This is a genomic window from Siccibacter colletis (assembly GCF_000696575.1).
Taxonomy (GTDB): domain Bacteria; phylum Pseudomonadota; class Gammaproteobacteria; order Enterobacterales; family Enterobacteriaceae; genus Siccibacter; species Siccibacter colletis.
In genome coordinates this window covers 1-53,299 of the sequence record NZ_JMSQ01000031.1, presented here as the reverse complement: position 1 = coordinate 53,299, position 53,299 = coordinate 1, and the positions used below count along the sequence as shown (strand labels likewise).

Genomic DNA, 53,299 nt, shown 5'->3' with positions numbered 1-53,299 from the left:
CGCTGCGCGCCAAACGCCGCTGTCAGAAATGCGGCACGGCGATGGACAGCTACCTTATCGATCCCAAGCGTAAGCTGCACGTCTGCGGTAACAACCCGGGCTGTGACGGCTACGAGATCGAAGAGGGCGAGTTCCGCATCAAGGGTTACGATGGTCCGATAGTCGAGTGTGAGAAGTGCGGCTCCGAAATGCACCTGAAAATGGGGCGCTTCGGTAAGTATATGGCCTGCACCAACGACGACTGTAAAAACACGCGTAAGATCCTGCGTAATGGTGAAGTTGCGCCGCCGAAAGAAGATCCGGTTCCGCTGCCGGAGTTACCCTGTGAAAAGTCGGATGCTTATTTCGTGCTGCGTGATGGTGCCGCCGGGGTCTTCCTCGCAGCCAATACCTTCCCGAAATCACGCGAAACGCGCGCGCCGCTGGTGGAAGAGCTGTATCGCTTCCGCGATCGTCTGCCGGAAAAACTGCGCTATCTGGCCGATGCGCCACAGCAGGATCCGGAAGGCAACAAGACGGTGGTACGTTTTAGCCGTAAAACGAAGCAGCAGTATGTGGCTGCTGAGAAAGAGGGCAAAGCGACCGGCTGGTCTGCCTTCTTCATCGACGGCAAGTGGGTGGAAGGTAAGAAATAAGCTTTCACTCATGTGAATGTTCCAGAAGGGCCGGTTATCCGGCCCTTTTTTATGCGTCTTATTATTTTTTTCTCGCCGCTATACACACAAGCTATAAATGATATAGTGGTTATAGTAATCTCCTTTCTTATTATTAAATCGTCTTAGCATGCGCATGCGCGCCGCTTTCATCCGGGACAGGCCATGAAATTACAACAGCTTCGCTATATCGTAGAAGTGGTTAACCATAACCTAAATGTGTCATCTACCGCCGAGGGGCTCTACACCTCGCAGCCCGGGATCAGTAAGCAGGTGCGTATGCTTGAGGATGAACTGGGCGTACAGATTTTTGCGCGCAGTGGGAAGCACCTGACGCAGGTAACGCCGGCGGGGCAGGAGATCATTCGTATCGCCCGCGAGGTGCTGTCTAAAGTCGATGCCATCAAATCCGTGGCGGGGGAGCATACCTGGCCTGATAAAGGCTCGCTTTATGTGGCAACCACCCACACTCAGGCTCGCTATGCGCTTCCGGGGGTGATTAAGGGGTTCATCGAGCGCTACCCACGCGTTTCGCTGCATATGCATCAGGGATCGCCAACGCAGATTGCCGAAGCGGTATCGAAGGGCAACGCTGACTTTGCTATCGCAACTGAAGCGCTGCATCTGTATGACGATCTGGTGATGCTGCCGTGCTATCACTGGAATCGCTCGATTGTGGTTACACCTGAGCATCCGCTGGCGTCTAAAGAGTCGGTGACCATCGATGAACTGGCTCAGTATCCGCTGGTCACCTATACCTTCGGTTTCACCGGCCGCTCAGAGCTCGACACCGCGTTTAACCGCGCTGGCCTGACACCGCGCATCGTCTTTACCGCCACCGACGCCGACGTGATTAAAACCTATGTGCGTCTCGGCCTGGGGGTAGGGGTGATTGCCAGTATGGCAGTTGACCCAATTGCTGACCCGGATCTGGTTCGTCTGGATGCGCACGGTATCTTCAGCCACAGCACCACCAAAATTGGCTTCCGTCGCAGCACCTTCCTGCGTAGCTATATGTATGATTTTATTCAACGCTTTGCGCCGCATTTGACGCGTGATGTGGTGGATACTGCGGTTGCCCTGCGTTCGAATGAAGATATCGAAGCGATGTTCAAAGATATTAAATTACCCGCCAAATAATCCCGACACGCCACTTCCTCTCAGGGGGCGTTATCCGCGCCCCTAAATCAAATATCAAAGCGAAGTTTTTCCCCTAACGTAAATAGCCTGCAAATAAAAGCCATGCGTAATTGATGGTTAAAGGACCGCTGCGTGCGACAAAAGTAGAAACTATTTGTCGGCTGTGCAAATTTCTCACTTCAATTATTTATTTCAGGTCAAAAGATTAAATATTTAGTCCATAAACAAACGTAAATTCACTGGATTTTCGTCTACAGTATCTTTAAGATTTATCTCAACAGACGATTAGCTCTGCCAATTGATTGGTGCGAATATGATTAGTGATACCGATTGCACGAGGTTAGTAATGCCGACAGGAAGTGAAGAGCCGCACAAGGATGATGCGCTGAAGCGCAAAGCCTGGATTGCGGTGTTTTTGCTTTCAGCCCTGTTCTGGGCTGGTGTGGCGCTGCTGGTCTGGAATTTCTGGGGCTGAGCATGAGTGTTCAGCAACGTCACTACTGCGCACGCGAAATGTGTCAGCCGCGTGAAGCACAAGAAAAGTCTGAAAGTGCTGAATCTGTTGTGATTCCGGCCTCCTGGAAGCTCTCAGCTCAGCAACAAGCTTTTATTGAGCTGTTTGCGGAACCAGATCACAAAAAACAATAATGGCAGCAACGTCATTACAATAGTTTCTTAAAGTCATTAACACTTTTAATTTAAAAACGACGTTTTGTACTAGTCGATAATTACAGACAGCATACTCAGAACTGAATAACTCTTCAGTTTATATGAATGATTCTTATTTGCGGTGTGAACTATGAATAACGTTATCAGTGTCAAATACTGGTCCTGGTTTGGGGCCTTCGCCGTCTCCTCACTGGTCTGGGCTCAGCTCCTGTGGGTGATACTGCGCTAACACGTCCTGTTTGGATCTAAAAATAACGCCTGGCTGATGCCGGGCGTTTTTGTTTTTACCGTCTGACGGCCGCATTTATCATTTCGGGTTGTTATCAAAACGTTACGACATGTTTGTGTTATCTTTAATACTAACCCTGATGGTCGTCAGGGTATCGCAATCCCTTTCATGAAGGAGGAGCTATGTCGTCGACGTTACGCGAAGCCAGTAAGGATACACTGCAGGCGCTTGATAAAACCTACCACTATTACAGCCTGCCGCTGGCCGCTAAAGAACTTGGGGATATTGCGCGCTTACCCAAGTCGCTAAAAGTTTTACTCGAAAACCTGCTGCGCTGGCAGGATGAAAACACCGTTACCGCCGAAGATATCCACGCGCTGGCGGGGTGGCTGAAAACGGCCCACGCCGATCGCGAGATTGCCTACCGTCCGGCACGCGTGCTGATGCAGGATTTTACCGGTGTACCTGCCGTAGTGGATCTGGCCGCGATGCGCGAAGCGGTCAAACGCCTCGGCGGCGATGTTGCTAAAGTGAATCCGCTGTCGCCGGTCGATCTGGTCATCGACCACTCCGTGACCGTTGACCACTTCGGTGATGATGATGCCTTTGAAGAGAACGTGCGTCTCGAAATGGAACGTAACCACGAGCGCTACGCGTTTCTGCGCTGGGGTCAACAGGCCTTCAGCCGTTTTAGCGTTGTACCGCCCGGCACCGGCATTTGCCACCAGGTGAATCTGGAGTATCTCGGTAAAGCGGTATGGAGTGAGATGCAGGATGGCGCAATGGTTGCGTACCCCGACACCCTGGTCGGTACCGACTCCCACACCACAATGATCAACGGGCTTGGCGTGCTCGGCTGGGGCGTTGGCGGTATCGAAGCCGAAGCGGCGATGCTCGGCCAGCCGGTATCGATGCTGATCCCGGACGTGGTGGGCTTTAAGCTCACCGGTAAACTGCGCGAAGGCATTACCGCTACCGATCTGGTGCTCACGGTGACCCAGATGCTGCGCAAGCACGGTGTGGTGGGCAAATTCGTGGAGTTTTACGGCGACGGGCTGGATACACTGCCGCTGGCCGACCGTGCCACCATTGCTAACATGGCCCCGGAATATGGCGCTACCTGCGGCTTCTTCCCGATTGACGCCGTTACCCTCGACTATATGCGCCTGAGCGGGCGCAGCGACGAGCAGGTCGCGCTGGTTGAAGCCTATGCCAAAGCCCAGGGCATGTGGCGCAACCCTGGCGACGAACCGGTCTTTACCAGCACGCTTGAACTGCGTATGGATGATGTGGAAGCCAGCCTTGCCGGCCCCAAACGGCCTCAGGATCGCGTCCCGCTGGGCGAGGTACCGAAGGCATTTGCCGCCAGTACCGAGCTGGAGATCAACACGGCGCAAAAAACGCGTCATCCGGTGGATTACACCTTCCGGGGCGAGCAGAACCAGCTGCCCGACGGCGCGGTGGTCATCGCGGCGATCACCTCTTGCACTAACACTTCGAACCCGAGCGTGCTGATGGCCGCAGGGCTGCTGGCGAAAAAAGCGGTGACGCTGGGGCTGAAACGCCAGCCGTGGGTGAAAGCCTCGCTGGCGCCGGGCTCTAAGGTGGTGTCCGATTATCTGGCCCAGGCGAAGCTGACGCCGTATCTCGATGAGCTGGGATTCAACCTGGTCGGCTACGGCTGTACTACCTGTATCGGTAACTCCGGCCCGCTGCCGGAGCCCATCGAGCAGGCGATCCGCCAGGGCGATCTTACCGTCGGCGCGGTGCTGTCCGGGAACCGTAACTTTGAAGGGCGTATCCATCCGCTGGTGAAAACCAACTGGCTGGCCTCGCCGCCGCTGGTCGTCGCCTATGCACTGGCGGGCAACATGAATCTTAATCTGGCAACCGATCCGCTGGGCCACGATCGTAAAGGCGATCCGGTTTACCTGAAAGATATCTGGCCGTCGAGCCAGGAGATTGCCCGCGCGGTGGAGCAGGTGTCTACCGACATGTTCCGCAAAGAGTACGCGGAAGTGTTCGAAGGCACCGACGAGTGGAAATCGATTGAAGTCGAAAGTTCGGACACCTACGGCTGGCAGGACGACTCGACCTACATCCGCCTGTCGCCGTTCTTTGACGATATGCTGCACGAGCCGAAGCCGCTGGAAGATATTCAAGGCGCGCGGGTTCTGGCAATGCTCGGCGACTCGGTGACCACTGACCATATCTCCCCGGCGGGGAGCATCAAAGCCGACAGCCCGGCAGGACGCTATCTCCAGAGTCACGGCGTGGAGCGTAACGATTTCAACTCCTACGGTTCGCGTCGTGGTAACCACGAGGTGATGATGCGCGGCACTTTCGCCAACATCCGTATCCGCAATGAGATGGTGCCGGGTGTGGAAGGGGGCATGACACGTCTGCTGCCGGGTGATGAAGTGATGTCGATTTACGACGCGGCGATGCGCTATAAGGAAGATGGGCTGCCGTTAGCGGTGATTGCCGGGAAAGAGTACGGTTCCGGCTCCAGCCGCGACTGGGCAGCTAAAGGCCCGCGTCTGCTTGGCGTGCGGGTGGTGATCGCTGAATCTTTCGAGCGTATTCACCGCTCAAACCTCATCGGGATGGGCATTCTGCCGCTGGAATTCCCGGAGGGCGTAACGCGTAAAACGCTGCAGCTGACCGGGGAAGAACGGATAGATATTGCCGGCTTGCAGAGCATCACGCCGGGTGCCACGGTGCCCGTTACCCTGACGCGGCCTGACGGCAGCACGGAAGTGGTGGAGTGCCGCTGCCGCATCGATACCGGTAATGAACTGACCTATTACCGTAACGACGGCATCCTGCACTATGTGATCCGCAACATGCTGTAGATATGAAAAAGGCCTGCAACGCAGGCCTTAATTTTGGCAGTGACTCGTGACAACGTCACTTACCCAGCAGGTGGCCCATCTTTTCTGCTTTGGTATCCAGGTAATGTTCGTTCTCCGGATTGCGACCCACGATCAGCGGAACGCGCTCAACGATGTTGATTCCGGCTTCGGTGAGGATCTCAACCTTACGTGGGTTGTTGGTCAGCAGACGGACCGCATCCACACCCAGCAGCTTGAACATATCGGCGCACAGGGTGAAGTCGCGCTCGTCAGCGGCAAAGCCCAGCTGATGATTGGCTTCTACCGTATCGTAGCCCTGATCCTGCAGCGCATAGGCGCGGATTTTATTCAGCAGACCAATGTTACGACCTTCCTGACGATGGTAGAGCAGGATACCGCGACCCTCCTCGGCGATGTGGGACAGCGCCGCTTCCAGCTGGAAGCCGCAGTCGCAGCGCAGACTGAACAGCGCGTCGCCGGTCAGGCATTCGGAGTGCACTCGCGCCAGCACCGCATCGCTGCCGGTAATATCACCGAACACCAGGGCCACATGGTCCTGTCCGGTTGCCACTTCTTCAAACCCGACCATCAGGAAGTCGCCCCAGGGGGTTGGCAGTTTGGCTTCTGCCACACGTTTAAGCTGCATGTGATTCTCCGACATTCTGGCATTCAACAATGCCTCTTTCGCCGTAAGGCGTTTTCATTACTGGGTATTTTGCCACATTCGCGCCATCTTCGCCTACCTGAAGCCCTGGCTGCACGTTTTTAAGCGCACTAATCGGTCAGGGCTCTGCTGCCAGCGCGGTTTTCGGTTATGCTTGAAAGGTATTGAAAACAGGAGCAAACATGCTGGATATCGCGAAACGGACCGCCATCGGGGCAGGCGCACTGATTATTATTCCTCTTATCGTCTGGTTTTCCGGATGGCACTGGCACCCAACCGGACATCCGGACTGGCTGAAGTTGATGTACTGGATAACAGAAACCGTTACCCGCCCGTGGGGGATAATTACGCACGTGCTGCTGTTTGCCTGGTTTCTCTGGTGTTTACGCTTTCGCCTCAAACCCGCCATCGTGCTGTTCGCGATTCTGGGCGCGGCGATCGTGGTTGGGCAATACACAAAATCCTTCATTAAAGAGCAGGTGCAGGAGCCGCGTCCGTATGTGGTCTGGCTCGAAGAAACCCATCGTGTGCCGGCCAGTGAGTTCTACACTCTCGATCGCAAAGCCCGTGGTCAGGTGGTGCACGAGCAGCTCAAAGACAACACAGACATTCCCGGCTGGCTGCGTAAACACTGGCAGAAAGAGACCGGCTTTGCCTTCCCGTCCGGGCACACTATGTTTGCTGCCAGCTGGGCACTGCTGGGTGTAGGCCTGCTGTGGCCACGTCGCCGCGTGGTGACCCTTGCGGTATTGCTGGTGTGGGCGACCGGGGTGATGAGCAGCCGCATGCTGCTCGGTATGCACTGGCCGCGGGATCTGGTCGTAGCTACGCTTATCTCCTGGCTGCTGGTGACGCTGGCAACCTGGATTGCCCAGCGTTTATGCGGCCCGCTGACGCCGCCGGTCCAGGAGCAGCGAGAAATTGCTGAACGTGACCAGGAAACGCACTAAGGGTTGATTTTTTTAATCGCGCCCTCACTAAATACCGATGCCGCGGCGCTTTTCCGATTTCGCGCCGCGGCTGAAAATGTTAATTTATGTGGTGGGCTTCAGGTCGGATTACATCTCTTCGCTCAGACCACATACGGGACGTCATGTGAAATATTTACTTATTTTTTTACTGGTATTAGCGATCTTCGTTATCTCCGTCACGCTGGGTGCGCAAAATGACCAGCAGGTGACCTTCAACTTCCTGCTCGCCCAGGGTGAATACCGCATTTCAACGCTGCTGGCGCTACTGTTTGCCGCCGGGTTCATCATCGGCTGGCTGATTTGCGGGCTGTTCTGGCTGCGCGGTCGCGTTCAGCTGGCGCGCGCGCAGCGTAAAATCAAACGCCTTGAGCAGCAACTGGCATCGGCCACGCAAACCGCGCCGGTGTCGTCTGCCCCTGCGGTTCGGGAATAATTACTGATGCTGGAGTTGCTGTTTCTGCTGCTGCCGGTTGCGGCCGCCTATGGCTGGTACATGGGGCGCAGAAGTGCACAACAGGATAAGCAGCAGGAAGCCAGCCGTCTTTCGCGCGACTACGTCGCCGGGGTCAACTTCCTGTTGAGTAACCAGCAGGATAAAGCGGTCGACCTGTTCCTGGACATGCTTAAAGAGGACACCGGTACCGTTGAGGCGCATCTTACCCTCGGCAACCTGTTCCGTTCGCGTGGCGAAGTGGACCGCGCCATCCGCATTCACCAGTCGTTGATGGAGAGCGCCTCGCTTACCTACGACCAGCGCCTGCTGGCGGTGCAGCAGCTCGGCCGCGATTACATGGCAGCCGGGATGTATGACCGCGCCGAAGATATGTTTGGGCAGCTGGTCGACGAAACTGACTTTCGCGTCAGCGCGCTGCAACAGCTGCTGCAGATTTACCAGGCCACCAGTGACTGGCAGAAAGCCATCGACACCGCGGAACGGCTGGTCAAACTCGGCAAGGACCAGCAGCGGCTGGAAATTTCGCACTTTTACTGCGAGCTGGCCCTGCAGATGATGGGCAGCGATGACATGGATAAAGCCATGTCACTCCTCAAAAAGGGGGCTGCGGCGGATCGCAACAGCGCCCGTATCTCCATCATGATGGGGCGGATCTATATCGCCAAAGGCGACTATGCGAAAGCGGTGGAAAGCCTGGAGCGCGTCATTGAGCAGGACCGCGAGCTGGTGAGTGAAACGCTGGAGATGCTGCAGGTGTGCTATCAGCAACTCGGCAAACCACAGGAATGGGCAGAATTCCTCAAGCGCTGCGTGGAAGAGAATACCGGCGCTACCGCCGAGCTGATGCTGGCCGAGGTGATGGAGCAGCGCGAAGGCTCAGAGACGGCGCAGGTCTATATCACGCGCCAACTTCAGCGCCACCCGACCATGCGCGTATTCCATCGCCTGATGGACTATCACCTTCACGATGCGGAAGAGGGGCGTGCCAAAGAGAGCCTGATGGTGCTGCGCGACATGGTGGGCGAACAGGTGCGCACCAAACCGCGCTATCGCTGCCAGAAGTGCGGCTTCACGGCATTCACGCTGTACTGGCACTGTCCGTCGTGTCGGGCATGGTCCTCTATCAAACCCATTCGTGGGCTGGACGGGCAGTAAGGCACTGCCCGTTTTTTTTACATCCACATTAGTTACAACATACTAATTGTGTATCATTACTTAGCCTCAGCAACAGTGTCGCCATCGTCAGGCAGGGGAAATCGCGCCTGTAAATTTTTCGGGGCGGCAGGTAGAATGCATGCCGTTTATCCATCCGCGCCGCGTCAGGTGCTCTCTCAGAAGGTCCGGTCATGAAATTAACTGAATCCTCCACTTTGCGTTCTGTCACCGACTCACCCGTGGTGGTGGCCCTGGATTACGCTAATCGCGACAGCGCCCTGGCGTTTGTTGACCGTATCGACCCGCGCGACTGCCGGCTGAAAATCGGCAAAGAGATGTTTACCCTGTTTGGCCCGCAGCTGGTTCGCGATCTGCATCAGCGCGGCTTTGAGCTGTTTCTCGACCTGAAGTTCCACGATATTCCTAATACCGCAGCGCACGCGGTGGCGGCGGCGGCAGATCTTGGCGTGTGGATGGTAAACGTGCATGCCAGCGGCGGGGCGCGCATGATGAGTGCCGCCCGTGAAGCGCTGGTGCCTTTCGGAAAAGAGGCTCCGCTGCTGATTGCCGTAACGGTATTGACCAGCATGGAAGCCAGCGACCTGGCGGATATCGGTATTACCGCATCGCCCGCGGAGCACGCCGAACGTCTGGCGCGCTTAACCCAGCTGTGTGGGCTGGACGGAGTAGTGTGCTCTGCCCAGGAGGCGGTGCGCTTCAAAGCGGAACTCGGGCAGGCATTTAAGCTGGTGACGCCGGGTATTCGTCCGGCGGGCAGTGAAGCCGGGGACCAGCGCCGTATCATGACGCCGCCGGATGCTCAACGTGCCGGCGTGGATTACATGGTGATTGGCCGTCCGATTACCCAGGCCGCCGATCCGGCGCAGGCACTACGCGATATTCTGGCATCGCTCAAGCAGGAGGCATAATGAAAGACGATAACAGCCGCCTGGTCTATTCGACCGAAACGGGCCGCATTGACGAACCGAAGGCTGCACCGGAGCGCCCGAAAGGCGATGGCATCGTGCGCATTCAGCGCCAGACCAGCGGACGTAAAGGTAAAGGCGTCTGCCTGATCACCGGTATCGACGCCGATGACGCAACGCTTGCTGCTATTGCGGCGGAGCTGAAGAAAAAATGCGGCTGCGGCGGGTCGGTGAAAGAGGGCGTGATTGAAATTCAGGGCGATAAGCGCGACCTGATCAAAAATCTTCTGGAAGCGCGCGGCATGAAGGTCAAACTGGCCGGCGGCTGATGCGTTTGCAGAAAAGAGAAAGGCCACGGAAACCGTGGCCTTTTTTTATAGCGTGGCATTCAAGCCAGACCTGTAATTCGCAACGTTCAGTGATTAGGTCAAAGCATTACGCTTTTGCAGGTGTGCGTTATCAGTCAACCTGATGACCGATAATACCCCCGACTGCTGCACCGCCCAGGGTACCCAGCGCGCTACCATCCGTCAGCACCGAACCACCGATAGCACCGGCACCTGCGCCGATTGCGGTGTTACGGTCACGTTTGGACCAGTTAGAACATGCACTCACGGACATCGCCAGAGTGATCGCCAGTACCGCAGACGCAATTTTTTTTGTGTTTAATGACATAATACTTTCTCCTGAATTATTGATTCACGGAAGGAAGTTACTCTCTAAGTATAGTGGCAATCACAACGCTTAAAGCGCCAATCCGTGAAACGATGTCGCGAAAATCAACATTAACTGGTCACGCGAGTGATAGTTACTTTCTGTGATATCGTTAAGAACAATTTTTATGTTTTTCACGTTGTTGCGCCAGGTAAATTATCTTAATTCAGGCGTAGGAAAGCTCTTATAGATCAGCAGCTCCGCCGTAGCGGAGCCGGATTCAGGCAGGGGTAGTACGCGGTACGGTATCCACCGTCAAACCGTCGCGCTCAAGCGCGGCGCGAATATCGCCATCCAGACCGTCATCGGTAATGATACGGCTGAACTTGTTTATCGTGCCCAGCGTGTAGGGGTGCAGCACGCCAAACTTGGAACTGTCACTCAGTACAATCGCTTCGCACTCTTTATCAAGCACGGCGCTAACCACATCGCTGCGCATCATATCGCGCCCGGTAAAGCCGGTGCCCGGTAGCCAGCCATCGATGCCGATAAACGCTTTGCTGAAGTGGACCTGACCAATAAACTGACGCGTCAGCGGGCCGACCATGCTCTCGCTTTTCTTCTGGTAAATGCCCCCCAGCAGGATCACTTCGCACTCCGTCTCTTTCAGCAGATGCGCGATGTAGCTACTGACGGTGATAATGGTAACCCGCTTGTGCTCTGCCAGCTCGCGCGCCAGCAGGGCGTTACTGCTGCCGTTTTCAATAAATACCGTTTCGCCATCCTGCACCAGCCCGGCGGCGGCCATCGCCAGGCGACGTTTCAGCGGGAAGTTGCTCATCATGCGCGCTTCCACATCGTCGCTGTCTACCGGTACGGCGTAGCCGTGCGCGCGGCGCAGATAGCTCTGTCGCTCCAGCAGATTAAGATCCTGACGGATAGTGACTTCGGACACGCCCGTCGTTCTGGCAAGCTCGGCGACGCTGACGCGGCCCTGGTCGATGACCATCTGTAAAATTGTCTGTTGTCGGGAATTCATCTTCGGTCTGGGTTATGCGACATGGCGTCGCCAAAGTTGAGGACAGGGAGCGCAGCGCATGGCTGCGCGTACGGCGGTGTTCAGATCTCCCACGGCGCCTTTACCGCACCCGGCTGGGTATTGCTGTCTTCACGCTGCTCCAGCGCAATCAGCTCCGCTTTCAGGATTTCCAGATTGTTGATGGCGGAGTGGTAGTCGCCCGCAACCAGAATATCGAGAACCGTATCGATACGCTGCGCCAGATTTTTGGTATCCACTATCGGCATAAAACCCCCTTAAACGAGTAGTGCTTTATCATGCTAAAAACGGCGTCAAAAGAGAAGCAGTTACGCGTCGTAAAGTCGTTATCGCATCAGATAGTTACCTTTGACCAGCGCGACACGGTATCGATCCCGGTTTGCTGACGGTGGAGTAGGCTGAGTGTGCGCATTATGCGCATTTTCACCAACAGAGGACATGACCATGACAGTCTTACATCAACCCACCTGCAAAATCTTCACCGACAGCGCGCGCTTTACCCAGCTCTCCGGTTTCTATGAGCAGGAGCGGCGCACCATCTGGATGATGCTGAGCGCAAAACCGCGACCCTGCTTCAATCACGTGCTGATTGAAGAGATCATGAACCTTGGCTATCTGGTGCAGCAGTCGGGCTATGAGGTCGATTTCTGGGTCACCGGTTCGCTGGTTCCCGGTCTGTATAACACCGGCGGCGATCTGGAATTCTTTGTCGACTGTATCCGTAGCGGGCGACGCGAAGCGCTGCGGGCCTATGCTCGCGCCTGCGTCGATTGCGTACACGCCGCCTCGCGCGGTTTCGATACCGGTGCCATCAGCCTGGCGATGGTGGAGGGCAGTGCGCTCGGCGGTGGCTTCGAGGCGGCGCTGGCGCACCACTTCGTACTGGCGCAGCGCGATGCCCGCATGGGATTCCCGGAAATTGCCTTCAACCTGTTTCCCGGTATGGGCGGCTATTCGTTAGTCGCGCGTCGTGCCGGTATGAAACTCGCGGAAGCGCTGATCTACAAAGGCGAGTCGCATACCGCCGAGTGGCATGAACAGCAGGGGCTGGTGGATCTGCTGTTCGAGCCAAGGCAGAGCTACGTGGCGACCCGCACATTCATCGACACGCTGCGTCCGAAACTGAACGGCGTGAAGGCGATGCTGCGGGCGCGTCAGCGGGTGCTACGCCTGCCGCGCGCCGAGCTGATGGAGATCACGGAAGACTGGGTGGATGCGGCGTTCAACATCGAAGAGAAGGATATCGCCTATATGGAACGCCTGGTGCAGTTGCAGAACCGTCATACCGCGACGGCCCTGCGTAAAGTCAGCTAGCGCGCCGTGCGTGCCAGATAACGTTGATACCATTGCTCGAATGCGGCAGCGGGCATGGGTTTAGCAAACAGGTAACCCTGCCGTTCATTGACGCCGTTCTTGGTAAGAAAGGCGTCTTCTTTGGTGTTCTCCACGCCTTCCGCAATCACCTGCAGATTCAGCGCCTGCGCCACCGCCACGATAGCGCGCACCAGCGACTGGGAGACGGACTGCTTGTGAACATCGCGCACAAAACTTTGATCGAGCTTGATGGCATCAAGCGGGAAACGCGCCAGCTGCGACAGCGAGGAATACCCGGTGCCAAAGTCATCCAGATGCACCTGGGCGCCCAGCGCGCTGAACTGCTGGATCACCGACAGGGCAAGCTCCTCGTTTTCAATCAGACAGCTTTCGGTCAGCTCTACGTCTATCGGACAGTATTCAAAATTGAGATCGCGCAGCGCCTGTTTCAGATCGCTGAAGATCGTCTGATCTGCCAGCTGGCGCGCGGAAACGTTCACCGCAACCCGCAGATTGATGCTTTTTTCCCGCCACTTCGCCACCTGCTGCATCACATCAAGCATCACCCAGCGCCCGAGTGGCACGATGAGGCCGGACTCCTCAGCATAAGAGATGAAATCGAGCGGCGGGATCAGACCGCGCTCCGGTGACTGCCAGCGCACCAGCGCTTCCAGGCTGCGGACTTCCCCGCTCCGGGTAACTTTCGGCTGGTAGTGAATGATCAGCTGATCCTTTTCCAGCGCTTTACGCAGGTTGGTATCGAGCCACAGGTACTCAAACACCCGCTGGTTCATCTCGGGTGAGAAGACGCAGAACTTGCCGCGTCCGCTCTCTTTCGCGGTATACATCGCGGTATCGGCGTTGCGGATCAGGCTCTCGCGATCCACCCCGTGTTGCGGGGCGAGGGAGATACCGACCGAGCAGCCGGTATAGACCTCGATAAGCCCAATGCGGAACGGCTGACGGAGCCGCGTGAGAATGCGCGACGACATCGCCTCCAGCGCGCTCTGCGAGGTGTCCGTTGCCAGCACGATAAACTCATCCCCGCCGAGACGCGCCAGTACCTAGCCCTCATCCAGACAGCTCAGTATCGCCAGCGACACCGCCTGCAGCAGCTGATCGCCAAACATATGCCCGTAGGCATCGTTCACCTTTTTGAAGTTGTCGAGATCGAGATAGACAATACCCACCTGGCTGTCGTCGGCACGGTGGGCGATGGCATCGCTGATCAGCTCATAAACCGCGTTGCGGTTCGGCAGGGCGGTGATGGTATCGGTATTAGCCAGCACCCGCAGCCGTTCCTGGGCACGCCGCTCCTCGGTGATGTCGGTCCCGGAGCAGATGAGATAAATTTCGTTTTTGCCGCTGCCGCTGTGCACGAACTTATTGCGGAACAGGAACAGCCGCTGCCCCTTGCGGGTTTTTACCCAGCGCTCCACTTCGTAAGAGCTGCCGTTGCGGAAAAAACCGGAAATATTGCGCTTAGACGCGGCGGCCTCGCTGCGGGTCATGAACAGCTTGAACACGTTCTGCCCAATCACCTCATGCTCTTTCATGCCGGTGTACTCTTCGCTCAGTCGGTTAAAGCGTTGAATGTTGCCGAGGCGGTCAAGAATGACGATCACCGAGTTGGCTTCCGACACCACCTGTTCGGCAAAAGAGAGTCCCTGAACCAGATCGCGCGCTACCGACGAGGTGTCGTTCCAGGCGGAAGCGGAACCGGCCCATTCCCGGCGTGAGACCTTGCGTCCTACAAGGTGAACAGGGGCTTCCTCGCCAAACAGCGAAAGGGAGAGCGTAACGCTGGAGGTGATGACGGTCATGGCGCGAATTTGCCCGGCCTGGTCATCGGTAAGTGCCACGGCGTGGCGGGTATCAGCGCCTTCGGAGGCGGAAAGCTGCAGCGCATTGCTGTCAGAAAGCAAGCGCCAGTAGGGACTGCTGGTCCCGAGGTAACGATAAAGCAGGTTGTGCTCCAGATACTCTTTCATGCCATCTCCCGAAAACACCACGCACGCGCAAAGCGTCTGATGACCCGTAACGGGCAGTCATACTGCAGATGACGTCATCTTCCGGCGCGTTACCTGAAACCCAGGCACGGTAAGATCATTTATCCTCTGGATAAATAATGAATCATTCCCGTTAACGTTATCGTTGCCGTTAGTTTCATTGTGGTATGTTTTTTGGAATTTGTGAGGCGGGGCGAAAAAAATGCGGCAGTTCTCGCAAGAACTGCCGCAGCAGGGCGAACAGAGCAGCCCCCTGAATAATCAGGGAAAAGCTCAGGCTACCGGACGGGCGATGACGCTGCGGGTTTCCATACGCACTTCGGCGATGGTGACCTGAATAACGTCCGTCACTTTATAAGCGACCTCGCCTTTGATCTGCACAGTACCGTTCTCCTGGCTGCACACCATTTCATCACGCACGGCGTGAATGAACGGGGCCGGAATGAACGCCACAGCGCCGTTATCCACCAGGCGCACGCGCATACCGCCGCGGCTGACATCGATGATCTCGGCGTTGAAGCGGGTGTCGGTACCGGCTTTATCGTTCAGGTAGCGCGCATACAGCCAGTCACCCACGTCGCGCTCGGCCATACGGTTGAGGCGACGACGCTCAGCCATCTGTACGGTGGTTTCATCCGCAGGACGGGCAATGGTTTCGCCTTTGATGATCGCTTTCAGCAGACGGTGGTTCACCATGTCGCCATATTTACGGATCGGCGAGGTCCAGGTCGCGTACGCTTCCAGCCCGAGGCCGAAGTGCGCACCCGGCGTGGTGCTGATTTCAGCAAACGACTGGAAGCGGCGAATGCGGCTGTCGAGGAAGCCGGTCGGCTGGGCATCCAGCTCGCGACGCAGTTTGCAGAAGCCTTCCAGCGTCAGCACCTCGTTCGGATCAACGTGCATGTCGTGAGTTTTCAGCAGGGCCGCCATCTGCTCGGTGCTGGCAGGGTCGAAACCGGCGTGCACGTTGTAGATACCGAAGCCCAGCTTCTCGCGCAGCACGATGGCGGCGCAGATGTTAGCGGCGATCATTGATTCTTCAACGATGCGGTTTCCGATGCGGCGCGGCTCTGCCACGATCTCCAGCACTTCACCTTTCTCACCCAGCACGAAGCGGTAGTCAGGACGGTCTTTAAACACCAGGGCATGGGTCTGACGCCATTCGGCACGACGCAGGCACAGGGTGTGCAGCAGACGGATCTGCTGGGCAATGGCGTCGTTCTGCGGCTGCCAGCTGCCGTTACTCTCCAGCCAGTCGGACACATCGTCATACGCCAGTTTGGCCTGCGACTTGATGTACGCGCTGAAGAAGTGAATGTCGTCGCTGATGGCACCGTCTTTGTCAACGATCATGCGGCACGCCAGCACCGGACGGATTTCGTCAGGGCGCAGGGAGCAGAGATCGTCGGACAACTCGCGCGGCAACATCGGGATGTTGAAGCCCGGCAGGTAGTTGGTAAACGCGCGCACTTTAGCGGCGTTGTCCAGCGCGCTGCCTTCGCGGACCCAGGCAGTAGGATCGGCGATCGCCACGGTCAGCTGCAGACGCTCGTCGTCGAGCATTTCAGCGAACAGGGCATCATCCATATCTTCGGTGCTGGCGCTGTCGATGGTCACGAATTCGAGCGCCGTTAAATCTTCACGCACCAGACCTTCGTCCTGCATCTCGGTCGCAACACCTTCCGGCGCTTCGCGTTCCAGATTATGGCGGGCGAGGGTAACCCACCACGGCACGAAGTGGTCTTCGCTGTAGGTAATGAACTGGGTCAGCTCGGCATAGAAACCACGATCGCCCTTCAGCGGATGGCGGCGCATTTCGGCCACGGCCCAGTCGCCTTCCTTGAAATCATGCGCAACACCGCGCTCGGCGCGGCAGGGAATGGCATCACGCAGCAGCGGATGGTCCGGCACGATGGAGAGACGATCGTCTTTTTTCTGTACCCGGCCCACAAAGCGCGTCAGGAACGGTTCGATCAGCGCTTCCGGCTCGGCGGATTCGCGATCTTTATCGGTGTGGATCACGGCGGAGATACGGTCGCCGTGCATCACTTTTTTCATTTGCGGCGGCGGAATGAAGTAGCTTTTTTGCGCGTCTACTTCCAGAAAGCCGAAGCCTTTTTCGGTGCCTTTCACCACGCCTTCAGCGCGCGGTGTTTGAGAATGCAGTTGCTGTTTAAGCTGTGCAAGCAGCGGGTTGTCCTGAAACATAGTGTTCTATTTTCGTGGCCAAAAGAGCGGCTGACAGTTTTACGCGATTCCGCCTGTTGCAGCAAGCGCTCTTTCAGGCAGGGCCGGTTGCCGTCTGGCCTGGCAGCGCATCGCCAAGCCCAATCTTTAACCGGTTCAGCCAGCCGCACAGCGCCGTCAGACTGAGCAGACGCAGCGCGTCATCGCGGCTGAAGCCCGCCTCCAGCACCGGGGTAAACTGCGCGGCGCTGAAGCGGTCCGGACTACGGGTCAGCACCTGGGCCGCCTGGACCAGCGCGCGTTCCTCAGGGTGATTGTGGCTCCAGGCCAGCAGCGCCCGCTCGCCGTTGCGTACCGCGTCGGGCAACGCGCTGTCGGTAACCTCCCGGGAAAGACGATGGAAGCAGTGGCTGCTGCCGTTGATCCGTGCGCTGACCAGGCCAAGCAGCGGCGCGTGCTGTCCGCTGAACAGCGCCTCTACCAGCGTGGCCAGCAGCAGCAGGGCGTTTTCATCCTCAATCAGCCCGTCTGCGATCGGCTCAAGCACCGGCACGCGGCGCACCTGAGCCAGCACCTCGCGCTGGGCAGGGCGCAGATAGCCAGCCTGAGGCGAAGGTATATCCGCTTGCCAGTCAGCTTCAGGTGCAGCAAAACGTTCGCCGGGCGCGTCCTGCTGACTATCGATACCCGGTAGCCAGCGCGCCGGCTGGCCGTTAATGGCCTGTAGCACGGCAACAACGCGCGCCTGAAAGCCAACGAAACCGATGATTTGATTAAACGTGACGCGGTCACTTTCCGTCAGGCCAACGTCGCTGAGCTGGGTTCGACATCGGGCATCAATCAGCGTCGGCGAGCTGGCAAGCTGGCGGGCATACTGGGTGATCTGCGCCAGCCGCTGGTTGCTTTCTCTCGATGAATCCGGCCCCGGCAGCGGAGCCAGCCGGGCGGCGTAATGGTTGCACAGCCGCTGCACGCCAAAGACCTGCGCCACGATCAGGGCTGTGCTCAGCCGGTCGTAACAGCTCAGCGTGGCGAGGCGGGTGGTTTCAAGGGTATCGGGTAACAGATGAAGACTTGCGGCGCGGGCGGCATCAAGCCATGCGCGGTGGGTGCGCAGGCAGGCGTCGGGCACCACGAGGTCAAGCAGAAAACGGTCATTTACGCGGGCGGCTTCCGGAACCAGCGGCTGTACATCGGCCTGGCAGGTCCGTGCCTGAGTTTCATGATACCAGTGGCTTTTGCCGGAGAAGCGGCGTTGTTCCATGGTCTTTCCTTGGTCTGTGAGAGCAATCCGCCGCAACACCGCGTCGCGACGGATCCTGTTGAGGTTATCCTGGCGTAACGGGCAGACGTGACCAAAGACTGTTCGGTGATAATAAATAGCGGAAAAGCATAACCGGAATAAAAATCCGGCGAGCAGACATAAAAAAGGTGGAGAGCGTAACGCTGTCCACCTTTTGCCGGTTGCCCTCAGCGGGCAGCGGAATTATTTCAGTTCCAGCTCGTTCATCGCGGCGATGCTGAAGCCGCCGTCAACGTGAACCACTTCACCGGAGATACCGGCAGAGAGGTCAGAGCACAGGAAGGCCGCGGAGTTACCCACGTCTTCAATGGTGACGGTGCGACGGATCGGGGTGACCGCTTCGCAGTGCGCCAGCATTTTACGGAAATCTTTGATACCGGAAGCAGCCAGAGTACGGATTGGGCCTGCGGAGATACCGTTCACGCGGATGCCTTCCGGACCCATTGCGTTCGCCATATAGCGTACGTTAGCTTCCAGAGACGCTTTCGCCAGACCCATCACGTTGTAGTTCGGGATCGCGCGCTCAGCACCCAGGTAGGAGAGCGTCAGCAGGGCAGAGCCCGGATTCAGCATAGTGCGGCAGGCTTTCGCCAGCGCAACGAAGCTGTAAGAGCTGATGTCGTGTGCAATTTTGAAGCCATCGCGGGTTACGGCATTAACGTAGTCGCCGTCCAGCTGGTCGCCCGGTGCGAAACCGATTGAGTGTACGAAGCCGTCGAATTTTGGCCATACTTTCTCAAGCTCGGTGAAAAGGCCTTCGATGCTGGCATCTTCCGCAACGTCACAAGGCAGCACGATGCTGGAACCCAGTTGAGCGGCAAACTCTTCCACGCGGCCTTTCAGTTTGTCGTTCTGGTAGGTGAACGCCAGTTCAGCCCCTTCACGCTGCATCGCTTGCGCGATACCGTAGGCGATGGAAAGTTTGCTGGCGACGCCAGTCACCAGAATGCGCTTACCGGTAAGAAAACCCATAGCTTTGATCCTTATCATATTGTTGTGGCGGCAGGTGAATAAGCCGCTGCCGTCGTTAAATCGCGGGGATTCTAGCACGTCTCTGAGAATCCGTTAATCCGACCACTCCAGTTATCACTTCGCAAGGCTGCTCAGCGGAGAGGCAGTCGGTATTGTTACTTGTCTTTGCGCCACGCATCAGCGGTCAGCGCTTCACCAAAATGCCCGGCAATCAGGCGCTTCGTCAGCTCGTGCAGCGGTGACGCAAGCACGTCGGCGGTGCTGCCGCGCTCCACCACTTCACCCTGATGCATCACCATCACCTGATCGCTGATGTGCTTCATCATGCCGATATGCTGGGTCACGTAAATATAAGAGATACCCTGTTTTTCCTGTAATTCCAGCATCAGGTTAATTAACTGCGAACGCATCGACATATCCAGCGAGGCCAGCGCTTCGTCGGCGATGATTACCTTCGGGCGCAGGATCAGCGCCCTGGCCAGTCCCAGACGCTGCTTCTGGCCTGGTGCCATCATGTGCGGATAGTAGCTGGCGTAGTCGGGCAGCAGGCCGACCATGCGCAGCGTCTCGTTGATGCGCGCGCGACGCGATTCGGGGTCGAGATCGGTATTGAGACGCAGCGGGAAATCAAGGATCTGCGACACGCGCTGGCGCGGGTTGAGCGAGGTGGATGGGTCCTGAAAAATCATGCGAATACGCTGGCTGCGGAACGAATAGTCGCCGTAGCGCATCGGGTGATCGTCAATCACCAGCTCGCCGGTGGTGGGTTCCACCATACCGGCCAGCATTTTCGCCAGCGTCGATTTCCCCGAGCCGTTCTCACCAATGATCGCCAGCGTCTGGCGCTCGCGCAGGGTAAAACTGAGCGGTTTCACCGCCTCCACGGTCTGGCGATGGAACCAGCCGGTGCGGTAGCGAAAGGTTTTACTCAGATTGCGGACCTGAAGCAGGGTTTCGACCATTTCACTCTCTCTCCATGTTCAGCGGGAAATGGCAGGCGAAAAGATGATTTTTCGGCCCGTCCAGGCGCGGCGTAATAATGCATTCCCGCTGCGCATAAGGGCAACGCGGGCCGAGGCGGCAGCCGATGGGCAGCTGCTCCAGCAGGGGAATCGACCCCGGCAGGGTGTTGAGCCGGCTTTTGTGCGGCATGGCGCTGCCAAAATCCGGGATGGCGCGGATCAGCGCCTGGGTATACGGGTGATGCGGGGCAGAGACCAGCTGTTCACTCGGCGCGGTTTCCACCGTCTGTCCGCAGTACATGACGTTAATGCGGTCAGCCCACTGGCTCAGCATCTGTAAATCGTGGCTGATGAGCAAAATAGTGGTGTTGTTATTCTGGTTGAGGCGGCTCAGCAGGCGGAAAATCTGCGCCTGGGTTGTCGGCTCCATCGCGTTGGTCGGCTCATCGGCGATCACCAGCCGCGGCTGGTTGGCCAGCGCGATGGCGATCATCACCTTCTGGCATTCCCCCTCGGTCAGCTCATAGGGGAAGCTGTGCATGGCGTCTTTATGATCTTTAATGCCGACGCGGTGCAGCAGCTCAATTGCCCGCTGTTTGCGCCAGCCGAAGCGCTGCCACCAGCGGCCTTTGTAAGTCCAGCCGGGAATGTTCTGCATCAGCTGACGCCCAATGCGCTCGGAGGGATCGAGACAGGACTGCGGCTCCTGGAAAATCATCGACACGTTATGGCCCACCAGCTTGCGGCGCTCGCGGGCGCTCAGGCGCAGCAGGTCAATATCGTTAAAGCGCATACGGTCGGCGGTGATGCGCCAGTTATCTTTCGTAACCCCACAGATGGCTTTGGCGATCAGGCTTTTACCCGAGCCGGACTCACCCACCAGGCCGCGAATTTCCCCTTCGCTGAGGGTCATGCTCACGCGATCCACGGCTTTCACCCACTGGTCGCCGGCTTTAATCTCAATGGTCAGGTTACGAATATCCAGTAAAGGCATTATTCCACCCCCGCAACAATCGCGCGGCGAATGCCGTCGCCCAGCAGATTAACCAGCAGCACGCTGATCATGATGGCGGCACCCGGCAGCATCACGGTCCAGGGTGCGACATAGATTAGCTCCAGCGCATCACCCAGCATGGCACCCCATTCCGGTGAAGGGAGCTGCGCACCAAGATCGAGGAAGCCGAGCGCAGCAATATCAAGGATCGCCATCGACAGCGCGCGGGTGATCTCTGTTACCAGCACCGACGTGGTGTTGGGCAACACCGCAAACCAGAGAATGTTCAGGGTGGTTGCTCCGTCGAGGCGCGCCGCGACCACGTACTCTTTTTCCAGCTCGTCATGCACCATGCTGTAGACCGAGCGCACCATGCGCGGGAGCAGCGCCAGCCACACCGCAAACATGGCGTGGGAGAGCTGCGGCCCGGCAAAGGCCACCACGATAATCGCCAGCAGCAGCGACGGGATCGAGAGCAGGGTGTCCAGTACGTGATTGAGCACCGCCGAGCGCAGGCCGTGGGTCGCGCCAGCGATAACCCCGAGGATCAGACCGAACACCGACGCGGCGAGGGTCACCACAAACGCACCGCCAACCGTCGGGGCCGCACCGCTCAGCAGGCGGCTCAGCACATCGCGTCCGAGATCGTCGGTACCGAGGAAGAACGACACATCACCGTAGCGCGACCAGGACGGCGGCATCAGCTGGAAACCGAGGAACTGCTGATCCAGCCCGTAAGGGGCAAACAGCGAACCGAAAATACACAGCAGCGCCAGCGCGCCGCAGCCGTAGAGGCCGATCATCGCTGTCGCATCGCCATAAAATTTGCGCCACACGGTGCGCAGCGCGCCCGGCGGGCGTTTTTCGCGGTAGACGCTATCGTAAGGCATACCATTCCTTATGCTTCAATGGGTTCGCCAGCGCGCCCACAATATCGGATATCACGTTAACAATGATCACCAGCGCGCCGATGACCATCACGCCGGCAGAGATCGCGGCGTAGTCCTGCTGGCGGATGGCGTTGATCAGCCAGCGACCCAGGCCCGGCCAGCTGAACACCATCTCAGTGATCATCGCCAGCGTCAGCATGGTGGAGAACTGCAGACCGAGACGCGGGATCACCGGCGGCAGGGCGTTGTGCAGCATATGGCGGCGCAAAATGGTGAAGCGCGACAGGCCGCGCGTGGCCGCCGCCTTAATATAGTTCTGATCAACCACGTCGATGGTGCTGAGACGCATCAGGCGGATCACTTCGGTCGTGGGTGCCACCGCCAGCGTCGCCACCGGCAGCACCATGTGGCGCAGGGCGCTCATCATCATTTCGTCACGCCACGGCGAATCTGACAGCCAGGCATCCACCAGCGCCAGCCCGGTGACCGGCTTCACTTCATAGAGCAGATCGAAACGCCCGGAAACCGGTAGCCAGCCGAGGGTCAGCGAGAAAAACAGCGTAAACAGCAGCGCCAGCCAGAATACCGGGATGGAGAAACCGACCAGCGCCACGCCGCTGATAAAACGGTCCTGCCACTTATTGCGCATGATGCCGGCCATCATCCCGACCGGAATGCCAATCAGCAGCGCCAGGGCAAACGCCAGCACGCACAGCTCCATAGTGGCCGGGAAAACTTCGGCGAGCTGCTGGGTGATGAGCTGCCCGTTGATGCTCGAAACGCCGAAATCCCAGTGCAGCAGGCTGGTGAACCAGAACAGCCAGGCGTTCCACAGCGACGCGCCTTGCAACGGGGCGTGCGGCGTGAAATAGCTCAGGCTGAAGCCGACAAACGAGAGCAGGAACAGGGTGATCAGCAGCAGCAACAGGCGGCGCAGGGTAAAGATAATCATGGTTTTTTATCTCCGGCGTCGTAACGCGACACGCCTGCAAATGACGCATTGCCAAAGGGGCTCAGCACCAGTCCTTTAATATCCGCGCGGTGCGCCTGCAGGCGCAGGGAGGAGGCGAGCGGCAGCACCGGCAGTTCGCGCGCCAGAATTTTTTGCGCCTGGTTATAGGCCTCGATACGCGAAGCCAGCTGCTGCGAATCCAGGGCATTGCGCAACACCGCGTCGAACTCGCTGTTGCACCAGTGGGCGTAATTAGTCTGGGAGCGGATCGCCGCGCAGCTCAGCAGCGGGCGGAAGAAGCTGTCCGGATCGTTACTGTCGGTAGACCAGCCCGCCAGCGTCAGATCGTGGTCCATATCCATCAGGCGCGCTTCCTGGAAGCGCCCTTCGACCGGCACGATAACCACGTTAACCCCAATCTGCGCCATGTCGGCCTGGATCAGCTCGGCGGTCTTCAGCGGGCTTGGGTTCCAGGCCTGGGAACTGGTGGGCACCCACAGCTGCAACGTCATATTTTCCAGTCCCAGCGCCTTGAGCTGCGCTCGGGCTTTTTCCGGGTTGTATTCGGTGATCGCCGATGCATTGTCATAGGCCCAGGAGGCGCGCGGCAGAATCGAAGCCGCGGTTTCCGCCGTGCCGTAATAGATGGACTGCATCAGGCGCTCGTTGTTGATCGCCAGCGCCAGGGCATGGCGTACCGCCGGGTTATTCATCGGCGCTTTATTGGTATTGAAGGCCAGGTAAGCGATGTTCATCCCGGGGCGCAGCGTCATGCGCAGGCGCGGATCGTCGCGCATCACCGTCAGCTGGCTCGCCGCAGGCCAGGCCAGCACGTCGCACTCGCCGGTCAGCAGCTTGGAGAGACGGCCAGTGCCGCCGGAGCCAAGATCCACCACTACCTGCGGCATCAGCGGCACGCCGCGCCAGTAGCGATGATTACGCTGCAGGCGAATATACTGCCCGGCGCGGTACTCGCCCAGCAGGAACGGCCCGGTGCCGACCGGCTCGCGGTCAAACTGCTCCTGACGGTCAGCCGCGGCCAGACGGTCAGCGTATTCGGCGGACATTACCGAGGCGTAATGGGTCGCCAGATGCCAGAGGAATGAGGCATCCGGACGCGCGAGGCGGAACTCTACGGTGCGGCTGTTGATCTTGCGCACGCTCTTCACGGTGTCGGCAAACTGCAGGCTGTCGAAATAGGGGAAGCTGTTGCCGTTGATGTTATGCCACGGGTGTGAACGGTCGAAGATACGCTGGAAAGTAAACACCACATCGTCAGCATTCAGCGCGCGCCGGGGGGTAAACCAGGCGGTGCTCTGAAACTGTACGCCACTGCGCAGATGGAAACGGTAGGTGGCCCCGTGATCCAGCACCTCCCAGCTTTCCGCCAGTTCCGGCACCAGCCGGTAGGTGTAGGGGTCGACATCCAGCAGGCGATCGTAGAGCTGCGCCGCAAGGGTATCGACGGTCAGCCCGCTGCTCGCTTTTTGCGGATTGAAGGTATTAACCTGCCCGTTCACACAATACACAAACCCGCTCTGGCGAATATCGGCGTGCGGCAGGGCAGGCGCGGCCTGTGCCTGAGCAGCCAAAAAGCCGAGCGACATCAGCAGGGAAGAGAGAATTACGCGCATAGATTTTGAGTTTTTAAGACGAATAGCCAAAGTGTATCGCACTTAGGCCCGCTGCGTAAAAATCTCTGCCGTCAGAAGGGGAAAAGCGGCTTTTTCGCGGCGGGCTGCGCAGATTTTCAGCGGATATCATGCTTTTTGAGCAGCGCCCGCAGCTGGTGATAGGTCAAGCCCAGCAGTTCGGCGGCGCGTTTTTGATGGTACTTTGCCTGCGTCAGCGCCTTGCGCAGCAGGGCGGATTCCTGGTGGGTCTGCCAGCCACGCAGGTCGAGCGGCAGCGCGGGAAGATCGCTGTCAGCCGCACGGGCGTCAGCGGCGGCGGGGCGCTGGAACGGGTCGAGGATTACGTTATCAACCGGCTCGTCGCTGCTGCCGTGCCGGTATACCGAGCGCTCCACCACGTTTTTCAGCTCGCGAATATTTCCCGGCCAGCCATAGTTGAGCAGCATTTCCTGCGCTGCCGGGGTGAATCCCGGAAACAGCGGCAGACCCAGCTCGCGGCACATCTGAATCGCAAACTGATCCGCCAGCAGCATGATGTCGGTGCGGCGCTCGCGCAGCGGCGGCAGGTTCACCACATCAAAAGCGAGGCGGTCGAGCAGGTCGGCGCGGAATTTTCCCTCCTGCACCAGGCCCGGCAGATCGGCGTTGGTGGCGCAAACCAGCCGGACATTCACCTGCAGCGGCTGGCTGCCGCCGACGCGCTCCAGCTCGCCGTATTCAATGACACGCAGCAGTTTTTCCTGCACCAGCATCGGGGCGGTCGCCAGCTCATCGAGGAACAGCGTGCCGCCGTCGGCGCGTTCAAAACGGCCGGGATGGCGTTTCTGCGCCCCGGTAAAGGCACCGGCTTCATGACCAAACAGTTCGCTATCGAGCAGGTTTTCATTCAGCGCTGCGCAGTTAAGCGAGATAAACGGTGCCTGCCAGCGTCGTGACAGGTAGTGCAGGCGGTTAGCGATCAGCTCTTTCCCGGTGCCGCGCTCGCCGATCACCAGTACCGGCTTATTGAGCGGCGCGAGGCGGGATACCTGCTCCAGCACATCAATAAAGCTGTTGGCCTCGCCGATGAGGGTATCTTTTTGCTCACTCATGATGAAATTAACCATTTGTTGGTGAATATCGCTAATTAAGCATAGCGTAAAAAACAGTCTTTAACAGTTATATCCCGTTAAATCAGTAGATTGCAAAACTGGCACGATACTTGGATTACTTTATCCAGACGGGCTCAGCCCATCCCATAACCGGAGGATTTATTCATGGGTATTTTTTCGCGCTTTGCTGACATCGTAAACGCCAACATCAATTCACTGCTGGAAAAAGCAGAAGATCCGCAGAAGTTAGTGCGTCTGATGATTCAGGAGATGGAAGACACGCTGGTGGAAGTACGCTCCACCTCAGCCCGCGCGCTGGCCGAAAAGAAACAGCTGGCACGCCGCATTGAGCAGGCCACTGCCCAGCAGGCCGAGTGGCAGGAAAAAGCAGAGCTGGCGCTGCGTAAAGAGAAAGACGATCTGGCCCGCGCTGCGCTTATCGAAAAACAGAAGCTCACCGACCTGATTAAGGTACTGGAAGACGAAGCAGCCCAGGTTGACGACACCCTGGCACGCATGAAAACGGAAATCGGCGAGCTGGAAAACAAGCTGTCTGAAACCCGTGCGCGCCAGCAGGCGCTGACCCTGCGTCACCAGGCGGCCTCGTCGTCGCGTGATGTGCGTCGCCAGCTCGACAGCGGTAAAATTGATGAAGCGATGGCGCGTTTTGAGTCGTTCGAGCGTCGCATCGACCACATGGAAGCGGAGGCTGAAAGCCAGCGCTTTGGCAAACAGAAAGGCCTGGACCAGCAGTTTGCTGACCTGAAAGCGGACGATGAAATCAGCGCCCAGCTTGAAGCGCTGCGCGCTAAAGTTCAGCGCGACGGTCAATAATAAAAATGGCGGCGCCCGAGCGCGCCGCGACATCAGACGTAAGGAGTACACATGAGCGCCCTTTTTCTTGCCATTCCGCTGACGATTTTCGTGCTGTTTGTCGCGCCGATCTGGCTGTGGCTGCACTACAGCAATCGCTCATCGCGGGGGGCAGAGCTGAGCCAGAGCGAGCAGCAGCGTTTAGCCGCGCTGACTGAAGAGTCCCGCCGTATGCGCGAGCGCATTCAGGCGCTGGAGCAGATCCTTGATGCTGAACATCCGAACTGGAGGAACCCGTCATGACCCGCACCTTTGCAGGCCGTAAGCTGTGGCGAATCCCGCAGCAGGGAATGGTAAAAGGCGTTTGCGCTGGTATCGCTCATTATCTGGATGTACCGGTGAAACTGGTGCGGGTCATTACCGTGCTGTCGCTGTTCTTTGGGCTGTTTTTCTTTGTCCTTCTCGCCTATATCGCACTGACCTTTGTGCTTGACCCGATGCCCGCCGGGGCGGAGGAGGGCGAGGTAAGTCCGGACAGCCGCGAACTGCTGAACGCGGTAGATCAGCAGCTTGCTGCCGGAGAGGAGCGTCTGCGCGCAATGGAGCGCTACGTTACCTCCGATGCTTTCTCGCTGCGCAGCCGTTTCCGCCAGCTTTAATATCAGGTTGGGGGCCGCGCCCCCATCAGAATAGGTCACTATGAATCAGGCGTCAAAATTAAATCGCGCTACCACCCGCGCAAAACCGGTCCTGAAGTTTGCCGGTAAGATGGTGTTGCTGACCGCGCTGCGCTATGGCCCCGCCGGGGTCGCAGGCTGGGCAGTGAAGTCGGTAGCCAGACGTCCGGCGAAGATGCTGCTGGCGTTTGCGCTGGAACCGCTGCTTAAAAAGCTGGCAACGAAATTCAGCACCCGTTATCTGCAAAAACGCCCGCCAGTTTCCCGCTAAGTGCTGCGCTTCGGCGCAGCCGTCTGATTTAAATTTGAGTTAGTTCACATTTAAAGATTCTTATCCCTTCTATTGCGTTATTTTCAGCTTTCTCGCTCTCCCGCTGCGTTGACAGAATAAAATGCCGGGAGTAGTCTCGCCATTCGTGGGACCGCTACCATGAGAAAGGAAGCCATGAAGAAAATAACTGATTTACTCACTCGTTTTTATGGGGATGCATTTAATAAAGGGCATTTCCTGACGCTTCAGAATAATATTGAACGCTGCCGCCGGGAAATATCAATAGCGCGCAAGCCCGGCTGGGATGAAAATGATGTGGTATTAATTGCCTATGCCGATCAATTTTCGCATCCTGATGAAGTCCGGCTAAAAACCTTTGAGCGCGTATGGGCGCGCTGGCTAAATACGCATTTTTCACATTTACATCTGCTGCCGTTTTATCCCTGGTCCTCAGATGATGGCTTCTCGGTAATAGATTATCATCGGGTCGATCCGGTAGCCGGTGACTGGGCAGATATTTCCCGCCTGAATAAATCTACCCGTCTGATGTTTGATTATGTCTGTAATCATATTTCCGCCCGCAGCGACTGGTTCACCGGTTATTTAGCCTGCGATGCCCGGTACGATAATTTCTTTATTGATGTTGACCCGGCGACCGACCTGTCCGCGGTAACGCGACCGCGCGCGCTGCCGCTGCTGTCACCGTTCACCGATGCGAAAGGCCGTCAGCGTCATCTGTGGACCACCTTCAGCGACGATCAGATTGACCTTAACTATGAAAACCCGCAGGTGCTGCTGGCCATGGTGGATGTGCTGCTGCACTACCTGCGCGAGGGGGCAGAGTACGTGCGGCTGGACGCCGTAGGTTATATGTGGAAAACCCCCGGCACCCGCTGCATCCACCTGGAGAAAACCCATCTGCTGGTGAAGCTGTTCCGCGCCATCGTTGACCATGTGGCACCCGGTACGCTGATCATCACCGAAACCAACGTGCCGCATCAGGACAACATCAGCTATCTCGGTAACGGCCATGACGAAGCGCACATGGTGTATCAGTTCACGCTGCCGCCGCTGGTGCTGCATGCGATTCATACCGGCACGGTCGAGACGCTGTGCGACTGGGCGCAGACGCTGCAGCCGGTGTCGTCGCACACCACCTGGTTTAACTTCCTGGCCTCCCATGACGGCATCGGGTTGAATCCGCTGCGTGGTATTTTACCGGAAGAGGATATTCTGGCGCTGGTAGAGGCACTGCAACAGCAGGGCGCGCTGGTGAACTGGAAAAATAACCCCGACGGCAGCCGCAGCCCGTATGAAATAAACGTGACTTATATGGATGCGCTCAGCGCGCGCGACAGCAGTAATAAGCAGCGGCTGGAGCGTTTTATTATGGCCCATGCGCTACTGCTTTCATTCCCTGGCGTGCCGGCCATATATATTCAGAGTATTCTCGGGGCACGTAATGATTATGACGGCGTGCAGCGGCTCGGTTATAACCGCGCGATTAACCGCCGCAAATATGCCGAGGAAGAAATAACCGCCATGCTCGGCAGTAGTGATACGCTTAATTATCAGGTGTATCAGCAGCTCACCCGGCTTATTGCCCTGCGCCGCGCTAACCCCGCATTTCATCCAGACAGCGCATTCACTATCGAAGCGCCCGGGGTGTCGGTTATTGCTATTACCCGCAAGGCAAATAATGGCGAGACGGTGATAGCGCTGTTTAATCTCGGCGAAACACCACATTATTTAGAGCTGCCGCCGGGAAATTATTATGAATTAATTACTGCCACCACGCTGATTACCCCTGAGGTAATTATCAAACCGTGGCAGGTAATGTGGCTTCGCCAACAGTAAAGGGAAATTACCATGATAAATAAACGCGTTGTGCTGTTATCAGCACTGGTTGCCTGCGCCCTGATGACAGGCTGCAACGACGATAAAAAATCCGCAGTAACGATCGAATTTATGCACTCGTCGGTGGAGCAGGAACGCCAGGCCGTGATTACCCGGCTGATTGCGCAGTTCGAGCAGCAGAACCCCGGCGTAACGGTGAAGCAGGTGCCGGTGGAAGAGGATGCCTATAACACCAAGGTGATCACGCTGGCGCAAACCGGTGCGCTGCCGGAGGTGATTGAAGTCAGTCACGATTACGCCAAGGTGATGGACAAAGAGCAGATGGTCGATCGTGACGCTATCGGCCGCGTTATCACTGGTATGGGTACGCAGCAGTTCTACGACGGCGTGCTGCGCATTGTGCGCACCGAAGACGGCACCGCCTGGACCGGGGTACCGATCAGCGCCTGGATCCAGGGCGTCTGGTACCACAAATCCGCATTTGAACAGGCGGGCCTGAGCGCCCCGCAAAACTGGCAGCAATTGCTGGATGCCGCACGGACCCTGAATCAACCGGCGCAGAAAAAGTATGGGATTGCGCTGCCTACCGCGGAGAGCGTCATCACCGAACAGGCGTTCTCACAGTTCGCGCTCTCCAACAATGCCAATGTGTTCAACGCGGCGGGCGAGATTACCGTCGATACCCCGGAGATGCGCAGCGCGCTGGACTACTACCGTCAGCTCTCCGCCTTCACCATGCCCGGCGCTAATGACGTGATGGAGGTGAAGGACGCCTTTATGAACGGCACCAGCGCAATGGCGATCTACTCCACTTACATCCTGCCGGCGGTATTTAAAGAGGGTAACCCGCAGGAGATTGGATTTGTGGTTCCCACCGAAAAATCCGCCGCGGTTTACGGAACCGTCACCTCGCTGACCATCACCGCCGGGCAGTCGGAGCAGGAAACCGCTGCGGCAGAGAAATTTGTGGCGTTTATCGAGCAGGGGCAGAGCGCCGCCGACTGGGTGCTGATGTCGCCGGGGGCCGCGCTGCCGGTGACCAAAGCGGTGAGCCAGACCGACGCTTATAAAAACAACGCGGTGATCAAAGCCTTTGGCACCTTGCCGGCCGAGCTGATTGCGCAGTATCCCAACGTGAAGGTGTTTGGTTCGGTAGGGGATAAAAACTTCACGCAGATGGGCAACGTGACCGGTTCCGGGGTGCTGAACGCGATGGTGAATAACGTCACCGTTGGGCATCACGCCGTGGCCGACGCGCTGGCTGCCAGCCAGAAGCAGCTGGTCAATACCATTGGTCAGCGCTAGCGGACAGGGAGTCAGAATATGAAAAAGTGGTTCACGGGGCGGTCCGATATGCCGTTCGCCCTGTTACTTCTCGCCCCCAGCCTGGTACTGCTGGGGGGGCTGGTGCTCTGGCCAGCGCTGTCGAATATCAAAATAAGCTTCCTGCGTTTGCCGCTTAACCCGAGGCTTGCGCCGCGTTTTGTCGGGCTGGATAACTACCTCAGTATCCTGACCGACAGAGGCTTCTGGCACGCGCTGTGGCTGACGTTCTGGTACACCGCGCTGGTGGTGATCGGCAGCACGGCGCTGGGGCTGGCGGTGGCGATCTTCTTTAACCGCGAGTTTCGCCTGCGTAAAACCGCGCGCTCGCTGGTGCTGCTCTCGTATGTCACACCCTCTATCTCGCTGGTATTTGCCTGGAAATACATGTTCAACAACGGCTACGGCATCGTGAACTGGCTCGGGGTCGATCTGCTGCACCTGTACGACCATGCCCCGCCGTGGTTTGACAACCCCGGCAGCAGCTTTGTGCTGGTGGTGCTGTTCGCCATCTGGCGCTACTTCCCCTACGCCTTTATTTCGTTTCTGGCGATTTTACAGACCATCGATAAGTCGCTGTACGAGGCCGCGGAGATGGACGGCGCCAACGGCTGGCAGCGGTTTCGCATCGTGACGCTGCCGGCGATCCTGCCAGTACTGGCAACGGTACTGACGCTGCGCGCCATCTGGATGTTCTACATGTTTGCCGATGTGTACCTGCTCACCAGCAAGGTCGATATCCTCGGCGTCTACCTCTATAAAACCGCGTTTGCCTTCAACGACCTCGGCAAAGCCGCTGCGATCTCGGTGGTGCTGTTCGTGATCATCTTTGCAGCGATCCTGCTCACCAGAAAACGGGTAAACCTCAATGGCAGCAAATAAACGTTCTCTTAAGCGCATCGGATTTTACAGCGGGCTGGTGGTGTTTCTGTTCGCTACGCTGTTGCCGTTCTTTGTGATGCTGATGACCTCGTTCAAAAGTCCGAAGGAGGCGATTTCGCGGCATCCGACGCTGCTGCCGCAGCACTGGACGCTGGAGCACTACCGGGACATTTTCGACCCGCTGATCTTTCCGTTCCTCACCTATTTTCGCAACAGCCTGGTGGTGTCGGTGATCGCCTCGGCGATCGCAGTGTTCATCGGCATTCTCGGTGCCTATGCGCTGTCGCGCCTGCGCTTCAAAGGGCGCGCCACCATCAACGCCAGCTTTTATACCGTGTACATGTTCTCGGGGATTTTGCTGGTGGTGCCGCTGTTCAAAATCATCACCGCGCTGGGTCTCTACGACACCGAACTGGCGCTGATCGTAACGATGGTGACCCAGACGCTGCCTACCGCGGTGTTCATGCTGAAAAGCTATTTCGACACCATCCCGGATGAAATTGAAGAAGCGGCAATGGTTGATGGCCTTAACCGGCTGCAAATCATCTTTTACATCACGGTGCCGCTGGCGATTTCCGGGCTGGTGTCGGTGTTTGTCTACTGCTTTATGGTGGCGTGGAACGACTATCTGTTTGCCTCCATTTTCCTCTCCAGCGCCAGCAACTTTACGCTGCCGGTCGGCCTGAACGCCCTGTTCAGTACGCCGGATTACGTCTGGGGACGAATGATGGCGGCATCGCTGGTGACCGCGCTGCCGGTGATTGTGATGTACGCGCTGTCCGAGCGTTTTATCAAAAGTGGTCTGACCGCCGGAGGCGTTAAGGGCTGAGGCGGCCATTGTTTAAGGAGAAATGATGAAGAAGTTAATTGCCACAGCACCGCGCGTGGCCGCGCTGGTGGAGTATGAGGATCGTCCTGTCGCGGCAGGGGAAGTGAAAATCCAGGTGCGTTTTGGCGCGCCAAAACACGGCACCGAAGTAGTGGATTTTCGCGCCGCCAGTCCGTTTATCGACGAAGAGTTTAACAGCGAGTGGCAGCTGTTCCGCCCACGTCCGGAGGGAACGGCGCGCGGCATTGAATTTGGTAAGTTCCAGCTCGGCAACATGGTAGTGGGGGATATCGTCGAGGTCGGCAAAGACGTCACTGAGTATCGCATCGGCGAACGGGTTTGCACCTACGGCCCGTTGCAGGAGACGGTGATCGTCAACGGTATCAACAACTACAAGCTGCGCAAGATGCCGCAGGGGGCGCTGTGGCAAAACGCGGTGTGCTATGACCCGGCACAGTTCGCCATGAGCGGCGTGCGCGATGCCAGTGTGCGCGTCGGCGATGTCGTGGTGGTGATCGGACTGGGTGCCATCGGCCAGATCGCCATTCAGCTGGCGAAAAAAGCCGGCGCGGCGCTGGTGATTGGCGTGGACCCCATCGCTCACCGCTGCGATATCGCCCGTCGTCACGGGGCGGATGTCTGCCTGAATCCGATCGGCACCGATGTTGGTCTGGAGATCAAAACCCTCAGCGGCAAGCAGGGGGCAGACAGCATCATTGAAACCAGCGGTCACAGCGATGCGCTGCAGTCCGCGCTGCGCGGCCTGGCGTACGGCGGCACCATCTCTTACGTGGCGTTTGCCAAGCCGTTTACCAGCCTCAATTTTGGGCGCGAGGCGCACTTCAACAACGCGAAAATTGTTTTCTCCCGCGCCTGCAGCGAGCCGAATCCGGATTATCCGCGCTGGAATCGCAAACGCATCGAAGACACCTGCTGGACGCTGCTGATGAACGGCTACCTCAACTGTGAAGATCTGATTGATCCCATCGTCAGCTTCGCCAGCAGCCCTGAAAGCTATATGAAGTACGTGGACCAGCACCCCGAGCTGAGCATCAAGATGGGTGTGACGTTTTAATCAAGGATGAAATGACCATGAAAATCGCAACGCAAAATCAGGCTTTTTTCCCGGAAAATATTCTGGAAAAGTTTCGCTATATCAAGGCTATGGGCTTTGACGGCTACGAAATCGACGGCAGGCTGCTGGTGGACCATCTCGACGAGGTCAAAGCGGCAATAAAAGAGACCGGTTTACCCGTGACGACCGCCTGCGGCGGGTATGACGGCTGGATCGGGGATTTTATTGAGGAGCGTCGTCTGAACGGTCTGGCGCAAATCACCTGCATCCTCGAAGCGCTGGCGGAAGTCGGCGGCAAGGGCATCGTGGTGCCTGCGGCCTGGGGGATGTTTACGTTCCGTTTGCCGCCGATGACCTCACCACGCAGCCTGGCCGGGGATCGGAAGGCGGTGAGCGACTCGCTGCGCTATCTGGACCAGGTGGCAGCGCGCACCGGCACGACAGTGTTTCTCGAACCGTTGAACCGCTACCAGGATCACATGATCAACACCCTGGCGGATGCGCGTCGTTACATCGAGGAGGGCGGGCTGCAGCAGGTAAAAATCATCGGTGATTTCTACCACATGAATATTGAAGAGGACAGCATCGCCGGGGCGCTGCATGCCAATCGCGACCTGCTGGGCCACGTGCATATCGCAGACAACCATCGCTACCAGCCGGGCAGCGGCGCGCTCGATTTCCATGCGCTGTTTGACCAGCTCCGCCAGGACGGCTACAGCGGCTACGTGGTCTACGAGTGCCGCATACGCGCGGATGACCCGGCTCAGGCGTACCGCCAGTCTCTGGCTTATTTACGTGACTGCTGAGAGGCCGCGAGCACATGAATGCAACCCCATCGTCCCCGCTTCGCGTGGCGATAATCGGCGCCGGACAGGTCGCTGACAAGGTGCATGCCGCGTACTACCGCACCCGCGACGATCTGCAGATGGTCGCGGTGTGCGACAGTAGCGAAGCCCAGGCGCAGCAGTTTGCCGGGCGCTACGGTATTCCCCTGGCCTGCACCGACGTGCAGGCAATGCTTGCAACGGCGCGACCCGATGTGGTCAGCGTCTGTTCCCCAAACCGTTTTCACTATGAACACGTCATGCAGGCGCTGGCCGCCGGCTGTCACGTGATGTGTGAAAAGCCGCCGGCGATGACCGTTGAGGAAGCGGATACCATGCGGCGCGCGGCGCGCCATGCCGGGCGCGTGCTGGCCTACGATTTCCACCACCGGTTCGCGCTCGATGCCCTGCTGCTGCGTGAGCAGGTGCAGGCGGGCGTGCTGGGCGAAGTGTATGTCACCATCGCCAGAGCGCTGCGCCGCTGCGGCGTGCCGGGCTGGGGCGTGTTTACCAGCAAAACCCTCTCCGGTGGCGGGCCGCTGATTGATATCGGTATTCATATGCTGGATGCCGCCATGTACGTGCTGGGATTTCCGGCGGTGCGGCGCGTCAGCGCGCACAGCTTCCAGCGCATCGGTAACCGTAAAAGCAGCGGCCAGTTTGGCGTCTGGGACCCGACAACCTTCAGCGTGGAAGATGCGGTATTCGCCACTATCGAGTTTCGCAACGGCGGCATCCTGCGCCTGGATACCTCCTTCGCGCTCAATATCCCCCAGCAGTCGATCATGAACGTGGAGTTTTGCGGCGAGCGCGCCGGGGCCACGCTGTTTCCGGCCCATGTCTATCAGGACGAAGACGGCAAGCTGGTGACCCTGTGCGCACGCGAGGCCGCGGACGACAATCGCCACCTGCGCAGTATGGAGCATACGTCTACTTAACTTACTGAAAAGACTTACTATCCTGCCGATGATCTAACTGCGTGGGGCATGGGTGGGGCAAAGTCAGATAATTTCTGGTTCAGAAGGGCGATCTGTTCAGAGTTGTTATCCGACATCCAGGCACCATAAACCTGATAAACCATCTGCGCATTTGCATGACCCATCTGACTGGCGATAAAGTTAGGATTAGCTCCAGCTGTAAGTGACCAGCATGCATATGTGTGACGCGACTGATAAGCTTTGCGATGTCTGAGGCCGGCACGCTTCATCACCTTATCCCAAATCTTATTGATCGAACCTACCGAGTAATGGCCCGCAACTGAATTCCGCGTGGTCATACTCGGGTTGAACACGAAGGTGCATGGATGTATTTCAGATCTCCCGTACTCCCTCATCTTCACTTCTATTTCATACTGTCTACCGACACGACTGTATAGCGCCTGACTTTTCAGTACATCAACAGCTGGCCCTATGAGGTGGATAACCCTGTCAGTACCTGCATCCGTCTTGGGGAGGGTAAACTCCTTCACCACGGTGTGATTCCTTCTCACCGTTATGGTGCCAGCAGTAAGGTCGATGTCCTCCCATGCCAGGCCACAGAGTTCTCCATGTCGCATGCCGGTATAAACAGCCAGTGACCAGAAGTTCTTAATCTGATCGTGATGGCATGCATCAACGAACCTCAGGAACTCATCCCTCGTTAGTGGGTCTGGCTCAGACCTCGAACGCTTGAGCGCAGTTATCCCATGGAAGGGATTCTTCTGGATGTAGCCACTTGCCATGCCGAACTGGAACATGCCATGGATAATCTTCATGTAGCTGTTTACTGTCGGTACACTCCGGCCCTTCACTGGCGACTTCTGCCAGCGCTTCATATCCTGATAACCGGTCAGCAATTCCTTTCTGATTAGCAGCAAATCCTCGTAAGTGACAGCTGAAGCCAGCTTGTTCTCACCCATCCTCGGAAGCATGCACTTGATGATGGATTTATATCTGTCGAGCGTGTTGTTAGATATCTCCATCGTCTTAAGGTCGATCCACCTTTTGCACAGCTCACCGACTGTAATCTGCCTCATCTCTTCACCAAAGCGAGACAGGTTAGGCGAATCCGGGAAGCGGGCAGGGTAGTCGAAATTTCCTGTCTTTATTTCATAGCAGACTGATGACCTGAGCTCGCCGGCCGTCTTTCTGTTTTTGGGCGTGTCCGGCACCCCAAGGTTTTCCCTAACCCTTGTTCCTTTGTACATAAACCATATGCGGATGCTCCCGCCATGGTTTTCAACGCCTGTTGGATAGGCTGACTTCGCCATATTTCCTCCTGCGTCCAAGAGCGCCATAAGCTTAACCCTTTAAGGCAATCTGAACACCAGGCTGTTTACTTGCCTGTCGCTCGATCCATTCATTGATAGCCTCGCGGTTATACAGGCATTCACTGTTCGGCTTCGGCTCACCGTCTGGTGAAAAATGAATGTACTCGCGTCCCTGCATCCATGACTCTCGACGGGCGCGGCTTATGGTGCCGGGGCGCAGGCCAGTAACGGCGATCAGCTTTTCCTCGGATAGCCATTTGTTAGGCATCAACAGAATAACTTCACTCATGGTTTCCTCCGGGCAAAAAGAAGCCGGCACAGTGGCCGGCAAGACATCAAGGGAAATGAGTAGGTTTTAAAGGTGCTCAGCATCCAACAGGAGACCCAGTGAATCGCACCTCGCTCAAGCGGTTTGCAAATTAATAAAATACTGAGGGTGGATTTCTGTAAATATAATGATATGCCTCCATCGATAAGTTAAGAGCTTTATCTCACTCTGATATGAGTTTAAAGTATCTACGACTTTGAACTACACTAACAATGAAGCAGCCAACAAAAAACAATAGGCTCATATCTTCTGCGTCGTGCCTTCCAAAAAGTGATGCGGCAATAATATTAACTATTAAACACGTAAGGAATAAATATAAAATGAAATATATTACAGCCATTATTCTGCATAATGTTTTATTTGAGCTAATATCAAATAGTTTCGCGATACGATATGTTAGTGGGGAAAAAAGCATTGCAATAAAGCCTGCTATTGTTACCATTAAAACCATAGCAATTGCCATAAGTGGCGCTTTACTTGCGTGATAATAACTTGATTGCATCAAAATTAATGTCCCAGTAATAGCGGCTACTATTGAGCCTGCGATTAACTGTTTAGTGCCCTCAAACATCCTAAATATTGATTCTTCTGTAATCTTCACGGTAAAGTCCATCTTCAACAATAAAAGCAGGAGTATAACAGTTAACGGATTATATTCAACTTTGTTAATTTTCAGTTTATACTGTTAGTGATTCATCGAGAATATATTGTATGTCTCCATAAGTGATTGGTTGATGATAGTCTTTCCACGCTGAGCATAGTACTAAGCACAAGCTTGCGAGGGATAAATAACAATATTAGCTAATAATTATATATTACCTTTTTTGTTTCCCCTTTAACTCAATAATTCTTTGGCATTCCGCACACGTCTGGCAGCCGGGAACGGCAGCGCGCCGCAGCTCAGGTATGCCCTCTCCGCAATCTTCACAATGCTCAGCTGATACTGCGTTTCTGTCGATGCGGTGAGCGGAAAGGGCAGCGTTACGCTGAAGTTCTTCAATCTCTGCTGCGGTATCGATGATGTCCATAGTCAATGCTCCCGGAACTGTCGGTTAATTCGGTTGAAGGTGAACGCCACCAATAAAAAAGGCCGCTTTAGCGACCTGGTGATTCGGTGGAGTAGGGTCATGCCGCCTCGCGCCTGCTGCTATACTCCTCATCCAGTCTCTGCGCCTTAAGCGGATTGCAGATAACTTCACCCCATGGCATAAGCCAGCCGTTAGTTCCGACTATGAATGTAAGTCGGATGCCATTAACTACTATGTCGTCGTGAGCATGTTTCATATCGCCGACTCCAGCTCGTCGAAGTAGAGGCCGGCTTTGATGAAGCCAGCTCGCTTAGATGCCTTATCGATGCATGCCTGTCGCTTGTCCGGGTCAACGTTGAGCAGCGTCTGACGTGTGAACACCTGAGACCTGCCGCGCGGCACCACCACCTTGGCCTTCTTCTCAACCTGATAGATACGGTCTCGCGCGCCGTCATCACGGATAAACCACTCAGTGGCAGAGATGCTCACGACTTTCCCGACACCGATGTATTTGCCGACAACCTTGTTAAATTCACCGATTGAGTAACCAAAAATCGCGCACAGCTCCGTACCGGTTAATGGGCCCTTAGATAGCTGCCATACCATGCGCTCTTTGAGGCCTGTGAACTTACCGACCCTGCCGGGTCGGCGATAGAAGGGGAGTTTTTTCATGATGACTCACTTAATTATCAGCGCAGGCTTGCCTAATTTAATTACGGCGCCAGGCACATCAACGCCAGCTTCAAGTTGGTGCTTGATTGCCAGCTTGTCAGGCTTGATGACGGTGTCGTATTCGACGAACTGGGGTGGGAGAGAAGAGGCGTCGATAATGTCTACCGACTTCGAAGGTGCACGTACCGTTACCTGATGGATACCCGCCTTAAGTGATTTTTTCCCAGCGGTTTCGAGGGAAGTGGCAACATACTCCTTCATGCTCGCCACGCGGTTCTCTGCTGCTTTAGCTCGTTCAGCAAGGCGCTTACTCTCTTCCTTCAGCGCCTCTGAATAAGCGGATTCGTTTTTGCAAATAGCAAGAATCTGCTCAACCTTTGCTTCCAACTCCCACTGAATGCCATCGAGGGTGTCGGCTATCATTTCCGGCTCCATGCCGGAATCAGTCAGCTTGGCGAAATCATTCGCGATTTGATAAAGGGCTGTCATTGAGTAACCTCGTCAAACTTCATTTTGCATTCGCTATAAATGGCCTGAACGTTCTGCTGCAGCTTCATGCCTGCTGTCATCTTGTATGCCGACTGGAAGTGAATTTTCAGATCGTGCATGGTTTGAGCGCGCTCCATCTCATCACACAGAGCCGATACCCTTTCATGCAATTCCTGCTTTCGCTGTTCTTCCGAAAGGATTACTTCGCTTTCTGGCGTATGAGCCATAACTGGCTCCTGATGAATTCCCTCATCTTCATTGATGACGTGGATTGCGTTATCCAGGCGTTCTGCGCGGGGCCAGTACTTGCTGGCTCTCTTAACGATGGTCTTCCGCGCCATCTCCTCCCAGAAGTTCTTCCAGGGGCCATTCTTGGCTTTGCTGGTTGCTTCGGTAGCCTTAATCTCTGCCAGGCTCATCTCTTCCGTCAGATAATCACCATCTGGGGTTTTCACCGTGCAGTAGCCGCCAACCACCTCGCCGCGGTCCCCGAAGGCGTTATATTTGTGAGTAGGCGCAGTATCGAGTCCGTTCGATTCGTATGTGTCGTTTGAGTAGACCAGCTTGCACTGGCCCCACTTGATTGATCCGGTAGCCTGAGCCAGATGAAGAAGGCCCATATAGCTGATATCGAGACAAACCATGCCATCACGAGGAACCAAATAGGCCAGTTTGCTTGCCGGGTTGAGCGTGATGCCGATTGCCGCCACGTTGATGATTGCGTTCTGTGCACTGATGGGGTTGTTGATTGCCGTCTTCGCCAGGAAGTCATTTTTCTGGAAGAGCTGAATGGCAAACTGGCTTTCTTTAGCCCAGGTAATACTCTGGTCAGTAAGAGCGCCGCAAAATAGCGGCTCTTGCTGACGCACGAATTCGATAATGTTGGCGCTCATAAATGAACCTTGTTGAATCAGAAAGGGCAGGCGGGATAAAGGCGATCCCATTCTTTCTCTGCGCGGATATAAGCGATGGCGGACACATAGTCGTTATAGGCCTCTTTGGCCTCGTCACCATGCATCGCTGAAAGTGCCTCGCGAGGTAACGTGAAGCACCCCATGCGCGTCGGTTCATCCGGGAACAGCGCTATAATTTCCTGCGCCCGGTTATCAATCCACGCGTCGCGCTCAACAGTCGCCTGGTGATTGCTCCAGCCCTGTGCTTCGATGTGTTCCTGAACGAGATATGCAGACATGCATCCTCCTGAATTTGAATGTGCAGAGGCCGCCGCGTAATGGCTGCCGGTGTTAAATTGGGGTAGGGGATTACTTGCCGAGGGCTTTGGAGATGGCTGACGTGGCAAGCATCAAGGGATGCTCTTTATCGCAATCTTCAGGTGAGACGCAGCAAACATCTTCCACGTAATCACGCAATTGACGCAGCGCATCAAACATCTCTGGCGCGGCCTGTATGAGCCTTTTATCGGCATCGTTAAATGTCCATCCATCCCCACCGACAATGACCGAGTTATTGCAAAGGACTTTATCTTCCCAGTGCCATGGTCCCGGCTTAAATTTTGGTCCTTCCATCATCATCTCCTCAATGACTTAACCCGTTCCCACGCCCATCGAGATAGACGACGACAAGCAGCTCTTTTGTGTATGTGCGTTCAACGCCGCGATGCAGAAACAGCTTGCCGCGTGAGTTAGCCGACGCAGTCCAGACGCTGTCTTTGTGCTTAACGAGCATTCCGGGCTGAACAGCGCCGCGATTGACTTCCTGTGTGCCGTAATGGTGAGCTGTCATGCCGCTTTCTCCACGAGGTGAGCGAATCCGGCCAAAATCATCTGCTGGCGATTCAGTGTTAGCTTGCTGCGGGGTGCATCAACTTCTACCAGCTGCCACTGATAGCCAGAAGCTAATGCGGTGACGGTGTACTGCTTGCCGTTGTGGGTGACTGTCATGATGCCTCCCGGGCGCGGAGCATTGCGTCAGCAATTTTATATGCGTGGTTAGCGAACAATTCCGGACTATGACCTACGTCGACAATTGCTTGCATAGCTTTAGCTGCGAAGTAATCACGAAGCGTCATGCCGGGGTCTGAGTAGTCTTTAAAGTGATTGGCTTCAATCGTAGGGAATGCCGGTTTTGTATGGTCGTTTTCCATAATCATCTCCTGCGCTTAGGCCGCGCCGCCGAACGTTGATAAAACCTGACATCGCGCTCTTGCGATAATGCGGTGGATAGCCGCGTCATAACTGAGGCATCTCCGTGAAGACGCCTGAGGTATGGGCGATAAAAAACCCGCCGGAGCGGGTCTATTTGATTAGTGAGGCTGCGTATTCAAGGAGGTACAATTTCGGCGCAAGCCAGATTTTTAGCCACGTCATCTTTGTTACTACGCCAATAACCCATACCGCCCAAATACAAAGTACTGCGGCTCCTGGAGCTATCAGGAAGCTAAGCTCTCCTTTGCTGTCCCATACCATAGTGGGGCTGTACTTTGGATTACCCCTGTCCCATGAATATCCTTCGTTGCTGAACTTGCCTATTTCAACTTTTTGGAACTGTCTCTTCACAAACCATAAAATCAGAGGAATAGTTGAAATGGCTATCAACGTCATTATCAGGCTATGCACCATGTTCCAAACCAGTAACTGATTAACAACATCAGGTATTTGCGCCTGGCTAAAGGAAACAGCCGCGTCGATTCCGTTAGCGGCTTTTTGTAGTAGCTCAATGAGTATTTTGTTTGCCTGTTCGTTCATTTTTACCCTCTGCAGTTACCCGCAAAAAAAGGCCGCCTAAGCGACCTGTTTGACCGACCGAATTGTTGTCCACGACACCGAATGTTCTGCCGTCAACTTGAAGTGGCGCTCGCACTCGTGGCATTGATGCTCTTCCTGGCGGGCGTCGTATAATTCATCGGTGGTTATTTCTACCTTACACCACGGGCAGCGAGCTTCGTTTTCGTGCCAGAAATCCATCTCATCATATTCATCGTCAGGAATAATCCTCGCCTCCGCTTCTGCGAGTCGCGCACTATCAAGCTGCTCCTGGCAATCATTGCAGCGCCATCCGCCACTACTCCCCCAAACGGCACCACTGGTAGATTTCGCTGCATGCTCTCTATCAGAGCCACAATCAACACAGACGTCATGCTTATCGCAGCGAACATACGCCCATTCTTTTGGGGTGCCATTGCAATGGTCGCAGCCTTCAACCCAGTGCCAAACCCCATCAATTTCCTTTGAATACCAGCTCTTTTCTGGGGGAGTGATTTCAAAATCGCATTCCTGGATGCATTTCCCACCCTGGATAATTCGCTTTCCGAACATCTGAGTGCTGCCACTTCTGACGCGCTCAATCCCCGAGAAGAGGCGAGGATCGTTTATGACGCCCCGGATAATCTCTCCATCAATTCGTTTGTCCATTGCCTCACCTCAATAAGTTGGTCCCCACCAGGAACCATTTTCATCTATCCATTCACACCACTGGTCAACGGTCCATTTAGATGAATCGGCATCAGGAACGCGGCATGAGTAAAGCCCCTCCCTGTAAAGTCGGCGCTTAGTTTTTTTCAGCATATTGCCCTCAATAAGTTGTTATTAACGCGCTGTGAAATGCTTTGGTCGGTGTGGGCGGTAACCAGCCGCATGAGCTTGGCCCTCTTCACGATTAGGCCGTACTCACTGACCACACCCCAAAACATTCCTTGTAAACCCCCGACTACGCCGGGGGAGTACATCGCAGGTGCTTCATCGAAACACCGCGCCGACCAGATCGATTTAAATTTTCTGAGTTTGTAAGCTCTGCCGTCGCATATGCTCTCCTTGGTTGTTGGTTGATTTGCCGGGTGGCACTCGTAAATGCCACCTGGTAAATCGCTTGTGAGCAGCATTGCCGTTCATCCTGAACCCGCCGCGCTCCCGACGCATGGTTTACTGTCGCGCCGTTCGACTGACCGAATCTCAACTTCGCCGCTGGCTAACTTCGCTCAGCTGTCGATGTGTTGTCTCGATGGGTTCATAATAGACATGCGTATTATTTATAGCAATACGTATTGATATAATTTAATAGCAATTGTTATTAAGTTAATGTTTTTGTGGAATATTTAATTTTGTAAATAGCGGTGCTAATCTGAGGTAAATCACATTGGAGGCTATGAAATGAACGATGAAGAAGCTGGACTGATTCTCAATGCTATAGGGATGGCTGTGGTGGATTTAGTTGCCTCTCAGGTGCCGATCACCAAAGACAACATAGTGGAGCGGCTGGAGCGCAACCGTAAGGCTACAGGCAATGTGATAGGGAAGGGCGCTAACAGGGATGCGGCAGAACTTGTGAGGAAGGGGCAATAAAAACCCGGCGCGGTGGCCGGGAGATTAATCAAATGCAATTTACTACGGCATTGACATCCGTCTCTAAGGCATCTATCTGAGCTTTATTGGCTTGAGTCGCCATGCCGTAGATTGTGTAGCTTTTATGCTGAAGAGTGCTTAAAGGGCATCCTTCGTGGTTTATTATTGCTGCAAGTGTGTTCCCGTCTTTCACGTGCTTAACGCGGTCATCGAGCTGATCATCTGTAAATAGATGAGGATGAGTTTTGAGTAATTCTGTTGTTATTCTTTTAATTTCTTCTGCATGTGATTTAAACGCCTTAGCAGCATCACTTTCATTAGTTCGTGAACGATTCTGGACGAAAAGATGCAGCCTTGGGAATTCGATTTTACTTTGTTTAGCTTCTTTATTGAAATCTAGGAACATTTCATCTTGCTCTGAACTATCGATAGAAACGCCATATATCAATTTAACTAAGTTTTTTATTCCTCGAATAGATGCTGCATCTGCTGTGCAAGGGATGATGACTCTATTAGAGGCGACAACACCCAGCTCAGTGTAGCTCGCAAAGCTTGGATTGCAGTCAATAAAGAATGTTTTGGGTCTGTCTGATATTGCTTTATCCGCTTCAAAAGAGGCGATGAGATCGATCAAGAGAGACCTGCTTTTTTTCCAAGCTTCTTTTACAGGTGATGACCCTATATGAGCAATCAGCCTTGAGCAGATATCAAGGTCAACGTCACCGGGCAACAAATATAAGTTTTTGGGCATTTTAGGATTAACTGAATCAGCTTTTACAAAGTAGGATGATTCGTTACCTAAACGAGAAAGCGGGGAATTACTAAATCTTTCTTTTATATAGCCAGCAATCGTAGTATTCCTTTCCCGAAGTTGGTTTAAGTTCTCCTCACCAACACCGTTACCACCTAAGATAATTTCAGAAACGTTGGATTGCGGGCACGCATCAATGACGACAACATCTTCGTGGTCGTGAGTGATGGCATATTCAACGGCGAGGTTATAAGTTAAAAAAGTTTTCCCGACGCCGCCCTTGTTGTTCCAAATTAAATATTTCTTATTTGTATCAATCATATCATTCGCAACTTCTGAGTTACTCGACATCATAATCTTATCCTAAGTATACTATATTTAAGAATATTTTGACTTCAAAATTACATTCCTAGCCCGATATGATATCAATCGGCGTGTAGCAACTATGCTCCATTCAAAGCATCTGGCCGATCAAACCACCCGCAGATTCGGCCCTAACCAAAGCGCTTATAAGCGATGGTCTGCTTAATCAGAACCTTCGCCATGATATGGAACCTTTCCATGTCGCCATCCTCGATGTACCACTCCTTGTAGCGATCGTTGTCTGACAGCACCAGAAGCTTGTCTTTGTGCATTTGCAGGCGCTTAACGTGGAGAGTGTTACCAAACACGAATACGTAGATACCGTCGCCGTCGAAGCCGCGAATGCTCACGTTAACGAATATCTCATCGCCCGGGTCGATTGTGCCTTCCATGCTGTCGCCACGCACGGTGATGACCTTCACTGACGATGCCGGTATAGATCCGAAGAGGGCGCGACCTTTCTCAGGCGTGTACTCAATGGCGCGAATGGTCTCGATGAAATCGTTAGAGAGCATAGTTCCCGGCCCCGCGCTGGCTTGAACATCAAGTACGTCTACACGATATGAATTGGCTGACTGTTTCTGCGCGACGGGTTCAACATCTTGATCACCGTTCCTCATCGCTCCCTCACCAGTTGAAAGCCACTCAACCCTTACATTAAGGGCGTTAGCTATCTCCACAATCTTTGTCGAGCCCCTGGCATTGCCGTTAGCCAATCTCCAGATAGTAGGTTGAGCAACGCCGGACGCCTTAGCTAAAGCGCCTTGAGTCATTCCGCACTGAGACATCGCGTAGTTTAAGCGATCTGCAAGATTTTCAATTTTCATGGTTTTTAATCTATACGCATGCGTATTACTGGTCAAAACACGTTTTGCTATTGCCAATATCAATACGCATTGCTATTATCCCTATACACCAATACGCAAAGGAATTGGATATGACCAACAAAGTAATCCAGCGAGCAGTCAACATCGCTGGCAGCCAGAAGAAGCTGGCCGACCTCTGCGGTGTTGCTCAGCCAACCGTGTGGCGATGGCTTCACGGAGGTGGAATTGACGCTCGGTACGTAATGCCGATCGTCAATGCAACAGGCGGGAAAGTTAAGGCCGCCGAAATCCGCCCGGACCTGGCAGGGCTACTGCAGGCCAGTTGATTAAACGCTCTTTAACAATCTGGAACCCAATTAAAGCGACGGTAAATCGTTGAATTTAATCCGATATGGGAATTCCCATATCGACGATTACCGTCAAAACCCAATTTAACTAACAGGAATTTATCAAGTGGAGAACACAACAACACGAAACAAGAATCAGGCCCGAAAAATTGAGTCTTGGATTCTGAATCAGATCGCAATGAAAGGCGCCTCGAACGTAGCGAAGGCGATCGGGATGGATAAGTCAGGCATCACACGCTGGAAAGCAGACATGCTTCCGAAGTTTTCAATGCTGCTCGCGGTACTGGAGTGGGGTGTGGTGGATGACGATATGGCGCGGCTCGCTCAGGAAGTAGCGGCAATCCTAAAAAATGAAAAACCCCAAACGAGCGGCAACTCGTTCAGGGCTTAAGACACTGTGTTACGCCAACAAGTATCAGGAGTTAATTATGCCTAAGAACAAGCGTTTTTACCAGGACGAAGTTCATAAGAACGTTATCCGCGGTCGGTTCCTCCGCTCGGTAAGCCCGGTCACGTTTGAAAAGCTGCGTGACCTCCTGAACCAGCACAAAGGCAAGAAGGAGTCAGATCGTGAGTAACGTAGCTTATGACAACGTCACACCATTAAGGCCTCACCTGGAGGTCGTGGAGCGTCAAGTGGCCGATCTCGATGATGGCTATACCCGCATCGCTAATGAGCTGCTGGAAGCGGTTATGGCTGCCGATTTGACGGCTCGCCAGCTGAAGGTTGCTCTGGCGGTGATCCGCAAGACATACGGATTTGGCAAAAAGATGGACCGCATTACCAATACTCAAATCGCACAGATGACCGGTATTCACCACACGCATGTCTGCAAGGCTAAAAACGACATGATTGCGATGCATATCGTTGTTTCATCAGCAAATCAGATCGGTATTAATAAGGTGATTTCTGAGTGGGATTTAAGCATTAGCCGAAACAGCGAAACATTAGCCAAGTCAGCTAATGAAAGTTTAGCCAAAGCAGCTAACGGACATAAGCCAAGTCAGCTAAACACAAAAGAAACTATTCAAAAGAAAGAAATTAACACCCCCTTACCCCCTTCGGAGGTAAGCGAGCGGGATGATAAAAAATCTTCTCGCAGTAAACCTACCCCCTACGAAGCCGTGTTGCAGTGTTACAACGAACTGGCTGAAGGAAAACTACCTCTCGCAGAATCACTGAATACCAAGCGCAAGCGCGACATCAAGCGTCTGTTGAGCGAACTGAAAGAGCCAACCGTTGAAGCAGCATCGCTGTACTTCGAAGCGTTCTTCAGCACTGCCAGACAGTTTTACTTCGGCGATAACGACCGGGGCTGGAGAGCGAGTTTTGATTACCTGCTCCGATCCGACACTCTCATGAAGACCAGAGAGGGTGCGCTATGACTGACATAGTAAACCCAGTCCCGCAAAGCCTTGAAGCAGAGCAAAGCGTTCTCGGCGGCCTGATGCTGGACGACGACAGCAGCTCACGCGTTCAGCAGGTGCTGGCAATCCTCAAGCCTGAATCGTTCTACAGCCGCGCTCACCAGGTGATTTACACCGAAATGCGAGCGATGTACCGCGACCAGAAACCTGTAGACCTGCTGACGCTGTTCGATGCACTGGAAAACAAATCACTCACCGATTCTGTTGGCGGATTTGCATACCTCGCTGAGCTTTCCAAAAACACGCCCAGCGCTGCAAACATCGTCGCGTATGCCTACCGGGTCCGTGAAACCGCAATGGAGCGCTACGGCATCCAGCGCCTGACGGAAGCGACCGAACTGCTTTACGCCCGGAACGGAATGAGCGCCACCGAGAAGTACGAAGCGGTACAGGCCATCTTCACCCAGATGACTGACCACGCTAAGACCGGTAGCCGCCGTGGCGCACGTCCGCTCATGGACGTCATGGAAGACTGGCTGGTTGAGCTGGAAGGACGCTTTGACCCTCAGCAGAAATCGCGAGGCCTTTCCACTGGCATTCAGTCACTCGATGACATGCTTGAACCGAAAGGCCTGGTACGCGGATCGCTTCTGGTTATCGGCGCTCGGCCAAAAATGGGCAAGAGTACGCTGTACAGCCAGCTGGCAATCAACTGCGCGATGAAAGAAGAATTGCCGGCCATTATGTTCAGCCTGGAAATGCCTGATAAGCAGATTTTCGAACGCATGATAGGCCAGCTTTCTGGCTGCAACACGGACATCTTCTACCGTGGCGCAGACAGTCAGGATGAGTTTGCTCATGCAAACGCCCGGGCGCTTCAGATGGCTGAATCCGGCAACCTTTTCATCGACGACACCCCGGGTGCGTCACTCTCTCACATCATCTCTGAAGCCCGCCGCATCAAGCGAGAGAAGGGAAAAGTAGGCATGGTTCTCGTTGATTACCTGACGCTGATGAGCGCCGAGAAAGCCGACCGTAACGACCTGGCTTATGGGCTTATCACAAAAGGCCTCAAGAACCTCGCTAAAGAGCTGGACTGCGTTGTGGTGCTGCTTACTCAGCTCAACCGTGAACTGGAGAAGCGACAGAACAAACGCCCGCTTCCCAGCGACTCACGCGATACAGGGCAGATAGAGCAGGACTGCGATTACTGGATAGGCATTTACCGCGAAGGCGCATACGACGAAAACGCCAACCAGAGCGAAACGGAATTATTGCTACGCCTCAACCGGCACGGTCACTCCGGTGTCGTGTACTGCGAGCAGCGTAACGGCGCTATTTACGACACTGACCAGGCTCAGGCGCGTTCGAGAGCGATCGAGAGAGAAAGTAAGCCCAAGCAAAAAGGAGGCTTCTGATGACAGGCAGACAAGCAATCATGCTGTGGATGAAAAATCACAGCACATTCCGGACTAAAGAGGTCGCCGACGCAATGGGTGTGGAACGCAGCATCGTAACGTCAGCTGCACAGCGCATGACCAGAGAAGGTGAAACAGTCGTTGTTCACCGCAAATGGCATGACAACACCTACCGCCTGACCACCGATGAAGAGCGAGCAAAGTTTGGCCCGCTAACCGGCATCAACGTTATCTGCGCTGAGTGCCGTAACAGTCCGGTGATGAAACGAATATTAACGGTATACGGGAGAGCATCAGCATGAGTCGTCACATTGAGATTTCAAATGCTGCACTGGTATTCACCGATGCATCAACAGGCCAGGGCTATATCCGCACATTGAATGAATGGGAGGCAAAACTGGTATCTGCTCAACTCGCAGCGCTGGACGATGGTGAGCTTAACGCCATCCCTGTGCAGCCGGTAGAAATAAAACGCATGGGGGCCAAGCAATGAGCGAACTAAAGCCGGGAAATGTTTATATAGAAGTTTCACACAACCAGTTGGGTGGCCTATCACTTTGCGTCAGCAATGATTCCGGTGGTTATCGCATCGCCGGTGCGAAGGTTGGTGGCTGCGAGACATTGGAATCATTCGAGGTAGACGCAGAAGAACTTATCGCTCAGATTCGCGAGCATATGGCGGAGAGTGCAGCATGAGCATCGACAAAAAGGCGCTACGAGATGTGGCGGAGAAGGCAACTGGAGCGCATGACCGTCTCAGCGTTATGCCAGCAGACGATATATTCGATATTTCACAGCATGAAGGCACTCAGCTTGATGCAGACATCGCCGCCGTTAACGTGTTTAACGAAGCCGCCAACCCCGATGCCGTGCTGGCGATGCTGGATGAGCTGGAAGCCAAAGAGAAGCGCATCGCAGAGTTGGAGGTGAAGCTCGAAACAGCCGACAAATTGCAAGACAGCGCGTTTCGTCATGGTCTTCAGCATGGCTTCAGTTTAGGGCAAACAGATAATCAGTCTGGATTCGAGCAAGCCATCCAGGCGTATGGGCGGCAGTGGAAAGGAGAGTGAGTATGAAATACGAAATCCCGGAATCAGAAGATATTGAATGGCAGCAGGATATGCTCCGTGAAATAGACAGCTCCCTTGACGTCTTGCGTGATGAGCATGAGCACGCAGTGGTGGTGGAAGAAATCATCAATGATATCACCGCGAGAATAGCATCACTCCGCGCCTACTCTGGATACTGAGGACTAACCCATGACCAAATTCACCAAAGAGCGTCTTGAAGAAATTCATGCCGAATATTCCAGACCAAATCACAGTAAATCCTTCAGCGTGAAGGACGTCGAAATTGCAGAAATGGCCCGCCGCCTGCTTGCCGCCGAAGCGCAGGAGCCGGTGGCCGAAGTAGTGCTAGGGGAGCAGGACGATGAGGGGTGCTATCCGCGCGCTTACGTCAAGTGCCTTGCTGGCGATGGTTGCGCTGATTGGGATAACTTCCCGGACGGTTTCAAGCTGTATGCCGCCCCGCAAGCAGCGCAGCAATTGCAGTTGCCGGAAGCCCTGATTCCCTATCCATCAAATGACAAAGAACAGATAGCGTATAACGCTGGGTGGAACGCCTACCGCGCCGCCATGCTGAAGTCAGCGCAGCCAGTGCAGGTGCCGGATGGCTGGAAGCTGGTGCCTGTTGATCCGACAGAGACGATGCTGGCTGCCGCAGGAGATATCGTTATTCTAAACGCCGATGAAGCATTAAGTGCCTATAAGGCCATGCTGTCCGCAGCACCGCAGCACCGCAGCCGGAGACTGATTAATGCCTTCATTCATCACTTATATCTTCGCTGCAGCATGGATAGCCGACGCCATTAAATCACTACTGTGAACTAAGCCCCGAAAGGGGCTTTTTTGTTGCGGGACGTTTTGATAATTATCTGCTCATACGTCATAATTGGGTTGTCAGCCTGAACAACTGACAACCTGAGCATCGCGCCGCAATGGGGACATTATGGCGCACACACAATCTGAACTCCTCACTCTGTCACAGATGCTGAAAAGCACCTGCGATTTTCTGCATTCTGCGTTACCTTTCGGAGGTGGCGTATGAACTTCCCAAAAGACGGCATCCGCCTGCATACCACTAACTTTGACGCAATAGGACAGCAACTGAAGCCGATGCTTGAATCAGGAGAATGCTATCGCCTGATTATCAAGCCATGGCGTGAAACCCGCAGCCTTTCGCAAAATGCCATGGCCCATATGTGGTTTGGTGTCATCAGCGAATACCTCATCAAGCGCGGCAAGTCCTTCGCTACTCCTGATTGGGTTAAGGACGCACTGAAGCACACCTATCTCGGCTATGAAACCACAGAGCGCGTTGACGTTGTCAGTGGCGAGGTAACTTCTGTTCAGTCACTGCGCCACACCTCGAAACTGGAAGCCGGTGAGATGCACATCTTCCTGTGCAAAGTGGAAGCGTGGGCGATGAATATCGGCTGCCACCTGCCGATCCCTGAAAGCAGCGAATATCAGCAGCTGCGCGATAATCAGGAGGCATGATGCATAGCCCTCTCGTTAAAGTCATCGAGCGTGCAATCTTCCGCATTCCAGCGCGCCGACGCAAAGCTGCGCCTTCACCTTCAGAAATCCCAACCCTCAAGGGCTACACCGCCCGTCTCGTCGATCAGAAATGGCTGCGACTCGCGGCACGGAGGAAACATGCTTAAGGGAATCCTGTTCTGCCTCGCTATTTACCTTGCCTACAAGTGGGGTTGGGTTTCAGCACACCACGTGGTCGCCGAAGAGTGCCGTCGAAATGGTGGTTTCTTCGTCGGTAAGACCACATTCAAGTGCTCGGAGGTGAAGAAAGATGGCTAAACCTGCGCGCCGCAAATGCAAAGTATGTGGGGAATGGTTCCACCCAGCGTACTCAAATATCGTCTGGTGCAGCCCTGAGCACGGCGCTATCTACGCTCTCGAACTTCGCGCCAAAGAGAAGGTGAAAGCCGAGGCTAAGCGCATCAAGGCCCAGCATGAGGCTGAGAAGGAAGGCCGTAAGCGTCGCCGTGCCAGAATCGCAGAGTTGCGCCCCACGGGTTACTACAAGGCGCAGGCGCAGCAGGCTTTCAATGCCTTCATCCGGGCTAGGGATGCCGATCTGCCGTGTATCAGCTGTGGAGAGGCCAACCCTCCAGATCTGCATGGCGGCCAATGGGACTGTGGTCACTTCAAAACAGTCGGCGCTAATCCTGAGTTGCGCTTTGAAGAGCGTAACGCCCATAAGCAATGCAAATCATGTAATGCAGGCGCAGGGAAGTACACCGCAAAAGAATCGACGGTAGCTCAGCAATACGAGGCGGGCTTAGTCGCTCGTTATGGGCAGGAGTACGTCGATTGGCTCAATGGCCCCCACGAAATGACCAACTACCGCCGCGAAGACTACATCCGAATTCGCGACGAATACCGGGCAAAGCTCAAATCCATGAAGCAGGAGGAAGCAGCGTGAACGTTCAAAACACTATCGCATTGCTGGAGATGTTCAGGGGCAGAAACGTCTCAGCTGTTCGCACTCCTGCAGGTGTCATTTTCATGGGAGTTGCAAACCTATCCCCAGAAGAGAAGAAGCGCCTCCTCTCAATCCCACAGATGGAACTGGAAGCAGCGTTACGGTGGCAGCAATGACCAGACACCAGATAGAGCAGTACGAGCGCGAAAGCGTCCTCCGTGGCGGCTTCAGATTCGATGGTGGTCGCAACCCCGGAGACGAGACAGCACAGCAGATTATCCGCAATAGTGAGCGCCGCAAGGCAGAGACAAAAAAGGCAGCAGGAGAGATGGTATGAAACTGGAACTTACCTCAGATCAACACCGTTGGATTGATGGCCAGCTCCAGTTATGGGGCGCATGGGTGCAGACCGGCCGCATCGACAAATCCATGATTAATATGATCGCCAAGTTTATGGCAACCGTCGAGCCTCAGCAGTGCAGCCGACCTGTATGCAGCGATGATGACGGCATGCTGATCAGCCAGGTCATCGGCAGTCACCTGAAGGCAATCGACGAGAACGCCTACAAGATGCTTTTGGCCTATTACGTGTACCAGTCGAGCGAAATTCGCATTGCTACCTGGCAGCATGCAATCGCATGTCCGCGCCTGATGAAGACGCGAGGCGGAAACCAGTATAAGAAGCCAAGCATATCAACAGTGCGGCGTGAAGTGAAAGAAGTGATCAACGCTGCACTGTTTTGCCTTTACCAGCCGATGCAAAATGCGTTCATCGTTCGCGATAATGCGAAGAAAATCGCAAAAAAAGTTCATTACTCGCTTGCTTTTCAATGAACAAATGAGCAGAATAAATCGTATATGTTGCCATCAATGTGTGTGACATAAGAAATTAAAGCCTCGCATCTGCGGGGCTTTGTCGTTTCTGGGCCGGAAGCTCATTTGGTATGAGCGGTCCCCTCATAAGGGAAGTGTAGACAGGTTCGAATCCTTCACGGCCCACCAAATTTTGGAACTCTGGCGTAGATGGTTCGCGCGGATGCCTGAAGAGCATTAGGAGATGGTTCGATTCCATCGGGTTCCACCAAATAAGCCGGTCTAGTTCAGTGGCAGAACGGCAGCCTTGTAAGCTGCGCGTCAGAGGTTCGATTCCTTTGCCCGGCACCAAACCCCAGCCAGGGTATCTTCGGACACAGATCCGACATTGCCTTACCCTCACATTACGCCGCATGGCGTTTTCAGCGCCGTTGGATTTCCCCATCTTCCAGAGTCACGGCGCTTTTTTATTCTCAATACGCAGCCGGAAAGCCTCATGGATATAAGCACAATCTCAAGCATTGGTGCTGCTATTGCTGCAACTGGTGCGGGCGTC

General features: G+C 55.2%; 68 protein-coding genes, 2 tRNA genes and 2 pseudogenes. 41 read left to right on the top strand and 31 right to left on the bottom strand.

Going from position 1 to position 53,299, the window contains the following annotated elements; translation table 11 throughout:
• The 6 genes from ET34_RS0118760 to acnA all read left to right on the top strand — a co-directional run.
• Positions 1–635 (top strand): topoisomerase DNA-binding C4 zinc finger domain-containing protein (locus ET34_RS0118760; RefSeq protein ID WP_031524622.1); only part of this gene is annotated, 635 nt, incomplete at its 5' end.
• A gap of 183 nt (positions 636–818) precedes the next feature.
• Positions 819–1,793, top strand: coding sequence for an HTH-type transcriptional regulator CysB (gene cysB / locus ET34_RS0118755; RefSeq protein ID WP_031524621.1), 975 nt, complete (start codon positions 819–821; stop codon positions 1,791–1,793).
• A 346-nt stretch (positions 1,794–2,139) separates the two neighbouring features.
• Positions 2,140–2,268: a YmiA family putative membrane protein gene (locus tag ET34_RS22165; RefSeq protein WP_072002068.1), complete on the top strand. Its 129-nt coding sequence runs from the start codon at positions 2,140–2,142 to the stop codon at positions 2,266–2,268.
• Between the two features lie 2 nt (positions 2,269–2,270).
• Positions 2,271–2,441: a hypothetical protein gene (locus tag ET34_RS22805; RefSeq protein ID WP_169738135.1), complete on the top strand. Its 171-nt coding sequence runs from the start codon at positions 2,271–2,273 to the stop codon at positions 2,439–2,441.
• A gap of 151 nt (positions 2,442–2,592) precedes the next feature.
• Positions 2,593–2,691, top strand: a complete 99-nt coding sequence (ymiC, locus tag ET34_RS23140) for a small membrane protein YmiC (RefSeq protein ID WP_313795553.1) — start codon at positions 2,593–2,595, stop codon at positions 2,689–2,691.
• Positions 2,692–2,873: 182 nt separating this feature from the next.
• Positions 2,874–5,546, top strand: coding sequence for an aconitate hydratase AcnA (gene acnA, locus ET34_RS0118745; protein ID WP_031524619.1), 2,673 nt, complete (start codon positions 2,874–2,876; stop codon positions 5,544–5,546).
• A gap of 55 nt (positions 5,547–5,601) precedes the next feature.
• On the opposite strand, the gene ribA is transcribed toward acnA, so the two are convergent.
• A complete protein-coding gene (ribA, locus tag ET34_RS0118740; protein ID WP_031524617.1) occupies positions 5,602–6,192 on the bottom strand; it encodes a GTP cyclohydrolase II in 591 nt (196 codons plus the stop codon).
• 200 nt (positions 6,193–6,392) lie between these two features.
• On the opposite strand from ribA, the gene pgpB reads away from it, so the two are divergent.
• The 5 genes from pgpB (at position 6,393) to yciH (ending at position 10,045) form a co-directional block, all read left to right on the top strand.
• Positions 6,393–7,160 carry a phosphatidylglycerophosphatase B gene (gene pgpB, locus ET34_RS0118735; protein WP_031524616.1) on the top strand — a complete coding sequence of 256 codons (768 nt, stop codon included), beginning with the start codon at positions 6,393–6,395 and terminating at the stop codon, positions 7,158–7,160.
• Positions 7,161–7,305: 145 nt separating this feature from the next.
• Positions 7,306–7,614: a LapA family protein gene (locus ET34_RS0118730; protein WP_031524614.1), complete on the top strand. Its 309-nt coding sequence runs from the start codon at positions 7,306–7,308 to the stop codon at positions 7,612–7,614.
• Between the two features lie 6 nt (positions 7,615–7,620).
• Positions 7,621–8,790: a lipopolysaccharide assembly protein LapB gene (gene lapB / locus ET34_RS0118725; RefSeq protein WP_031524613.1), complete on the top strand. Its 1,170-nt coding sequence runs from the start codon at positions 7,621–7,623 to the stop codon at positions 8,788–8,790.
• A gap of 191 nt (positions 8,791–8,981) precedes the next feature.
• Positions 8,982–9,719 carry an orotidine-5'-phosphate decarboxylase gene (gene pyrF / locus ET34_RS0118720; protein ID WP_031524611.1) on the top strand — a complete coding sequence of 246 codons (738 nt, stop codon included), beginning with the start codon at positions 8,982–8,984 and terminating at the stop codon, positions 9,717–9,719.
• Positions 9,719–10,045, top strand: coding sequence for a stress response translation initiation inhibitor YciH (yciH, locus tag ET34_RS0118715; protein WP_031524609.1), 327 nt, complete (start codon positions 9,719–9,721; stop codon positions 10,043–10,045). Before pyrF ends, yciH begins: the two co-directional genes overlap by 1 nt.
• 130 nt (positions 10,046–10,175) lie before the next feature.
• Here yciH and osmB read toward each other — a convergent pair whose 3' ends face one another.
• From osmB to yciZ, 3 genes are all read right to left on the bottom strand, one after another.
• Positions 10,176–10,391 (bottom strand): osmotically-inducible lipoprotein OsmB, encoded by a 216-nt coding sequence (gene osmB / locus ET34_RS0118710; RefSeq protein WP_031524608.1) that lies wholly within the window; start codon positions 10,389–10,391, stop codon positions 10,176–10,178.
• Positions 10,392–10,650: 259 nt separating this feature from the next.
• Positions 10,651–11,409: a DNA-binding transcriptional regulator YciT gene (gene yciT, locus ET34_RS0118705; RefSeq protein ID WP_031524607.1), complete on the bottom strand. Its 759-nt coding sequence runs from the start codon at positions 11,407–11,409 to the stop codon at positions 10,651–10,653.
• An 80-nt stretch (positions 11,410–11,489) separates the two neighbouring features.
• Positions 11,490–11,675, bottom strand: coding sequence for a protein YciZ/DeoL (gene yciZ, locus ET34_RS0118700; RefSeq protein WP_031524606.1), 186 nt, complete (start codon positions 11,673–11,675; stop codon positions 11,490–11,492).
• Positions 11,676–11,871: 196 nt separating this feature from the next.
• Between yciZ and ET34_RS0118695 the strand changes: the two genes are divergently transcribed.
• A complete protein-coding gene (locus ET34_RS0118695; RefSeq protein WP_031524605.1) occupies positions 11,872–12,741 on the top strand; it encodes a crotonase/enoyl-CoA hydratase family protein in 870 nt (289 codons plus the stop codon).
• On the opposite strand, the pseudogene pdeR reads toward ET34_RS0118695, so the two are convergent.
• From pdeR to pspF, 10 genes and pseudogenes are all read right to left on the bottom strand, one after another.
• Positions 12,738–14,732: pseudogene (gene pdeR / locus ET34_RS21140) on the bottom strand (cyclic di-GMP phosphodiesterase). The gene ET34_RS0118695 and the pseudogene pdeR overlap by 4 nt on opposite strands.
• A 291-nt stretch (positions 14,733–15,023) precedes the next feature.
• A complete protein-coding gene (locus ET34_RS0118685; RefSeq protein WP_031524604.1) occupies positions 15,024–16,958 on the bottom strand; it encodes an exoribonuclease II in 1,935 nt (644 codons plus the stop codon).
• Positions 16,959–17,031: 73 nt separating this feature from the next.
• Positions 17,032–18,201 (bottom strand): CMD domain-containing protein, encoded by a 1,170-nt coding sequence (locus ET34_RS0118680; protein WP_031524603.1) that lies wholly within the window; start codon positions 18,199–18,201, stop codon positions 17,032–17,034.
• Between the two features lie 222 nt (positions 18,202–18,423).
• Positions 18,424–19,212 carry an enoyl-ACP reductase FabI gene (gene fabI / locus ET34_RS0118675; protein WP_031524601.1) on the bottom strand — a complete coding sequence of 263 codons (789 nt, stop codon included), beginning with the start codon at positions 19,210–19,212 and terminating at the stop codon, positions 18,424–18,426.
• A gap of 155 nt (positions 19,213–19,367) precedes the next feature.
• Complete coding sequence (gene sapF, locus ET34_RS0118670; RefSeq protein WP_031524600.1) at positions 19,368–20,174, bottom strand: putrescine export ABC transporter ATP-binding protein SapF; 807 nt, start codon at positions 20,172–20,174, stop codon at positions 19,368–19,370.
• A gap of 1 nt (position 20,175) precedes the next feature.
• Positions 20,176–21,168, bottom strand: a complete 993-nt coding sequence (sapD, locus tag ET34_RS0118665) for a putrescine export ABC transporter ATP-binding protein SapD (protein WP_031524598.1) — start codon at positions 21,166–21,168, stop codon at positions 20,176–20,178.
• Positions 21,168–22,058 (bottom strand): putrescine export ABC transporter permease SapC, encoded by an 891-nt coding sequence (sapC, locus tag ET34_RS0118660; RefSeq protein WP_031524597.1) that lies wholly within the window; start codon positions 22,056–22,058, stop codon positions 21,168–21,170. Before sapC ends, sapD begins: the two co-directional genes overlap by 1 nt.
• Positions 22,045–23,010 carry a putrescine export ABC transporter permease SapB gene (gene sapB / locus ET34_RS0118655; RefSeq protein ID WP_031524596.1) on the bottom strand — a complete coding sequence of 322 codons (966 nt, stop codon included), beginning with the start codon at positions 23,008–23,010 and terminating at the stop codon, positions 22,045–22,047. The genes sapC and sapB overlap by 14 nt, the downstream gene beginning before the upstream one ends.
• Positions 23,007–24,644: an ABC transporter substrate-binding protein SapA gene (sapA, locus tag ET34_RS0118650; protein ID WP_031524595.1), complete on the bottom strand. Its 1,638-nt coding sequence runs from the start codon at positions 24,642–24,644 to the stop codon at positions 23,007–23,009. The genes sapB and sapA overlap by 4 nt, the downstream gene beginning before the upstream one ends.
• A gap of 116 nt (positions 24,645–24,760) precedes the next feature.
• Positions 24,761–25,750: a phage shock protein operon transcriptional activator gene (gene pspF / locus ET34_RS0118645; protein WP_169738134.1), complete on the bottom strand. Its 990-nt coding sequence runs from the start codon at positions 25,748–25,750 to the stop codon at positions 24,761–24,763.
• 150 nt (positions 25,751–25,900) lie between these two features.
• Between pspF and pspA the strand changes: the two genes are divergently transcribed.
• The 11 genes and pseudogenes from pspA to ET34_RS0118590 form a co-directional block, all read left to right on the top strand.
• Entirely contained in the window at positions 25,901–26,569 is a 669-nt protein-coding gene (pspA, locus tag ET34_RS0118640) for a phage shock protein PspA (protein WP_031524593.1), read from the top strand.
• A gap of 51 nt (positions 26,570–26,620) precedes the next feature.
• A complete protein-coding gene (gene pspB / locus ET34_RS0118635) occupies positions 26,621–26,851 on the top strand; it encodes an envelope stress response membrane protein PspB (RefSeq protein WP_031524591.1) in 231 nt (76 codons plus the stop codon).
• Positions 26,848–27,207, top strand: coding sequence for an envelope stress response membrane protein PspC (pspC, locus tag ET34_RS0118630; RefSeq protein WP_031524585.1), 360 nt, complete (start codon positions 26,848–26,850; stop codon positions 27,205–27,207). The genes pspB and pspC overlap by 4 nt, the downstream gene beginning before the upstream one ends.
• 40 nt (positions 27,208–27,247) lie before the next feature.
• Positions 27,248–27,496 carry a phage shock protein PspD gene (pspD, locus tag ET34_RS0118625; protein ID WP_031524579.1) on the top strand — a complete coding sequence of 83 codons (249 nt, stop codon included), beginning with the start codon at positions 27,248–27,250 and terminating at the stop codon, positions 27,494–27,496.
• Between the two features lie 174 nt (positions 27,497–27,670).
• Positions 27,671–29,353, top strand: a complete 1,683-nt coding sequence (locus ET34_RS0118620; RefSeq protein ID WP_031524573.1) for a sugar phosphorylase — start codon at positions 27,671–27,673, stop codon at positions 29,351–29,353.
• A gap of 12 nt (positions 29,354–29,365) precedes the next feature.
• Positions 29,366–30,658 (top strand): ABC transporter substrate-binding protein, encoded by a 1,293-nt coding sequence (locus ET34_RS0118615; RefSeq protein ID WP_031524568.1) that lies wholly within the window; start codon positions 29,366–29,368, stop codon positions 30,656–30,658.
• 18 nt (positions 30,659–30,676) lie between these two features.
• Complete coding sequence (locus tag ET34_RS0118610) at positions 30,677–31,558, top strand: carbohydrate ABC transporter permease (protein ID WP_031524566.1); 882 nt, start codon at positions 30,677–30,679, stop codon at positions 31,556–31,558.
• Positions 31,545–32,387 carry a carbohydrate ABC transporter permease gene (locus ET34_RS0118605; protein ID WP_031524564.1) on the top strand — a complete coding sequence of 281 codons (843 nt, stop codon included), beginning with the start codon at positions 31,545–31,547 and terminating at the stop codon, positions 32,385–32,387. Before ET34_RS0118610 ends, ET34_RS0118605 begins: the two co-directional genes overlap by 14 nt.
• 25 nt (positions 32,388–32,412) lie before the next feature.
• On the top strand, positions 32,413–33,462 hold the full coding sequence (locus ET34_RS0118600) for a zinc-binding dehydrogenase (RefSeq protein ID WP_031524562.1): 1,050 nt from the start codon (positions 32,413–32,415) through the stop codon (positions 33,460–33,462).
• A 17-nt stretch (positions 33,463–33,479) separates the two neighbouring features.
• Positions 33,480–34,268: a sugar phosphate isomerase/epimerase family protein gene (locus tag ET34_RS0118595; RefSeq protein ID WP_031524561.1), complete on the top strand. Its 789-nt coding sequence runs from the start codon at positions 33,480–33,482 to the stop codon at positions 34,266–34,268.
• A gap of 14 nt (positions 34,269–34,282) precedes the next feature.
• Positions 34,283–35,209, top strand: a pseudogene (locus ET34_RS0118590) (Gfo/Idh/MocA family protein); the annotation flags it as partial.
• A gap of 32 nt (positions 35,210–35,241) precedes the next feature.
• On the opposite strand, the gene ET34_RS0118585 reads toward ET34_RS0118590, so the two are convergent.
• The 15 genes from ET34_RS0118585 to ET34_RS22630 all read right to left on the bottom strand — a co-directional run bounded on the left by ET34_RS0118585 (position 35,242) and on the right by ET34_RS22630 (position 42,422).
• A complete protein-coding gene (locus ET34_RS0118585) occupies positions 35,242–36,534 on the bottom strand; it encodes a tyrosine-type recombinase/integrase (RefSeq protein ID WP_031524557.1) in 1,293 nt (430 codons plus the stop codon).
• 31 nt (positions 36,535–36,565) lie between these two features.
• Positions 36,566–36,823 (bottom strand): excisionase family protein, encoded by a 258-nt coding sequence (locus ET34_RS0118580; RefSeq protein ID WP_031524555.1) that lies wholly within the window; start codon positions 36,821–36,823, stop codon positions 36,566–36,568.
• A 202-nt stretch (positions 36,824–37,025) separates the two neighbouring features.
• Positions 37,026–37,463: a hypothetical protein gene (locus ET34_RS22635; RefSeq protein ID WP_152548420.1), complete on the bottom strand. Its 438-nt coding sequence runs from the start codon at positions 37,461–37,463 to the stop codon at positions 37,026–37,028.
• Positions 37,464–37,677: 214 nt separating this feature from the next.
• The gene (locus tag ET34_RS0118570; RefSeq protein WP_031524553.1) at positions 37,678–37,890 is read right to left on the bottom strand and encodes a TraR/DksA family transcriptional regulator; all 213 of its coding nucleotides are present in this window, start codon (positions 37,888–37,890) and stop codon (positions 37,678–37,680) included.
• A gap of 97 nt (positions 37,891–37,987) precedes the next feature.
• Positions 37,988–38,146 carry a DUF1317 family protein gene (locus ET34_RS0118565; RefSeq protein WP_031524551.1) on the bottom strand — a complete coding sequence of 53 codons (159 nt, stop codon included), beginning with the start codon at positions 38,144–38,146 and terminating at the stop codon, positions 37,988–37,990.
• Positions 38,143–38,562 carry a hypothetical protein gene (locus ET34_RS0118560; RefSeq protein WP_031524550.1) on the bottom strand — a complete coding sequence of 140 codons (420 nt, stop codon included), beginning with the start codon at positions 38,560–38,562 and terminating at the stop codon, positions 38,143–38,145. The genes ET34_RS0118565 and ET34_RS0118560 overlap by 4 nt, the downstream gene beginning before the upstream one ends.
• A 6-nt stretch (positions 38,563–38,568) precedes the next feature.
• Complete coding sequence (locus tag ET34_RS0118555) at positions 38,569–39,051, bottom strand: siphovirus Gp157 family protein (protein ID WP_031524548.1); 483 nt, start codon at positions 39,049–39,051, stop codon at positions 38,569–38,571.
• Positions 39,048–39,944, bottom strand: coding sequence for a RecT family recombinase (locus ET34_RS0118550; protein ID WP_031524546.1), 897 nt, complete (start codon positions 39,942–39,944; stop codon positions 39,048–39,050). Before ET34_RS0118550 ends, ET34_RS0118555 begins: the two co-directional genes overlap by 4 nt.
• A gap of 17 nt (positions 39,945–39,961) precedes the next feature.
• Positions 39,962–40,243 (bottom strand): host nuclease inhibitor GamL, encoded by a 282-nt coding sequence (gene gamL, locus ET34_RS0118545; RefSeq protein ID WP_031524545.1) that lies wholly within the window; start codon positions 40,241–40,243, stop codon positions 39,962–39,964.
• 70 nt (positions 40,244–40,313) lie between these two features.
• Complete coding sequence (locus tag ET34_RS0118540; protein ID WP_031524543.1) at positions 40,314–40,577, bottom strand: hypothetical protein; 264 nt, start codon at positions 40,575–40,577, stop codon at positions 40,314–40,316.
• A gap of 10 nt (positions 40,578–40,587) precedes the next feature.
• Positions 40,588–40,794 (bottom strand): phage encoded cell division inhibitor protein, encoded by a 207-nt coding sequence (locus ET34_RS23135; protein WP_031524541.1) that lies wholly within the window; start codon positions 40,792–40,794, stop codon positions 40,588–40,590.
• A complete protein-coding gene (locus ET34_RS22800) occupies positions 40,791–40,952 on the bottom strand; it encodes a hypothetical protein (protein ID WP_169738133.1) in 162 nt (53 codons plus the stop codon). Before ET34_RS22800 ends, ET34_RS23135 begins: the two co-directional genes overlap by 4 nt.
• Positions 40,949–41,155: a hypothetical protein gene (locus ET34_RS21135; RefSeq protein WP_035891763.1), complete on the bottom strand. Its 207-nt coding sequence runs from the start codon at positions 41,153–41,155 to the stop codon at positions 40,949–40,951. The genes ET34_RS22800 and ET34_RS21135 overlap by 4 nt, the downstream gene beginning before the upstream one ends.
• 151 nt (positions 41,156–41,306) lie before the next feature.
• Positions 41,307–41,756 carry a hypothetical protein gene (locus ET34_RS0118520; protein ID WP_031524539.1) on the bottom strand — a complete coding sequence of 150 codons (450 nt, stop codon included), beginning with the start codon at positions 41,754–41,756 and terminating at the stop codon, positions 41,307–41,309.
• Positions 41,757–41,792: 36 nt separating this feature from the next.
• Positions 41,793–42,422 (bottom strand): hypothetical protein, encoded by a 630-nt coding sequence (locus ET34_RS22630; protein WP_152548419.1) that lies wholly within the window; start codon positions 42,420–42,422, stop codon positions 41,793–41,795.
• Positions 42,423–43,157: 735 nt separating this feature from the next.
• On the opposite strand from ET34_RS22630, the gene ET34_RS0118500 reads away from it, so the two are divergent.
• The gene (locus tag ET34_RS0118500) at positions 43,158–43,349 is read left to right on the top strand and encodes a hypothetical protein (RefSeq protein ID WP_031524533.1); all 192 of its coding nucleotides are present in this window, start codon (positions 43,158–43,160) and stop codon (positions 43,347–43,349) included.
• Positions 43,350–43,377: 28 nt separating this feature from the next.
• Here the strand turns inward: ET34_RS0118500 and ET34_RS0118495 are convergent, their stop codons facing one another.
• Positions 43,378–44,454 (bottom strand): ParA family protein, encoded by a 1,077-nt coding sequence (locus ET34_RS0118495; RefSeq protein ID WP_031524532.1) that lies wholly within the window; start codon positions 44,452–44,454, stop codon positions 43,378–43,380.
• A 140-nt stretch (positions 44,455–44,594) separates the two neighbouring features.
• Positions 44,595–45,290 (bottom strand): XRE family transcriptional regulator, encoded by a 696-nt coding sequence (locus ET34_RS0118490; RefSeq protein WP_031524530.1) that lies wholly within the window; start codon positions 45,288–45,290, stop codon positions 44,595–44,597.
• A gap of 110 nt (positions 45,291–45,400) precedes the next feature.
• On the opposite strand from ET34_RS0118490, the gene ET34_RS0118485 reads away from it, so the two are divergent.
• The 17 genes from ET34_RS0118485 (at position 45,401) to ET34_RS0118380 (ending at position 53,094) form a co-directional block, all read left to right on the top strand.
• Positions 45,401–45,616, top strand: coding sequence for a helix-turn-helix domain-containing protein (locus ET34_RS0118485; RefSeq protein WP_031524528.1), 216 nt, complete (start codon positions 45,401–45,403; stop codon positions 45,614–45,616).
• 127 nt (positions 45,617–45,743) lie between these two features.
• On the top strand, positions 45,744–46,028 hold the full coding sequence (locus tag ET34_RS0118480; RefSeq protein WP_031524526.1) for a CII family transcriptional regulator: 285 nt from the start codon (positions 45,744–45,746) through the stop codon (positions 46,026–46,028).
• Positions 46,029–46,065: 37 nt separating this feature from the next.
• Positions 46,066–46,215, top strand: coding sequence for a hypothetical protein (locus ET34_RS22795; RefSeq protein ID WP_169738132.1), 150 nt, complete (start codon positions 46,066–46,068; stop codon positions 46,213–46,215).
• Positions 46,208–47,023 carry a replication protein gene (locus tag ET34_RS0118470; RefSeq protein WP_031524524.1) on the top strand — a complete coding sequence of 272 codons (816 nt, stop codon included), beginning with the start codon at positions 46,208–46,210 and terminating at the stop codon, positions 47,021–47,023. Before ET34_RS22795 ends, ET34_RS0118470 begins: the two co-directional genes overlap by 8 nt.
• Complete coding sequence (locus ET34_RS0118465) at positions 47,020–48,423, top strand: DnaB-like helicase C-terminal domain-containing protein (protein ID WP_031524522.1); 1,404 nt, start codon at positions 47,020–47,022, stop codon at positions 48,421–48,423. Before ET34_RS0118470 ends, ET34_RS0118465 begins: the two co-directional genes overlap by 4 nt.
• Entirely contained in the window at positions 48,423–48,725 is a 303-nt protein-coding gene (locus tag ET34_RS0118460; RefSeq protein ID WP_031524520.1) for a hypothetical protein, read from the top strand. Before ET34_RS0118465 ends, ET34_RS0118460 begins: the two co-directional genes overlap by 1 nt.
• Positions 48,722–48,916 carry a hypothetical protein gene (locus ET34_RS0118455; RefSeq protein ID WP_031524518.1) on the top strand — a complete coding sequence of 65 codons (195 nt, stop codon included), beginning with the start codon at positions 48,722–48,724 and terminating at the stop codon, positions 48,914–48,916. Before ET34_RS0118460 ends, ET34_RS0118455 begins: the two co-directional genes overlap by 4 nt.
• Positions 48,913–49,119 carry a hypothetical protein gene (locus tag ET34_RS0118450; RefSeq protein ID WP_031524517.1) on the top strand — a complete coding sequence of 69 codons (207 nt, stop codon included), beginning with the start codon at positions 48,913–48,915 and terminating at the stop codon, positions 49,117–49,119. The genes ET34_RS0118455 and ET34_RS0118450 overlap by 4 nt, the downstream gene beginning before the upstream one ends.
• On the top strand, positions 49,116–49,493 hold the full coding sequence (locus tag ET34_RS0118445; RefSeq protein ID WP_031524515.1) for an ead/Ea22-like family protein: 378 nt from the start codon (positions 49,116–49,118) through the stop codon (positions 49,491–49,493). Before ET34_RS0118450 ends, ET34_RS0118445 begins: the two co-directional genes overlap by 4 nt.
• Positions 49,494–49,495: 2 nt before the next feature.
• Positions 49,496–49,672 (top strand): hypothetical protein, encoded by a 177-nt coding sequence (locus ET34_RS22790; protein WP_169738131.1) that lies wholly within the window; start codon positions 49,496–49,498, stop codon positions 49,670–49,672.
• Positions 49,673–49,682: 10 nt separating this feature from the next.
• Positions 49,683–50,297 (top strand): hypothetical protein, encoded by a 615-nt coding sequence (locus tag ET34_RS21330; RefSeq protein WP_031524513.1) that lies wholly within the window; start codon positions 49,683–49,685, stop codon positions 50,295–50,297.
• A gap of 231 nt (positions 50,298–50,528) precedes the next feature.
• Positions 50,529–50,984 carry a YbcN family protein gene (locus tag ET34_RS0118425; RefSeq protein ID WP_031524511.1) on the top strand — a complete coding sequence of 152 codons (456 nt, stop codon included), beginning with the start codon at positions 50,529–50,531 and terminating at the stop codon, positions 50,982–50,984.
• Entirely contained in the window at positions 50,984–51,151 is a 168-nt protein-coding gene (locus ET34_RS22155; RefSeq protein WP_035891759.1) for a NinE family protein, read from the top strand. The genes ET34_RS0118425 and ET34_RS22155 overlap by 1 nt, the downstream gene beginning before the upstream one ends.
• A gap of 143 nt (positions 51,152–51,294) precedes the next feature.
• Positions 51,295–51,930: a recombination protein NinG gene (locus tag ET34_RS0118410; RefSeq protein ID WP_031524509.1), complete on the top strand. Its 636-nt coding sequence runs from the start codon at positions 51,295–51,297 to the stop codon at positions 51,928–51,930.
• Between the two features lie 333 nt (positions 51,931–52,263).
• Positions 52,264–52,764, top strand: a complete 501-nt coding sequence (locus ET34_RS0118395) for an antiterminator Q family protein (RefSeq protein ID WP_031524507.1) — start codon at positions 52,264–52,266, stop codon at positions 52,762–52,764.
• Positions 52,765–52,938: 174 nt separating this feature from the next.
• Positions 52,939–53,014: transfer RNA gene (locus ET34_RS0118385), tRNA-Phe, on the top strand.
• Between the two features lie 5 nt (positions 53,015–53,019).
• Positions 53,020–53,094: transfer RNA gene (locus ET34_RS0118380), tRNA-Thr, on the top strand.
• Positions 53,095–53,299 lie beyond the last annotated feature (205 nt).

What these genes read in the sequence shown, in the direction of transcription:
- cysB (WP_031524621.1), top strand. Translation starts at nt 819, where the DNA reads ATGAAATTACAACAGCTTCGCTATATCGTAGAAGTGGTTAACCATAAC.
- ET34_RS22165 (WP_072002068.1), top strand. Translation starts at nt 2,140, where the DNA reads ATGCCGACAGGAAGTGAAGAGCCGCACAAGGATGATGCGCTGAAGCGC.
- ET34_RS22805 (WP_169738135.1), top strand. Translation starts at nt 2,271, where the DNA reads ATGAGTGTTCAGCAACGTCACTACTGCGCACGCGAAATGTGTCAGCCG.
- ymiC (WP_313795553.1), top strand. Translation starts at nt 2,593, where the DNA reads ATGAATAACGTTATCAGTGTCAAATACTGGTCCTGGTTTGGGGCCTTC.
- acnA (WP_031524619.1), top strand. Translation starts at nt 2,874, where the DNA reads ATGTCGTCGACGTTACGCGAAGCCAGTAAGGATACACTGCAGGCGCTT.
- ribA (WP_031524617.1), bottom strand. Translation starts at nt 6,192, where the DNA reads ATGCAGCTTAAACGTGTGGCAGAAGCCAAACTGCCAACCCCCTGGGGC.
- pgpB (WP_031524616.1), top strand. Translation starts at nt 6,393, where the DNA reads ATGCTGGATATCGCGAAACGGACCGCCATCGGGGCAGGCGCACTGATT.
- lapB (WP_031524613.1), top strand. Translation starts at nt 7,621, where the DNA reads ATGCTGGAGTTGCTGTTTCTGCTGCTGCCGGTTGCGGCCGCCTATGGC.
- pyrF (WP_031524611.1), top strand. Translation starts at nt 8,982, where the DNA reads ATGAAATTAACTGAATCCTCCACTTTGCGTTCTGTCACCGACTCACCC.
- yciH (WP_031524609.1), top strand. Translation starts at nt 9,719, where the DNA reads ATGAAAGACGATAACAGCCGCCTGGTCTATTCGACCGAAACGGGCCGC.
- osmB (WP_031524608.1), bottom strand. Translation starts at nt 10,391, where the DNA reads ATGTCATTAAACACAAAAAAAATTGCGTCTGCGGTACTGGCGATCACT.
- yciT (WP_031524607.1), bottom strand. Translation starts at nt 11,409, where the DNA reads ATGAATTCCCGACAACAGACAATTTTACAGATGGTCATCGACCAGGGC.
- yciZ (WP_031524606.1), bottom strand. Translation starts at nt 11,675, where the DNA reads ATGCCGATAGTGGATACCAAAAATCTGGCGCAGCGTATCGATACGGTT.
- ET34_RS0118695 (WP_031524605.1), top strand. Translation starts at nt 11,872, where the DNA reads ATGACAGTCTTACATCAACCCACCTGCAAAATCTTCACCGACAGCGCG.
- ET34_RS0118685 (WP_031524604.1), bottom strand. Translation starts at nt 16,958, where the DNA reads ATGTTTCAGGACAACCCGCTGCTTGCACAGCTTAAACAGCAACTGCAT.
- ET34_RS0118680 (WP_031524603.1), bottom strand. Translation starts at nt 18,201, where the DNA reads ATGGAACAACGCCGCTTCTCCGGCAAAAGCCACTGGTATCATGAAACT.
- fabI (WP_031524601.1), bottom strand. Translation starts at nt 19,212, where the DNA reads ATGGGTTTTCTTACCGGTAAGCGCATTCTGGTGACTGGCGTCGCCAGC.
- sapF (WP_031524600.1), bottom strand. Translation starts at nt 20,174, where the DNA reads ATGGTCGAAACCCTGCTTCAGGTCCGCAATCTGAGTAAAACCTTTCGC.
- sapD (WP_031524598.1), bottom strand. Translation starts at nt 21,168, where the DNA reads ATGCCTTTACTGGATATTCGTAACCTGACCATTGAGATTAAAGCCGGC.
- sapC (WP_031524597.1), bottom strand. Translation starts at nt 22,058, where the DNA reads ATGCCTTACGATAGCGTCTACCGCGAAAAACGCCCGCCGGGCGCGCTG.
- sapB (WP_031524596.1), bottom strand. Translation starts at nt 23,010, where the DNA reads ATGATTATCTTTACCCTGCGCCGCCTGTTGCTGCTGCTGATCACCCTG.
- sapA (WP_031524595.1), bottom strand. Translation starts at nt 24,644, where the DNA reads ATGCGCGTAATTCTCTCTTCCCTGCTGATGTCGCTCGGCTTTTTGGCT.
- pspF (WP_169738134.1), bottom strand. Translation starts at nt 25,750, where the DNA reads ATGGTTAATTTCATCATGAGTGAGCAAAAAGATACCCTCATCGGCGAG.
- pspA (WP_031524593.1), top strand. Translation starts at nt 25,901, where the DNA reads ATGGGTATTTTTTCGCGCTTTGCTGACATCGTAAACGCCAACATCAAT.
- pspB (WP_031524591.1), top strand. Translation starts at nt 26,621, where the DNA reads ATGAGCGCCCTTTTTCTTGCCATTCCGCTGACGATTTTCGTGCTGTTT.
- pspC (WP_031524585.1), top strand. Translation starts at nt 26,848, where the DNA reads ATGACCCGCACCTTTGCAGGCCGTAAGCTGTGGCGAATCCCGCAGCAG.
- pspD (WP_031524579.1), top strand. Translation starts at nt 27,248, where the DNA reads ATGAATCAGGCGTCAAAATTAAATCGCGCTACCACCCGCGCAAAACCG.
- ET34_RS0118620 (WP_031524573.1), top strand. Translation starts at nt 27,671, where the DNA reads ATGAAGAAAATAACTGATTTACTCACTCGTTTTTATGGGGATGCATTT.
- ET34_RS0118615 (WP_031524568.1), top strand. Translation starts at nt 29,366, where the DNA reads ATGATAAATAAACGCGTTGTGCTGTTATCAGCACTGGTTGCCTGCGCC.
- ET34_RS0118610 (WP_031524566.1), top strand. Translation starts at nt 30,677, where the DNA reads ATGAAAAAGTGGTTCACGGGGCGGTCCGATATGCCGTTCGCCCTGTTA.
- ET34_RS0118605 (WP_031524564.1), top strand. Translation starts at nt 31,545, where the DNA reads ATGGCAGCAAATAAACGTTCTCTTAAGCGCATCGGATTTTACAGCGGG.
- ET34_RS0118600 (WP_031524562.1), top strand. Translation starts at nt 32,413, where the DNA reads ATGAAGAAGTTAATTGCCACAGCACCGCGCGTGGCCGCGCTGGTGGAG.
- ET34_RS0118595 (WP_031524561.1), top strand. Translation starts at nt 33,480, where the DNA reads ATGAAAATCGCAACGCAAAATCAGGCTTTTTTCCCGGAAAATATTCTG.
- ET34_RS0118585 (WP_031524557.1), bottom strand. Translation starts at nt 36,534, where the DNA reads ATGGCGAAGTCAGCCTATCCAACAGGCGTTGAAAACCATGGCGGGAGC.
- ET34_RS0118580 (WP_031524555.1), bottom strand. Translation starts at nt 36,823, where the DNA reads ATGAGTGAAGTTATTCTGTTGATGCCTAACAAATGGCTATCCGAGGAA.
- ET34_RS0118570 (WP_031524553.1), bottom strand. Translation starts at nt 37,890, where the DNA reads ATGGACATCATCGATACCGCAGCAGAGATTGAAGAACTTCAGCGTAAC.
- ET34_RS0118565 (WP_031524551.1), bottom strand. Translation starts at nt 38,146, where the DNA reads ATGAAACATGCTCACGACGACATAGTAGTTAATGGCATCCGACTTACA.
- ET34_RS0118560 (WP_031524550.1), bottom strand. Translation starts at nt 38,562, where the DNA reads ATGAAAAAACTCCCCTTCTATCGCCGACCCGGCAGGGTCGGTAAGTTC.
- ET34_RS0118555 (WP_031524548.1), bottom strand. Translation starts at nt 39,051, where the DNA reads ATGACAGCCCTTTATCAAATCGCGAATGATTTCGCCAAGCTGACTGAT.
- ET34_RS0118550 (WP_031524546.1), bottom strand. Translation starts at nt 39,944, where the DNA reads ATGAGCGCCAACATTATCGAATTCGTGCGTCAGCAAGAGCCGCTATTT.
- gamL (WP_031524545.1), bottom strand. Translation starts at nt 40,243, where the DNA reads ATGTCTGCATATCTCGTTCAGGAACACATCGAAGCACAGGGCTGGAGC.
- ET34_RS0118540 (WP_031524543.1), bottom strand. Translation starts at nt 40,577, where the DNA reads ATGGAAGGACCAAAATTTAAGCCGGGACCATGGCACTGGGAAGATAAA.
- ET34_RS23135 (WP_031524541.1), bottom strand. Translation starts at nt 40,794, where the DNA reads ATGACAGCTCACCATTACGGCACACAGGAAGTCAATCGCGGCGCTGTT.
- ET34_RS22800 (WP_169738133.1), bottom strand. Translation starts at nt 40,952, where the DNA reads ATGACAGTCACCCACAACGGCAAGCAGTACACCGTCACCGCATTAGCT.
- ET34_RS21135 (WP_035891763.1), bottom strand. Translation starts at nt 41,155, where the DNA reads ATGGAAAACGACCATACAAAACCGGCATTCCCTACGATTGAAGCCAAT.
- ET34_RS0118520 (WP_031524539.1), bottom strand. Translation starts at nt 41,756, where the DNA reads ATGAACGAACAGGCAAACAAAATACTCATTGAGCTACTACAAAAAGCC.
- ET34_RS22630 (WP_152548419.1), bottom strand. Translation starts at nt 42,422, where the DNA reads ATGGACAAACGAATTGATGGAGAGATTATCCGGGGCGTCATAAACGAT.
- ET34_RS0118500 (WP_031524533.1), top strand. Translation starts at nt 43,158, where the DNA reads ATGAACGATGAAGAAGCTGGACTGATTCTCAATGCTATAGGGATGGCT.
- ET34_RS0118495 (WP_031524532.1), bottom strand. Translation starts at nt 44,454, where the DNA reads ATGATGTCGAGTAACTCAGAAGTTGCGAATGATATGATTGATACAAAT.
- ET34_RS0118490 (WP_031524530.1), bottom strand. Translation starts at nt 45,290, where the DNA reads ATGAAAATTGAAAATCTTGCAGATCGCTTAAACTACGCGATGTCTCAG.
- ET34_RS0118485 (WP_031524528.1), top strand. Translation starts at nt 45,401, where the DNA reads ATGACCAACAAAGTAATCCAGCGAGCAGTCAACATCGCTGGCAGCCAG.
- ET34_RS22795 (WP_169738132.1), top strand. Translation starts at nt 46,066, where the DNA reads ATGCCTAAGAACAAGCGTTTTTACCAGGACGAAGTTCATAAGAACGTT.
- ET34_RS0118465 (WP_031524522.1), top strand. Translation starts at nt 47,020, where the DNA reads ATGACTGACATAGTAAACCCAGTCCCGCAAAGCCTTGAAGCAGAGCAA.
- ET34_RS0118460 (WP_031524520.1), top strand. Translation starts at nt 48,423, where the DNA reads ATGACAGGCAGACAAGCAATCATGCTGTGGATGAAAAATCACAGCACA.
- ET34_RS0118455 (WP_031524518.1), top strand. Translation starts at nt 48,722, where the DNA reads ATGAGTCGTCACATTGAGATTTCAAATGCTGCACTGGTATTCACCGAT.
- ET34_RS0118450 (WP_031524517.1), top strand. Translation starts at nt 48,913, where the DNA reads ATGAGCGAACTAAAGCCGGGAAATGTTTATATAGAAGTTTCACACAAC.
- ET34_RS0118445 (WP_031524515.1), top strand. Translation starts at nt 49,116, where the DNA reads ATGAGCATCGACAAAAAGGCGCTACGAGATGTGGCGGAGAAGGCAACT.
- ET34_RS22790 (WP_169738131.1), top strand. Translation starts at nt 49,496, where the DNA reads ATGAAATACGAAATCCCGGAATCAGAAGATATTGAATGGCAGCAGGAT.
- ET34_RS21330 (WP_031524513.1), top strand. Translation starts at nt 49,683, where the DNA reads ATGACCAAATTCACCAAAGAGCGTCTTGAAGAAATTCATGCCGAATAT.
- ET34_RS0118425 (WP_031524511.1), top strand. Translation starts at nt 50,529, where the DNA reads ATGAACTTCCCAAAAGACGGCATCCGCCTGCATACCACTAACTTTGAC.
- ET34_RS22155 (WP_035891759.1), top strand. Translation starts at nt 50,984, where the DNA reads ATGCATAGCCCTCTCGTTAAAGTCATCGAGCGTGCAATCTTCCGCATT.
- ET34_RS0118410 (WP_031524509.1), top strand. Translation starts at nt 51,295, where the DNA reads ATGGCTAAACCTGCGCGCCGCAAATGCAAAGTATGTGGGGAATGGTTC.
- ET34_RS0118395 (WP_031524507.1), top strand. Translation starts at nt 52,264, where the DNA reads ATGAAACTGGAACTTACCTCAGATCAACACCGTTGGATTGATGGCCAG.